We start from the raw sequence: 57671 nt of genomic DNA, 5'->3' as shown, positions 1-57671 counted from the left end.
CATGGCGGAGCATCATGGCTCCCGAAAGAATCTGGGCGATCGGGTTGGCAATCCCTTTACCGGCGATGTCCGGGGCCGACCCGCCGCTCGGTTCAAACAAGCCAAACTGCCGGCCGGCCTCACGCTGAGCGCCGAGGCTGGCGCTCGGCAGCATGCCGATCGATCCGGTCATCATCGCCAACTCGTCGCTCAGAATGTCGCCGAACAAATTTTCCGTCACGACCACGTCGAAGCTGCGCGGGTACCGGATGAACTGCATGGCGGCGTTATCGACCAGCAGGTGCTTGAGTTCCACCTCTGGAAATTGTTGCTGGCCAACCTCGCGGACCACCTTCCGCCATAGGAGGCTGTTATCGAGCACGTTGGCTTTGTCCACCGATACGAGGCCTTTGCCGCGCCCGCTGGCGATGCGGAATGCCAGTTCGGCAATCCGCCGGATCTCGGATTCGCGGTAAACCATGGTGTCGACCGCAACGAGCTCGCCGTTCTCTTCGCGGGTGTACTTCGGCTGTCCGAAATAGAGACCGCCCGTAAGCTCGCGAATGCAGAGGATCTCGAAACCGCCGGCAACCAGGTCAGGACGGAGCGGCGACGCAGCGACCAGGTCGGGATAGCAGACTGCAGGGCGCAGATTGGCATAAAGACGGAAGTGCCTGCGCAACGGCAACAAGGCGCCGCGCTCCGGCTGCTCTTGCGGCGGTAAGTTTTCCCACTTGGGGCCGCCAACCGAACCGAACAGAATGGCCTCGCTCTCCTCGCATAATCTGAGGGTTTCCGGAGGGAGAGCCTTCCCGGCTTGATCGATGGCAATGCCTCCGACCACTCCCTCCCTGAGATCCAGCGTGAATCCGTCCTGTGCAGCGGCGGCTTGCAAGACCTTGACCGCCTCGGCCATCACCTCAGGGCCGATGCCATCACCGGCCAGCACCGCAATCTTCAATGTTGATGTCTCCACGGCTCAGACAATGCCACAAATGGGGGAAGGTGTCGGGTGTCGGGAAAGCGAAAGTATCTGCAGAATACGCAGGGAAGAGGTCCAGAGATCCTATGGGTGATTAAGATTGGAACGGATTAGCGTCGCACACGGGAAGAGAAACGAGAGACTTGACATCGGCGGCGTTTCCCCAAGATCGACCCGACACTCCCTATTCGTTACCCGTTACCCGTTACCCGTTACCCGTTACCCGTTACCCGTTACCCGTTACCCGCTACTCGACACCCGTCACTCTCTTCCATTTGTGGCATTCCCTGGGGTGGCATTTCCTTGGCCCGGGCGATAAACGCGCGGACCAGGGCCGGATCCTTTCTGCCCGGAGAGGTTTCTACGCCGCTGGAGACGTCGACCGCAAACGGCTTCGCGGTATGCACCGCCAACCGTACGTTGTGCGGCGTCAATCCACCCGAGAGAATGAACGGCGTACGAAAACCGGCCACCCATTGCCAGGGAAATGTATGCCCGGTTCCGCCGTAGGCCTTTTCGACGTACGCATCCAGCAAGACAGCAGTCACCGGGTAGGTTGCCGCCGAGGCCAGAATTTCACGCGAGCGCATCCGAAGGGCTTTCAGCACCGGTTTTCCGTGGCCGGCAAGCAGCGCGCAAAAGTCGGGCGTTTCGTCGCCGTGCAACTGTACGGCATCGATCAGAGGGTTATCGAGCACGCGACGGACCTCATCGTAGGTCGGGTCTACCAAAAGGGCGACGCGCACGACCCTGCCCATCAGTTCCGGCAGCCAACTCGCTGCAGAAGGCAGATCCACGAAACGCTTCGACCCAGGGTAAAGGACGATTCCGATCGCATCGGCGCCCGCGTCTGCGGCAATGCCGGCATCGGCCGCGTTGGTAATCCCGCAAACCTTGACTCGAACTCCGGTCGGATCGGATTGGAAAAAAGAAGGCGGCACGGCTCGGTGCGGTCAAACGTAGGGCATCGGATAACGGGTGTCCAGGACGGGTAACGGGTAACGGGTAACGGGTAACGGGTAACGGGTAACGGGTAACGGGTAACGGGTGACGGGTAACGGGTAACGGGTGACGGCTGACGGCTGACGGCTGACGGGTGACGGGTGACGGGTGACGGGTAGCGGGTAGCGGGTAGCGGGTAGCGAGTCGGTTGGACGGCGACTAAGGCGGGAAGACCAAATCCGTGACTCGACGACGCTGCGGCACCGGCACACGCGGCCTCGTTATTGGCGGCATTGCATGGAATGCCGGCAGCCATTCCTGACGTGCCACCCTGAATTCCGAACCGAACCCGTTACCCGCTACCCGTTACCGGGCTGGGCATTTAAGCGCGGGTACAAAGGATTTGTATTTACTGGCTGCCGATTCGCATTAGGGTTGGCGGATATTGTCCAAACGGAGGCATATCAAGATGGAAGCTGATAAGGATGCAAAACAGGGAGACTCCGAAAAGCGCACGGTGCGGAAATCCAGAACGGTAAAGGCAAAGGCGGCAAATGTACCGGAAGTGGATCTGAAAGCGGCGGCTGAAGGGACGGACCAGGGTCAGGATGCACCCGGTCCGGCCGAAACCCCGGCCGGGACAAGGGGAAAGGCGGTGCGCACGGTGAGCAAGGGTGCCGCGGCGAAAGAAGCAAAGGCAAGCGGTGCACCGCGTGAAACCAAGCGTAAGGCAACCCGCCGCAAGCCGCGGCCGGCACCCGCCGGCGAGGCGCCTTCACCTTCATCATCACTTCCATCGGCGGAGCCTGCGCCGGAGGTCACGGCGGCCCCTTCAGCCGTCACGGAGACCGTGGTTTTGGAGCAATCGCCCGGGGTGGCGACCCTTATGTCAGAGCCGCCGCCGGAAGTTGCACCGGCGCCCCTGGAGGAACCCACCGATGACCAGGTCCAACTTCGCGCTTACTTCATTTCCGAACGCCGCCAGCGTGAAGGTCTCCCCGGTGACGACCAGAGCGACTGGGCCCAGGCCAGAGAAGAGCTGCTGAACGAGCTCAAGGGGCATTAGGCGTGCCTTCCGGTCATGACGCCGAGGAGCCGGAGGGGCGATCCATGATGATCCGATCTGCCGGCGCCGAACCTTCTTCCAGGCGGCAAACTCGTCCGGCGGGAAGTTCCGCCAGCCAATTCAGGCTCGTGGTCGTGACGATTTGCTGAGAAGCCGGCGGGAGCTGCTGGAGCAGGCGGTTACGCCGGGTCTGGTCCAATTCACCAAAGACATCATCCAGAAGCAGGATTGGCGGCCGTGAAAAATCGGCCGCCAAAAGCTTGGCTTGCGCGAGCTTAAGGGCAATGGCCAGAGTGCGCTGTTGTCCTTCCGAAGCAAAGAGGTCAGCAGGTTGGTCGTGGAGCAGGAACTGGACGTCGTCCCGGTGCGGACCGACCACGGTTGTCCGGAGTCTCTCCTCTTCTGCGGCGCTTTCGTGTAGGGCGCGTTCGAAGTCCATGGTGGCGCCATGCAGGTAACGAAGGCAGACCACCTCACCGCGGTCACTGATCGTGGCAAACGCCCGGACGACTTCGGGTTCGAGCCGTTCAACCAGAAAAGCCCGCAGGGCGGTGAGTTGATGGCCGAACTTCAGGAGGACCTTGGTGTAGGCCTGTACCTCGCGTGGACGCGACGGATACATCTTGAGGTAGGCGTTGCGCGAGCGAAGCGCTTTTTCGTACGACCGCAGGATCTCGCGGTAGTTTGCAAGCAACTGGGCGCCGAGGAAATCGAGGAAGCGGCGTCGCAGTTCGGCCGGACCCCGGACAAGGTCGATATCGGAATTTGCCAGGTACACCACGCGGGCGACTTCGAGGTAAGTGGTGGTGAGTTTCTGCTCGACGCTGTCGAGCGCCAGCTTGCGCCGTTTGGGGCTGTAGTAAAACTGCAGGTGCCGCCGGTCCACAAGACCGTCCACGACCAAGCCTTTTGCGCCCGCTCGAATCACGTTTTGGAGGCTGCCGGTACGCGGGGACTGGAGCCGGAGCAGCACGGCAATCGCCTCCAGGAGAGACGTTTTGCCGATGGCGTTTCGGCCGACGATGCAGGTCACCTGGGGATGGAATTCGGCTTCCAACCGGGTAAAGCATCGAAAATCACGGAGCACCAGCCGTTCCAGCATCATGCAACGACCTGAACCCGACGCCGCACGGCGGGCGTCAGGTATAAACCTCCTCAAAAATTCCGCCGCCCAGCAGTACTTCACCGTCGTACAACGCGCAAATCTGGCCGGGAGTTAAGGCCCTTTGCGGCTCGGCGAATTCGAGCCAGGCCTGCCGGTCGTCCGCCGGTTCAAAGCGCACCTCGGCGGGACGCGCCCGGTAGCGGGGTCTCGCGCGGATATTTGCAACGGAGCCGATCGCCTTGTTCGTGTAAGAAATTGAACCGATCCGGCAACGGCGGGCGTACAGCCCCTCGGTCTCCGGACGATCAAAGGCCACGATAAGCTCATTTGCGCCCGGACGTTTTTCGACCACCACGTAAGCTTCGTACGGGGTATTGGACGGCACGCGCAGCCCGCGCCGCTGGCCGAGCGTGTAGAGGTGCAATCCCCGGTGCTCGCCCAGAACGCGTCCCTCAAGGTCCTTGATCGGGCCGGGCTGATCCGGCACAAACGCCCGCAGGAAATCCGACATTTTCACGTCGCCGATGAAGCAGATGCCCTGGCTGTCCCTCTTGTCCGCGGTCCTCAACCGGTGCTGGCGGGCCAGGGCGCGGACCTCGTGTTTACGCAGTTCTCCGACCGGAAAACGGGCGGCCGCAATCTGTTCCTGCCGAAGCAGGGCCAGAAAGTAGGATTGATCCTTCGAATCGTCGGCCCCTTCCAGAATATCCCAGGTTCCGTCGTCGCGCTGACGGCGGCGCGCATAATGTCCGGTGGCAACGGCCGCGAACCCCTTCTCGCGCGCCAGATTCAGAAGCACCCCGAATTTCATCTCCCGATTGCACATCACGTCAGGGTTGGGGGTGATGCCGCTCTGGTAGCCGTGTAGAAGGTATTCGACCACCCGGGCCCGGTACTCACGCATGAGGTTAAACACGTGAAAAGGTATGCCGAGCGACTCTGCGACCGACCGCGCGTCGGCGATGTCCTGCTGCCAGGGGCAATCACCGAGGACATTTTCCTCGTTGATCCAATTCTTCATGTATGCCCCTTCAACCTCGACGCCGCGCTGGCGCAACCGCAGCGCGGCGACGCTGCTGTCAACGCCGCCGGACATCGCCACGAGGATTTTTTGTGAAGGCACATTCATCGGGAAGCGCGCTTACTTTCAGTGCCCGAATGCCGTCCGGCCCCGGAACGCCCGGGCAATGGTCAGATCATCGGCATTTTCGATGCCTGTCCCGGCCGGCATCCCTTGGGCGAGCCGGGAAACGCGAGACCCTTCACCGCTTAAGAGGTCCGCCACGTAGCTGGCGGTGGCCTCGCCTTCGACGTCGGCTCCTAAAGCCAGGATCACCTCTTCCGGCCGATCACGGCGCACGCGCTCGAGCAACCCATCCAGCTTCAGGTCTTCAGGCCCGATCCGGTCCAGAGGCGAAAGCCTGCCGCCCAGGGCGTGATAAAGACCGCCGAACGCTCCGGTCCGCTCGAGAAAAATGATGTCGGTGGCGCGTTCCACGACGCAAAGTGAGTTCCGATCCCGCCCTGGATCGGCACAGATGTCGCACAGGTCATGTTCGGCAAAAAACCCGCATTGCCGGCAGGGACGGATCCGGGCCGCCGTTTGGGAAATGGCTTCCGCAATGTCCTTTGCGCGCGCGTCCGGCGTCTGCACCATCCACAGCGCGATGCGTTCGGCGCTGCGCGGCCCGATGCCCGGCATGCGGCGCAACTGTTGCACGAGCTCACGGATCGGCCCGGGGTAATCTACCTTTTTACTCAGCATGGCCATGAAGTGGTAAACCTCTCGACGGACGGCATGGCAGGTTCCCGCTCAACGCGCCTCGTTCTGACGGTAAAATTCTACCACACGGTCGCTCAAAAACCGGTCCGGGTCGTCCAAGGCGGCCGCCGGGACCACGAAGGCGGCCTCCGTGTTGCGGTCGCGAAGCAGTTTCAAGCCGTACGGGTAATCGCGGAACAGGTTTTCGCAGTAATCCACCACGTCGCGGCCGACTTCGCCCGCTCGCGCAACGATCAACTGAACGGCGTCATCCGCGAGCATAAATTTCACCCCATGCTTCACGGAGAATGCCTCGGCAAATTGCCGCACCTTCTCGGCCCGGGTCCATTCCGCCGCGGCCTGGGCGAGCTGCAGGACGCGTTCCAGCGTCCCTGGCGGGTCGAGCACCAGTTGGGCGGTCACATCCAACCGGCGAACGCCGGTTCCCGGCAGTTCAAACTTGAAATCGCGAAACACGCGATCGCACACCGTTACCAGCCCGCGGGCACCCGTTTTCTCGGCTGCCGCCCGGACGGCAATCTCACGCAGCGCATCGTCGTCAAACACGGCTTCAATGCCGAACGCCTCAAACGCGCGCCGGTACTGGCGTATCACGCTGCCCTCGGACGTTTTCAGAATCGCAAACAGGTCGTCCACGGACAATTCCTCGCAGACCACCCGTACGGGCAGCCGCCCGATAAACTCCGGTTCGAGCCCGTAATCAATAAAATCCCGGGTGGTCGCCATCCGCAATGCGCCGGCGTCTTCGACCAATTTGACTTCCGCGCCGAACCCCAGACCGGCTTGGCGCACACGCCGGAAAACCTGCTCTTTGAGCCGGTCGAACGCGCCGCTGCAGATAAACAGGATGTGCCGCGTGTTGATGACGTCGCGCTTCGACTTTCCGCGCCGCTGCGCCTCGAACGCCGACTGGATCTGAGCTTGAATATCCATCGGGTTGCGCACCGAGACCTCAGTCTCCTCCATGAGTTTCAGCAACGTGGTCTGTACCCCCCGTCCACTCACGTCCCGGCCGGCCAGATTGCTGCTCGAAGCGATCTTATCGATCTCGTCGATGTAGATGATGCCGTACTGGGCGATGTTCAGGTCGCCGTCAGCTTTCTGGTAAAGCTCGCGCACCAGATCTTCGACGTCGCCACCGACGTAACCCGTCTCGCTGAACTTGGTGGCATCCGCCTTGACGAACGGGACTCCGATCAGATCCGCCACATGCTTGACGAGGTAGGTCTTACCGACGCCCGTGGGGCCGAGCAACAGGACGTTGCCTTTGCTGTATTCCAGCTGCCCCGCTCGTGCGGGGTTTTCTTTCTCCAACCGCCGCACCAGGTTCACGTGGTTGTAGTGATCGCACACCGCGATGGCCAGCGTCTTCTTGGCGTCGTCCTGGCGGATGACGTAACGGTCCAGGTGCGCCTTGATTTGTTTAGGCGTGAAGGCAAAGCTGAAAGGGTCTGGAGCGGCCGCAGCCGGAGGCGATTCCTCGTTTCCGGCAGGCTGGGTAAAAGTTGCGACCGAAACCTTGTCGCCGAAGTTTGACTTCATGAACTCCTGGATCTTTTTCTGGAGTTCTTCCGGCGACGGAAAGGGTGTTTCCGACATCTGATAGTTTACTGTTTTTCCCAGAATCGGCAACCCTGGGAGCCGCGATTAAGGATTAGCCCGGGCCGCAAAGCCAAGCCCGGGCCCTTCCGGGCTGAATCGGCTCAGCGCCGCGATTCGCATCCAGATAGTTTTTGCCCTCGTCCACGTATGAAGCCCGACTCTGTTCCCGGTACCGAACCTACCATCTTCGACCTGAACGCCCGCCGGTACGCCGAAAGCCCGGTACACCGGGCCGGCCCGAGCCTGCCTGTACTGCTGCGCCTGGCCCAGCCCGGTCCCGAGGATGTCGTGCTGGACGTGGCGACCGGCACCGGTCACACGGCACTTGCCGTCGCGGAATATGCGGCCGAGGTCATCGGCCTGGATGTCTCCACTAAAATGCTGGCTGAGGCCGGCCGCCTGGCAGCCGAGCAAGGTCGCGGGAACGTGCGCTTCGTCGAAGGATCAGCCGAAGCGCTGCCCTTTCCCGATAACCGCTTCACCCTCGTCACCGCGCGGCACGCCCCGCACCATTTCCGGTCGGTTGAAACCTTTCTGGCCGAGGCATTCCGGGTCCTGAAGGCCGGCGGCCGGTTTGTGCTTGCTGACCAGGTCTCGCCCGCCGACGAGGATCGGCCCTGGATCGACCGCTGGGAAATCATCCGTGACCCGTCTCACGTCACGCAGCGAACCCCGGAAGCGTGGCGCGAACTGGCAGCGCGAGCCGGTTTTGTGCACCGGGAATCGGCAGACGTGTTCTACGACCTGGAGTTCGGCTGGTGGACGCAGCAGGCCGGCGCCACGCCCGAGCAAATCGCCGCATTGCAGGAACATGCCCGGGTTGCGCCGCCCGAGACGGCCAGGAGAATGAGCCTGGCTTTCGATGCAACCGGCCGGGTGCGCAGCCATAAACTGCCGATGCTCGTGGCGAGGTTTGACAAGGAATAGTTTACACCCACTGAACCGGGTCCCGGGGCGATCACCCGGCGCGCGGCTCACCCCCGGCTGCGCCTTGACCTCCGTTCCGCCCTTTGACCTCATCCCAGAGCGCATCCAGTTGTTTCAGGTTGAGGGATTTAACGTCCAAGCCACGCGCCTGCGCCAACTCCTCCACGGCATGGAACCGGTCGGAAAACTTCCGCGTGGCGGATAACAAAGCCTGCTCGGCGTCGATCTTGCGCTTCCGGGCGTAATTGACGACTGCAAACAGCAGATCACCCACCTCAGCCTCGAGTTCCACCGCGGCGGCAGCGGCGACTTCCCCGAGTTCCTCGTGGACCTTTGCAAGGGCACCGGCCGCATCCGGCCAATCAAAACCGACGCGGGCGGCCTTTGACTGCACCTTCTGAGCGCGCGCCAGGGCCGGCAGGTGGGGCGGCACCCCGTCCAGGGCCGAGCGCCGCTCCGTCTTTTCTTCCCCCTTGATCTGGTCCCACTGCTTCAGGACGGCATCGCTGTCGGGAAGGCGGTTCTCGCCGAAAACGTGCGGGTGGCGGCGAACGAGTTTATCCGCAAGCTCTCCGGCGATGTCGTCGAGGGAAAACCGGCCGTCGTCGGCCGCAATTTGAGCGTGCAACGTCACCTGCAGAAGCAGATCGCCGAGTTCTTCGCGCAGGTGATCGTTGTCGCCGGCATCGATTGCCTCCAGCAACTCGTAGCATTCCTCCAGCAGGTGAGGCTTAAGGGAAACATGCGTTTGCTCCCGGTCCCACGGGCAACCGCCGGGCGCCCGAAGCCGCCGGACGATCTCGCGCAGACGCTGGATGGAATCGGAATTCATCAAAACCGGCCGGATACCCTCAGCTTCGCCCCATCCCGGCCGGAGACACCCCCCTTGCCGGTTTCATCAGCGCTTATTTCTTGTCCTTCTCCAGGAGTTTTTCACGGGCCCGCTCCAGGGCGGCACGTTCCTGCGCCGTCAGACTGCCCAACCCTTTTTTAGAGATTTTGTCCAGCAACTCGTCAATTTCAACGGCTGTGGTCTCGACCGGCTGCTTGGGCGAGGACACCGGGCGGGCGGGCGAAGGTTTGGTGACCACGTGAATCTTCGGCCGCGCTTTGCGGGCGAACAGCCGAGGGAACCGCGGCCGGGTGATGCCGGCCTGCAGAAAACGGATGTAGCCGAAGGCGACACCGCTGACCGCACAAAGCCGGCAAAGGTCGGCCCATTGGCTCCGGCTCAGGTAGACCAGCAGGGCAAGGACAAAGCACCCAAGTCCGACCCACTTAAGCGGAAGGACACCCCACCATTGAACGTTGGGGTACAGGGCGCAGAACGCCAGGAAGAAGCCGATGGCCACCTCGGTATTGCCGAAGTACGGATAGTAGCTTGATCCGAAAACGGCCATCCAGACCGTCAGCACGATCAACGGCGTGGCGAGCAAAAGGCCGTACAAGGTCAGGAACCGGCGCATTCCGAGGTACTTCTCGACCTCGACGGCGGAGACGTAGAGGAAGAGGAGCCCGAAGATGCTGAAAAAGCCGGGCTCATTGATGAATGTACACGTAACCAGTTGCCAGATCTGGCCGCCGAAAATCGACCGCTGCGGAAGGAAGACGAAGGCGTCGAGCGAGATGCCCGCGGCCTGGCAAATGGCAGTCAGCACGATCCCGACCGCATACGCTATCGTCAACAGGGTGGCGTAATAAATCGGGTAACCGCGAAAATACGAAACGGGTCGATCCTCGTTAAAACTGGAGATTAAAGCCATATGCTGCCACTCTATTGGGGGTAGTGTAGGAGAACCGAACGCGACCAGCAAGAAATCCTCGAGGCGGTTGCTTCTCCAAGCTTACGAAGTTACTCTCGAATCCGCCATGGCTCAAACCCTGGATTTATCAGGCGACGGAAAAAGCACGATAGTTCGACAAGCGCGCGCGCTGGCTCAGACGACGGTCCGCCGGATGCTGGGGCGTCCCCGGAACAAGCCGGAAAACCGTAACCTTTTGCCGTTATTGATCCAGGTACTCGCCGGGTTCTCCAAGGTGGACGGTCGCATTCTGGAGGAAGAGATCGATTCTTCCCTGGGGTTTTTGCGTTATGACTACCCGGAGGCAGTTTATTCGGAGCTGCGCGCGCTGTTTCAGAAAGCGTTGAACGAACCGCAAGACCTGGCCGCGATGGCGCGACGCCTGGCGGGAGAGCTCAGCCTGGATCGTAAGATCATGCTGGGCGTGCAGCTCTACGACCTGATCGCCAAGGCCGGCATGCAGCAGGAACAGGTGATCGCCTACTACTCGTTCATGTCCCAGCTCGGTATGGCGGCGCAGGCGATCGACATCGTTTACCAGCTCAACGCGGCCGACACCGCCGACACATCGGTTTACCAGCGCGGGACGTCGCCGCTGGAATCTCTCGTGTTCGGCTCCGTGCCGACGGCCGAGGTGCAGGTAAAGGAGCTCGGGCCGGACGAACGGCTGATGGCTTACCGCTATCATGAACTCATTCTCTGCAAAAACCTTTGCACCCGGCCGCTGATGGTCCGCGGGCAGGCGCTTGCTCCGGGCGAATTCTGCCGGATCTACCCCGGGCAACGGATCATCATCGGCGAACAGGTGATCAGCCACCAGGACCTGGTCCTGTATTTCAACGCCAAGAAGAATGTTTCCCTGCCGCACATCTACGTCACGGTCACGCCGAATGACGAGGTGCAATTGGAACGTTCGCGCACCCGGGACAGCTGCCTGGAGGTCCAGTTCGGGCTCAAGGTCAAGGTCACCGCATTGAAAAACGTGGAAGCGTCGTTTAATGGGGTGACGCTGCGGGCCGGCACCGTCGTCGAAGGCAGCCTTGAGGATCGCATCATCTTCGATAATTCGGCCGAATTGATCCTGCTCGACCTGAGGCGCCGGGCCCGGGCCCTGGGCGGCCGGTTCCAGCTGAAAACCTCCAAATCGCAATACCTGGTTTCGAACGACCCGGCGCTGCTCGAAGAAGACGACATCCTGCTCAGTCCGGGTACCAGCGGCGATGTGCTCCTGAAAATCTCGTGCGATTATGAGGAGAAAACGGGCATCCTGGAGGTCCTTGCGGCCGACCGCCCGATCATGGTCGGCGAGACCGTGGTGCGTAATACCGCGACGCTGCGCGACGGCGAAGTGATCCGGATCGACACCGGGCAGATCCTGAAGTGCGACTTTGCGGAACGCATCATCCAGGAAGAACGGAACATCATCAGCCACCTCGAGGTGCGCGACTTGTCGCTGCGATTCAGTACCGGCACGATCGGGCTGGACGGCATTTCCCTCTCGGTGAACCGGGGTGAGATGGTCTGCGTCATGGGGGCCAGCGGCTCCGGCAAAAGCAGCCTGCTCAAGGCAATCTGCGGCCAGAACACGCCGACGGGCGGCTCCGTCCTGCTGAATGGGCAGTCGCTCTACGACAAACTGGAAACCCTGCGGGAGTACATCGCCTACGTGCCCCAGGATGATGCGTTTGATGAGCACCTCACCATCCTGGAAAACCTGAACTATGCGGCGGCGATCCGTTCTCCTCACCTGTCGGCGAAGGACCGGATGCGGCGCATCGAAGGTAAGTTGATTGAGCTGGGGCTTTCCGAGCGCCGGGACGCGATGGTCGGCAGTTCGGTCAATAAGTACCTCAGCGGCGGAGAACGCAAACGCCTCAACATCGGCCTGGACATGATCAGTTCGGCCGACGTGTACCTCTTTGACGAGCCGACCTCGGGATTGTCGTCGAAGGATTCGGAACACGTCGTTGAGATCATCCGCGGGCTGTCCCACAACAAGATTGTTCTCGTCACGATCCACACGCCGACGTCCAAGATCTTTCATATGTTCAGCAAGGCCGCCTTGCTCGACAAAGGGGGCCGGCTGGTCTTTTTCGGTACGCCGCAGGAAATGCTGGAGTACTTTGCGACGGCCGAGCACCAACAGCATTTCGGCACCGAACTGGGCGGCTGCCCCGCCTGCGGCACGACCCGGCCGGAATTCATCTTTGACGTGCTTGAGACGCCGTTGCGCGACCTCAGCGGCGACGTCATCTACGAGGAAAACAGCCGCGGCCAACTGGTGCCCGCCCGGCGGTATTCACCGGATTACTGGCGCGACAAATACGAATCGTTCCGTCTGATCCAGGAAATGCGCCAGGTGGCCGTGCGACAGCAGCCGCCCACGCTGCTTCCCCCGCCGTCGGCGAAGAAGGAACCGACCCGATGGCGCGACGAATGGGTCCGGTTTACCACCATTTTCAGGCGGGCGTTCGTCAGCAAGTTACGCAACCGAACCAACGTCTGGACGACGATCGTGGAAGCCCCCGTGCTGGCGGCCCTGATCGGTTTCGTGCTTCGTTATGCCGAGTCCAGCGATTACGATTTCGCCTCCGCGTTTCACATCCCGACCTACCTCTTCCTGGCGCTGGTGGTGGCAATGTTCCTGGGGCTGACCAACAGCGCCGATGATATCATCCGGGACCGGACCATCCTGGCGCGGGAACGAAACCTCAACATTCACCTGCCGTATTACATTCTGTCGAAGTTCTTTTCGCTTTCGCTGTTCGCCATCATCCAGAGCGTCCTGTTTATCTTTATCGGCAACACCATCCTGGAAATCCGGGGGATGTTCTGGCCGTACGTCTGGTTCATGGGAATCACGGCCGTGAGCGGGGTTGCCGGCGGGCTGCTGATCTCTTCGCTGGTAAATGACTCGAAGACGGCGGCCAACATCGTCCCCCTGGTGCTGATCCCGCAGATCATCCTCGGCGGCGCCCTCATCAAGTACGAGGAAATGAACCGGAACCTGGATTTCCTTTACTTTCTGAACCGGGATCGGGCGGCACGCGTGCAGCAGGGGGGCGTGCTGGGCAAGCCGCAAAACGTTCAGGTGCCCTTCATCTGCCAGTTGATCCCGATGCGGTGGTCGTACGAAGCGATGGTGGATGCGCAAGCCAAACTCAACCCGTTCACGCGCCGGCAGGACGTGTTGACGGCGAAAATCGAAGAACTTGCCCGCCAGCCGCGCCTGGATCCCAAGCAGGAGGATCACCTGGAGGACCTGAAGGAAACGCTGGCGATCCTGTCGGGTCTGGGCGGCCAGAACACGGCCGAGGTGTACCGGCGCCTCGATGACATCGACGCGATCATCAAAGGGGCACCCCTGGATGAAGCGAGGTTCGACCGCCAGCATAACCAGGTCACGGCCGAACAACTCTTCCAGAATCGTAAGGTTGCGGACATGCTGACCGATGCGCAGATGAAGCAGCGCGATTACACCACCCGGCCCCGAAACGTCTTCTTCGGGCCTGAGAAACACCTTCTCGGATACGTGTTCAATATTTTCTGCTTCAACTCCGTGGTGATCAACGGCTTTACGATTCTGTTTCTCGTGCTCCTGCTGGCCAGCCTGCACCGGCAACTGCGCCTGCAGTAGGAAATGCCACAAGCGGAAGAATGCCACAAATGGAAGAGCCCCCGGTTGCAAGACCCTTCCTGAAAACCACACGGATCGGGAGAGATAGGAAAACAGGTCAATCGCACCATCCTTTCGTTTACATTATTCCCCCATTAGAGCATTGACCCGATGCCTCAAGCCGGAGAGCGCCACGAATGGCGCAAATTGGAGTGCGTCATTCGCGGCATTTTTCTGCTTGTGGCATCTGCGGCAGTTTTTCCGGCAGCAATGGGCGCCGATCGCCTCGACTCGGAGACCGGGCAGCTGATCGTCGGCCTTGCTCCGAGCTGGGGGAGCATGCATGGAAGGCTCTGGCGCCTCGACCACCGGGGCGCCGGCTGGGAACCGGCCGGACCGCCGGTGCCGGTTCTATTCGGCAAGCACGGGCTGGCCTGGGGGCGGGGCGAGATTGAGGGACACGACGGTCCCCTCAAGGTGGAGCGTGACGGCCGGGCCCCTGCCGGGGTCTTCCGCCTGGGCACAATTTACACGTACGACGAAACCCTGCCTTCAGGCGCCACTTACTCGTACCATACCGTAGGCCCTGCTGATGCGTGGGTCGACGACGTCAACGATCCGAATTACAACCGTCACGTGGTGGTCGTTGACCCGAATCGTGCCCCACCCTGGTTCGCCAGGAACCGGATGCGCCAGGGAGATTTCGCTTACCGGTGGCTGATTGAGATCCGCCACAACGCCGACCCGCCCGTTCCCGGGTTCGGCAGCGCCATTTTCTTTCACATCCGGCGCGGACCGGACCGGCCGTCAGCCGGTTGCACAACGATGGCGGAACACGACCTGGTAACCCTGATCCGATGGTTGCGGCCTGACCAGTATCCCCGGTACGTCTGCCTTCCTCAACCGGAATACCTCCGGTACTGGAAGATCTGGAGCCTGCCCGCGCCGAGTACACTCGGCGTAACGGGTAACGGGTAACGGGTGGCGAGTAACGGGTGGCGGGTAACTCGTGCCGGAGGAAAAATCCGCTCGGCGCGGCGTTAGTTCTCGCGAGGAGGCCTGACGTCGTGCTCAGCCCCTTTGCCCATCACCAGGTACGAGTTGTCAGTTGCCAGTTGCCGGTTATACCATTGAGACAGTTATCACGGTAGAATGGCGGTTCAGGGGGTGCCGGCGCCGGAGGATGCTCCTCCATGGCCGTCGAAACGGTATCACCCGTCACCGCGTTGAGCGTCGCTTGCCCCGGCACCCGTTACCCGCTACTCGTTACCCGTTACCCGTTACCCGCCACCCTCTTCCATTTGTGGCATTTTCTGCCGTGACATTTCACCCGACCCGCCGGGGCAGGCTGATCCGGAAAGTCGTTCCCGGGTCCTGGTCTATCCAGATCCGGCCGTGGTGCGCTTCGACGACCGATTTCGCGATGGCCAGGCCAAGCCCCGTACCGCCCGGTTTGCGGAACGTTACAAACGGCTCGAAAACCCGGTCGCGCACTTCGGAGGGGATGCCCGGCCCGTTGTCATGGAGGGAAATCTGCAAGGACTCGTCATCATCCCAGAAGCGCAAATGGATTTCGCCGTCCCTGCGCACGGCTTCAAAGGCGTTTTTGAGCAGGTTACCCAGGCACCGGCTGATGCGCGCCTGGTCCATCCACAGCGACGCACGCGACTCCTGGTCCACCGTGACCTGCACCTTCGATGCGCGGATCTGGCCGAGGATGGTCTCTTCCAGTTCGCTGAGAATCTGGGCAGCCGACGTCTGGCCCAGGCGCAAGGTTGTCTTACCACGGGCAAAGTCGAGGAGTTCCTCGGTCATTTGCACCATCCGCTGAATGGAAGACCGGGCGATTCCGGTCAGCGTCTTTGTGCGGTGATCGTTACTGTCGCGTTCCAGATAGTCAACGCACGACACGATGGCCGCCATCGGGTTTTTGAAGTCGTGGATGACGGAACTGATCATGGTACCCAGCAGGGTCAACCGTTCGTTGCGCAGGACCTCCTCAAGGTAGCGGGCGTTGGTCGAGCGCAACCGTTCCACCACCACTTTGGTAAAGGTCAAGGGCAAAACCCGGGGCGCCTTTTCCATCAGCAGATCCAGCGTCTCCCGGTCGATTTCCCCGATCAGGGTCGGCTCCAAGGCAGTGGCGGTAGCGGAGCGAGGGCCGCGATCGATCACGGACAACTCGCCAAAGAAATCACCGGCCTCGAGTACGGAAAAGACTTCCGGCTGGCCTTGCCGTAGAAGCCCGGAAATCTGTACCCGGCCGCTGCCGATCAGAAGCAACGTGCTTCCGGGGGCACCTTCCTCCACAATCACGGCGCCGGGCGGGTATTGTTTTTCCACGATCTGGACCGAGCGCAACCAACTGTCTGGAACGCCCGCGAAAACCCGGTTCTGCAGAAAAACTTCGTTCATTGCGCTGAAATGCTCGCGGCACCGGGAGCACCCCTGGCCCGGCGCATGCGGCGTCAGCCGATCGTGGCCGACTTTACCGTGGATGCAATCTCAAAAATTTCCGTCACTCTTCAAAACCGTTCCGTCCAGGTTCGGAGGGAATATTTTGCGGCTGCCACCTGGGCAGCCGCTTGTAAGATCGGCAAGGAGATTTGCTCCCACCGGACCTCACCGGCCAAGCCGCCGGCGAATGCTTCCAGCAGCCCCGGCGGCGTTGTGACCCCTTGCACGCTGCCCTGCAGAAGGAGACCGCGCCGGTGCCGTCGTATGGCTGCCCCGGCGACTTTGCGGCCGTGCGATCGAAGGTCAGCGACGACCGCGCGCGCAAAACATGCGTCCGAGGCGACGGGATCGGGTTCGGACGCCTGGTCGACGGAAACGCCGGACCGCCGCAGCCCGCCGGCAATGGCGGCGTGAACGGCCCGGTAGATCACGTCATTCGGCAGTGAGCTGCTTATGTCCGCCGGTAAGATCAGCGAGTAAGTGAAGTCGCCGGCGTGCTCGACCAGCCCGCCGCCGGTCCAACGGCGCACCATATCCCATCCGGGATACCGGGCCGCCACGCCATCGTGCCGGCTGAAATACCCGAGTGAGATGCTTTGACGTTGCCAGTGGTAGCGGCGCAGCACGGGCAGGACGGCACCGCCTGCCGGCTGCGGACCGCTCAACAGTAACGTTTCGTCCACCGCCATGTTCAGCGCGGCCGGCCGGGGCTCCGGGTCATCGATGCAGTAAAGTCGTTCCAAAAGCATCACGCTCCAGGTTAAAGGACGGGTGAGAAGCCCAGGTTAATCAACGTCGCCGCCGCCACCTATCAAAACCATAACCGATCCTCCGGAAATCACCTAACTTCACCGGATGGCCAGAGGCGGAGCGCCCGTTATCCTGCGTCTGCGTCTTGCGTTCGATTCGGAGGTCCGGTACCCTGGTGGCCTTTATGGCAAAAGTTGTCCTCGGGAAGGGCTTGGGTGCGTTAATCAACACCCCGAAACCAGCCCCGTCTCCCGTCGAGATCCCCGGCGAACGCGTCGAGAAGGTGGCGCTTTCGGAGGTGGTCCCGAGCCCGTTGCAACCGCGCAAGCATTTTGAGCCGGAACACCTTCAGGAACTGGTCGAGTCTATCCGGGAACACGGCATCATCCAGCCGCTGATCGTCCGGAGGGTCGACTCCAAGTGCGAGCTTATCGCGGGCGAACGACGTTGGCGGGCGGCCACCCAGCTCGGGCTCACGGAGGTGCCGGTGCTCGTCCGCCAAGCGTCCGATCGCGACGCCTTGGAAATGGCGCTCATCGAGAACCTCCAGCGCGAAGACCTGAACCCGATCGAAGAGGCGCAGGCTTACAAACGCCTCGCCGCCGAGTTCGAACTCCGGCAGGAAGACATCGCCGCCCGGGTCGGCAAGAGCCGATCGGTCGTGGCCAACTCCTTGCGTCTGCTCGATCTCGGGCCGCAGGTTCAGAGCTACCTTGTCCAGGGCCGGCTGAGCGTGGGCCATGCCAAGGTGCTGCTGGGACTGGCGGATCCGCAGGAGCAGGAGGTTGTCGCCGAAATGGTGATCCGGCAGGGCGCCACGGTTCGAACGACCGAAAAACTTGTTGCCCAATACGTCTCTCAACGCGGCCTGTCCAAGACCGGGAAATCCGGCCCCAAACCTGCCGTGGAACTGCCTCCGGCCAGTACCGGCCGTGCGGTGCAGCACCTGGAGAACCAGTTGCGGGAACGGCTCGCCACCCACGTCGCCATTCATCATTCCGACAAGCGGGGCCGGATCGAAATCGACTTTTACGGAAACGACGACTTAGACCGGATCATAAAGCTGTTGGGAGTATCGTTGGAGTGAACCGCCACGGAAGGCTTTTTGTAACCTGTTTTTCGCTGGTTATCCTCTCGACTGCCTGCAGACGGCCGAGCCCGCCTCCGGAGGCAACCAAGGATTTAGCCGCCAGGGCGCCGGATAACCAGGCCCGCGTCGAACCGAGCCCGGAAACCCTGAGTCCCGACGGGGTACTTGCAACCGCCCCGACCCCTGCCCGCCGTCCGGCCACGCCAATGCCCGAGCCGTCCGTCACCCTGACCCCGCCGCCTGCGGTGTCGATCCCGATCCCCCCGGGACCGGTTGCCCGGCGCGCACCGATCTGGAAGGAATTTGACGGCCAACTCGCCTTGACGGATGCCGGCAAGTTCGTCGCGTTCGGGCCGCGGCCTTCGGGCAGCGCGGCGCTCGACCGCGAACGGGCGGAGATTGCCGCCCGGCTGAACGGGGCGGACTGGCAGGTCAGCACCGCGGCTTTCACCGACCAGACGCCGGATGGAAGCCCGGTGGATTTCCGGTCGTTAGGCGCCCGTTTCAGACGCGGTCAGCCCGCCAAGAAACGCTTTTTGCTGGTGGCACATTTCGACACGGAACGCTCCAAGCTGATGGGGACGTCCGGCGCTACCGATGGGGCCGCTGGTCCGGCTATTTTGCTGGAGATTGCGCGCGTACTCGCCGCGTACCCGCAGGTGGCCTCGCAGGTGGAATTGTTGTTCCTGGACGGGAACCACCCGTTCCGCCAAAGCACGGCGGACGACGGCCTTTTCGGGAGCCGGTTTGCCGTTCAGATGCTGCAACTCCACCAGCGTTCAGGTGAGATCCGCGCGGTGATTGACCTTGAGAACCTTGGCGGAAAAGATTTCCGCCTCTATTACCCTCCGAACAGTGACCCGGATCTTGCAGAAACGTTTCAACGGTCAGCCGGGATTCTGTCGGTCCCATTGGCTGCGGCTAACCGCCCGGTGCTGGGCGACCAGGTGCCGTTTCAACAGGCCAACATTCCAGCCATCGCGCTGCTCGACACTGAGTCCCCTTACCTGCACACCGCTGACGATAACCTGGACCGGGTCGACCCGGCCTCACTTGCAAAGGTGGGCCAGTTGGTACTTTATGTCTTGTCGGAGGAGATTTTTCCGTCAGGGCTATGAGTACCGAAACAGCACAATTTGTACTTTACATAAAGGCTGGTTGTCCGTGGTGCCGGATGGCCGAAGATTATCTCACCGAACACGGGTACCGCTACGAACGCGTCGATGTGACCAGGGATCGCGCTGCTTACAGCGAGATGCGGCGGATTTCGGATCAGACTTACGCGCCGACCCTCGTGGTAGGCGATTTGGTGCTGCCGGATTTCGGGCCGGATGAACTCGCCGAGTTTTTGGAACAGCACAACCTGAGGCCCTGAGGGCTGCGGAAGGCGGTGCTCCCCGTCCGATTCCGGACCGGGGCCCGAGCCTGCGCCGGCACGGCCTCGAGTACTTTTTTAATGCCGGTCGAAAAAGCTGGCCGGCGGCAGCCCGTTCCTTCCCCGCCGAGCGTCCGACAGCAGCTTCGTAATGATGTTGGGGTCGACCGGCTTGACGAAATGGCGATCAAACCCGGCTTCCTTTGAGCGACGCCGGTCTTCCGGTTGCCCCCAGCCGCTGACGGCCGCCAGCACCGCTTCCTGCGTTTCCGGTCTTTCGCGCAACTTGCGGGCTACTTCGTAGCCGTCCATGGCCGGAAGGTTAAGGTCGAGCAACACCACTTGAGGCTGAAACGCCTGGGCCAGCATCAACGCCGGCGGCCCGTCGTAGGCGATCCTGACGTCATGGCCCGCCAGTTGCACCAGCATCGCCAGGGTGTGCGCAGCATCAACGTTGTCGTCTACGACCAGCACCCGCAACCCCACCGGCGTGGCCTGCTCGGCTTGGCGTGCTTCAAAGCGTTCGGGCGCAAGCAGAAAGACGGGACGGGCTTGCAGCGCAACGGCAGTCCCGCCCAAGGATTCTTCAATTTCGCAATGTGTCCGCGTATTCGTGCGGGAAGCAACTTGGCTGGCCATCCGTAGTTTTTCATTTTCCCTTCGGTTGTCACCGCCGGTTTGGCCTTAACAAATCGCCGGCTTTGAGCCTCAAACACGATTAAATCCGCTGGAACAAGTTAAAGAACGGTTCTGACAGGTTGTTACGCGCGACCCGGCGGGCGGCGGCGACCTTTGGTTTGTGATCCCTACGTCTATCCTCCGGATCTGGTTTTTTGGCCTGTTCTCGTTTGTCCTGATTGGAGCCGGCGTTTACTTCGGCCACAGATGGTACAAACATGCATGGGGTTATGATCTTGTGCATCAGAGCTCGTTTTTCGATCCGCGCCTGGGATTCAACCACGCGACCTTGCACCTGGTGCTCGCCATCGCGCTGCTCGTCTGGGCCATTGCCGGAGTGCTCGTCGCGCGTGGAATCTTGAGCCTGTTCATCAAAGCCGGACCTCCGCCCGGCGAGTCCCCTGCTCCGGGAAACCAGAACCCGCCGGTCGGATCTCGCCTCGGCCGGCCGGACGGTTCCGAACTCCACGTCGAGTCTTACGGCCCGGAGGATGCCCCGGCAATCGTTCTAATCCATGGCTGGGGGCTCGACCGGACCGAGTGGACTTACCTCCATCGGGAGCTGGCAGGCCGTTTTCGCCTCATCACGTGGGATCTGCCCGGCCTGGGCCGCTCCACCCGGCCCGCCAGTCGGGATTACAGCCTGGATAACCTCGCGCGTGACCTGGAGGCAGTACTGGGCCTGGCGGCCGGCCAGCCAGCGGTTCTGCTGGGCCACAGCATCGGCGGGATGATTACCCTGACCTTTTGCAAGCTGTTTCCGGAGGCGCTGGGGTCGCGCGTTCGCGGCCTGGCCCTGGTCCATACGACTTACACCAACCCGGTGAGAACCACCAGCCTCGCCGGCCTGCTCACCGCGCTGGAGCGGCCGCTGATCGTCCCTTTGCTGCACCTCACGATCCGGCTGGCGCCGCTGGTCTGGCTCATGAACCAGCTCAGTTATCTGAACGGCTCCTCCCATTTTTCTACCAAGGCCAGCGGCTTTGCGAGGCATGCTACTTGGGGACAAATTGACTACGCCACCCGCCTGGGAATCAGGGCCTGGCCGGGCGTCCTGGCCCGAGGCATGTTTGGAATGCTGAACTATGATGCGACACAAACACTGAAGACGGTGGGAGTGCCTGCTTTGATCGTGGCCGGTGACCGGGATCCCGTGTGCAAACCGGAGGCGAGCCGGCGTATGCACGAAGAGATCAGCGGATCCCAACTTGTAACCCTGGTCAATGCCAAACACATGGGGCTGCTGGAGCAGCATCGTTTATTCGCCCGGCACGTGGGTGAGTTTGCTTCCAACTGCTTCCACACGCCCTTCCCTCCGCCCGCACCGTAGCGAAATAAGATCACCGTGGCTCAGCAGCCGCGGGGGACGGCGCAGCTACAGTTCCAGGGTTTGGTTTGCGTAATGGCCGGCTGGCAGGTCCTTCCACCGTTCAGCCTCATGATTGCGAACGCTAACCCGCCCTTCGAAGGTTGTATCCGGAGAAAAGCGGACCGGCCCATCGACTTTGAACCCTTCACACGACCGGAGCGACGGCACCGCCCGGGCGAGCATCTCGTCCAGGGCATCAACCAATTTATAGTCGCCGGATAGCTCCACCACCGGCGGGGTTCCCTGCCGTTCGGCTACTAACTCAAGGCGGTAAGCTTCGTCGAGTGCGTACGCGTCCGATCGAACCGTCAGCAGATCGCTCGTTGTCTTGACGGGTGCAAACCGTGACCGGGGCACTTCGACCGCAGTCGAATCCTCGAAGCATTCGACCGCGGCGCCCATGGCCGTCTCGAGCTGGTAAACTTTCGGTGATTGTTTGTTCCGCGGGTCGACCGTCTTCTGGTTGCGAATCAACGGCAGCGGCAGGATCCCGTTCTCTGCCTTCAGCACGGATTCCAACACATCGAGCCGAACCCAAAGGTTGTTCGTGTTGAAATAACGGTGCCGGCTGATGTCCTGAAACGCTTCCAGGTCCGGTTCCGGACACTGGGCGGACTCGCGTAGCAGCAGCCTCCCGTCCGGCTTGCGCCGGGCAAGGTGACCACCTTTGCGGTCCACCGGCGTCCGGCGGGTAACCTCCATGAGGAACGGTGCACCGGACTCGACGAAGTAGCTTAGCAGGCGAAGGTCCAGGGTGGCCCCAAGGTTATCGGAATTGGAAACGAAAAGGTAAAGCGTGTCGCGCGCCCGCAAGCTTTCCAAAAGCCCCGATCCGGCCAGCGCCGTGTAGATGTCACCGTGGCCGGGCGGGCACCATTCCAACTGCGGATTTTGCGGCCATTCAATCGGCGCGAAGGAGTCGACACCGATCTTGGGCACTTTATTCTGGAGAAGTTCGAGAGAAGCCGGGTCGCCGAGCTCCGGGTAACGTGCGAGTGCGTTCCGGGTATCCGCGCTTGTGCTGAAGCTGTTCATCAAAAACAAGCCAAGATCCGGTCCCAGGTGGTGGCGCAGATACAGGAATTGCCGGACAATAATGTCCAGAAAAGTAAGCTCACCCCGTACCCTGAGCAGGCTTTTGGCTTTTTCGAGGCCCATGCCTGTACCGAGTCCTCCGTTGAGCTTTACCACCGCGGTCTGGGAAAGGTAGGTTCGGACGCGCCCCGACTCTTCGTAGTCCTCAATCTTCGGCAGTTGGTCTACGGGTTCGATGGTCGCCTCGGGAATATCGGCCGACTCGTGGGCAACGAGTTTCGCGTACTGGAACAGAAAAGCTCTAATGGCCGTTTCGCTCAGGCCTTCGCCTTCCATCTTGGACCGGATCAACCCTGTCGCATCTCGCATGGCGTTACCATGGTCCAGGTGTGGCGAACGGCAAATGCGCAGTTACGCAGGTTATGCAGGTACCTTACGACAATGGTTGAAGTCGCGGGTTGAGCTCAAGGGCCACTCCGGGGCAAAAACCGGCTGATCTGACCGGCTGATAAACGCCGTTGAGCACGGGAAATTGTGCCGGACCAAAACCCCTTTTTTCCACTCGAACTTGTCTTCGCGACCGTCCGGGCAAGAGGGCAAATCCTAACCGGTCCGAGCGGCATGAAGCCATTACTGCAAGAAGGTTCAGAATGGCTGGACTCTTTGGTACCTATGCTCGACGCGCGTGGTTGCAACCGGCGCCGCGTTGAGTATCAAACATACCATGCACAACGCCAGCGCGGATGTTGTGGCGATTGAACAAGAGGGCGGAGATCGCTGGAGGATCAGCCTCCGGGTGAGCGTGCCTGCGGGCACGGAAGGCCTGGAGCCGGATTTTCTTTTCAGGTTAGGCCGCCACCCTCAAACCGTTGGCATTCTGGTGGTAAATGCGCCGGAGCCCATGGTCGTTACCGTGCAGGGTAAGCCGTGGATCAAGGTGGGCGACCACATTCCGATCGGGCCGCACCCGGTCTCAGGCAAAGCCGCTCGGGCGCACCCGTCGTGGACGGGTGCCTTGCAGAGGCTATGGTGGTGGCTGGCGGGCAAGCATTCAAGGGCCTGCCGGTAAGGCAAGCGCTGGAGCCTTTGCTGACTTTGATTGGGAAGGTAAAGAGCGGCTGCCCGTGACTGAGGGGCTGTCATTCGGTGCCGCCGATCAGCCCGGGCAGTCTATCGGCCGGTGGACTTACCGCTACCACCAGAGGCCCCACGGACCCCAGTCCCAATCCATCGAAGCTTCCTCGTTGATTTGGGCCGCCTCCAACTCGTTCTGGGCAATCGACTGCTGCAGCCCGAGTTGCTTATAGCGCTGGTACTCATTTTCGCCCCCCATATAGACAAGCCGGTTTTTCTTATCGGCGAAAGTATAGACCACTTTGCCGTGTCTGACGCGGCGTTCGATTTTGTAGGGTGTCATCCGGTCATACAGGGCCACTTGCGCCGGCGTCGAGGGGGCACGTGTGCGAAAGCCGGCGGCGGTTAACAACGATTCTTTGTTGCTTGCCTCCATGCTGGCGCAGCCTACAAGGCCGGCGGCTGCCCAAGCCATGATCATCAGGAGCAAGTAACGAGGGTGGAGCGGGTTTGGTTTATTCATGGGAGAATGACCAATGTTGATGAAAGTATACGGACCTAAAAGTCAAGATAGTCCCATCGCCGGGGTGGCCGAAGTGGTGATCGATACGCCCGATCGCGAAAAATTCCTCACATTTTTTGAGGGCAGCGCGGGGACGGCCGTGACCGTCTTACGGCCCGTTGGGCCAAGAGACCTTAGCCCAGGGCTTTACCCCCTGGGTAACCGTCAAATCACGATCCAGCCCTCCTAAGGCGTCACGCCTGTACGCCCTCCCTAAAAAACGCCCGCCCCGCCGGGTTGGATTTGCTGAAGGGGCGGCAGAACCCGACGGCAACGCTTTCTGCCGCCCCTTCAGGGCGGGGTCAGAGGGGAAACGCCTTCCCAGGGTGAAACCTCGGGCTATGTTCCTTTGGCCTTTCAGGCCATCAAACCGTCTGCCGGCCCGTTGGGCCCGGATCGTTTATAGGGTCTACTAGGTGTAACGCTGGCAGAGCACCTGGGAAGGAAGACAAAATTTTACCTCCATAGCCGTCGAAATGGTATAAAGAGAGGAGCGGACGCGTGGCGGGTGCTGGGTCTTGCTTGACGTTGGCAGAATCGCAGATCAGGTCGAGGGGTTTACCCCACTGCCGTTTAGTAAGGATACAAGGCCGGGCGTGGCCTTCGTCCCGGAGGGACGGCTGAGGTTAGCCAGGGACTTTCAGTCCCTGGATGGGGCATTTAAGAGGGAGCGCGTCCCGTCGGGACGCCTGAAACGCTGCCCCGGAGGGTGCCGGCTCCCAAACGGCCAATCAAACCCGGTGCGACCCTCAGCGCCAAAAACCCGAACGGCTCCCCAATCTTTGGCGCCCGCCTGGCCCGGCGCCCGCCTTCAGGCGTCCCGAGGGGACACAACCCCCGGGGAACGCCCGCACCGCACAGGCACTAAAAGCTACCTGCCTAACCTCAGCCGTCCGTTCGGGACGAAAGCAGCAATACCCGGCCTTGTATCCTTAACTAAATGGCAGTGGGATTCACCCTGGGCTAAGGGCTGCCGGCGGGTAACCCCTGGGAAACTCCCCGGGCCGGCCCCGTCTACTCACGGTCGGGGTACCTGATCCTTTGCGGCTGCTGCGGTGAGATCATTCTGGAACCCAGGCCGGGTTTCCAACTCGGTGAAAAGCAGGTCGCCCAAGGCCAACCCGGCCTCGGTGTCGCTCGTGTAGTGTACCCCGGCGACGACGCGGCTGTCCGCAACCTGCCGGGCACGTTTCAGCAACGCGTCCTTTTGCGCGGGAAACAATCTTCCGAGGATGCGCGCCTGCAGTTGAGTTCCGGACGCGTGCCCGCTGGGATAACTGAAATCGGTCACCGTAAACAGCGGCACGACGAGGATCGGGTGCTGGTCGAAAGGGCGCAGGCGGCCATTCGCCTTCTTGAGCATCGCCGTGATGAAATACGCATCGAGATCAGCGTTGGCGAGCACTTTGAACGTGTTCGGGTACTTCACCTCGAAATCGGCGTCGATGACGTCGGTCACAAGCTTGATGGAATAGGTTCGGTCGCGAATGGCTTCATCCTTCTGAGCTTCCGTTCGCGAAACCTGCAGGGAAAGGGTGATGGAAAGGTCGAGTTGATCGATCGGCGATCCAAGGGCCGGTTTTGGAGGAAAAGCCGGCCAGGCATCTTCGTTCCCGGTCAGGTAGTAGGGCTGTTGCGGCGCGCCGCGGCTCGGGGCCATAGAAGGTCCCGCGGGCGGCTGAGGCGCAACGGCCTGATCCGCCGAATAGGTCAAAGAGGGACAACTCACCAGAACAAGGAGGGTGCGCAGAATCGCATTCAGCCCGTTTTTCATCGCGGAACGTTAATAAGTGCAGGCTTCGCCTGGCGAGAGAAGTTTGCTGAACTGCAAACGACGGCCGGCTTACAACCTGCGTTGGACCGAATCGGTCAGCGCATCATCTTCCGCACCGGCCTGATCATTTGAAGGCGATCAATTCGCGTGCGAACTCCACTCTCCACTCGTCACGCCGATAGCATTCGAGAGCGTCTAGGTTGATTGCGCTCTCAGCGATGATGCCGGGCAACGCGCCGGACTGGACGTGCAGGGAGGCGCGGCAGGATCGGCGCTTCAGGAAACCGGCACCCCGGGAGTAAGGGGCGCTTCCGCCGTTGATGGTCCCGCTTCGATCTCTTCACCCACCACGTACCGCGTGAAGCGCCGGACGATGATATTTTCACCGAGTTCGGCGATCTTGGACGAAATGAGGTCCTTGATCGTCTGGTCGGGATTTTTAATGAACGGCTGGTCCAACAGGCAAACGCTGGCGTAGTACTTGTCGAGTTTTCCGTCGACGATTTTCTCGATGACGTTCTTCGGTTTGCCTTTGACCTGTTCGCGGTAAATCTCGCGCTCTCTCTCGATGGTTGAGGCCGGCACCTGTTCCCGGCTCACGTAGAGCGGGTGGGCCGCGGCGATGTGGAGCGTGATGTCTTTGACGAAATCGCGGAAGGTCTCGTTTTTCGCGACAAAATCCGTCTCGCAATTCACTTCGACCAGCACGCCCACTTTGCCTTGCAGGTGGATGTAAGAGGCTACGGTCCCCTCCTTGGCAGAGCGCGAGGCCTTTTTAGAAGCGCTTGCAATGCCCTTTTTCCGGAGCAGATCCTCAGCTTTTGCGAGGTCGCCCCCCGCTTCCACCAATGCCTTTTTGCAATCCATCATGCCGGCATTGGTTTTTTCACGAAGTTGTTTAACGAGGGCAGGATTAACGTCAGCCATAACGAGGTTTAAAGGCGGATCAAATCGGCGCTCAGCCTCGGCCGGGGGTCACCGGAACCAAGGCGATAAAGGTGAAAAAACGGAGGGAAGAAATGGTAGTCCTATTCAGCGACGGCCGCCAACTGGGCGGTATCCGCCTTCTTCCCTTCCTGGGTGGCGGTGTAAATGGCGTCGACGAGCTTCTGGAGGATTACCCGGATGGCCCGGATGGCGTCATCGTTACCGGCAATCGGATAGGTCACCTTGTCAGGATCAGCGTTGGTGTCCACGATCGCAATCGTCGGAATTTTAAGCCGCTGCGATTCGGCCACGGCAATCGCCTCGCGGGTCGTATCGATGATGACCAACGCATCCGGCAGGCGTTCCATGTTGCGGATGCCTTCAAGGTTCCGGCGCAGCTTCTCCGCTTCGCGGCGCAGGGCCGAAAGCTCCTGCTTGCCCATCTTGCTGTACTCGGGTGATTTTTCGATCTGCTCGAGGTACGTCAGGCGGCCAACGCTTTTGCGGATCGTGGTCAGGTTGGTCAACGTACCGCCTAACCAGCGCTGATTGACGTAGAACTGGCCGCAGGCTTCGGCCGCTTCCTTTACCGCCTCCTGGGCCTGCTTTTTACAGCCGATAAAGAGCACTTTGCCGCCCTGGCGCGCCACGTTGGCCAAAAACTCGCTCGCCGCGTGCAGCTGTTTGACCGTCTCGGAGAGGTTAATGATGTAAATCGAATTGCGCTGCTCGAAGATGAAAGGTTTCATCTTGGGATTCCAACGCTTGGTCTGGTGTCCGAAATGAACCCCTGCTTCCAGGAGTTCAGTCATTAATTCCATCGAAGACATATCTGATGTCGGCCGCGGCTCGTTCCTCTAGGTTCCTTTGATACCCATTATCAATTCCCGGTCTGAATGACGATTTTTCTACCCGGTGCACCGGTCGCTTCAGCCGAGAATTGGTGTAAATCTTGTTTCCGGGTTGAGCCGGTGACTATTCTTCAGGTACGATCGGTTCGCAACTAAAACTTGCGCCGGACCGGCCGGCTTCATCGCAGCTTCATCGGTCCGGATCCAGCTCGATCGTTTCCTCCAGGCGCGCAAAAAGCCACAGCACATCCGAGAGCCGGTTCAGGTAACGGATCGTGTCCGGGTTCACATAATCGGCGGACCCGGCCAGGGCGACAACCTTTCGTTCGGCCCGGCGGCAGGTGGTCCGGGCAACATCCAACGCCGCCGAGGCGAAGGTCGAGCCCGGCGTCGCCCAGCGTTTGAACGTGATGCGATGATTTTTCTCGAGGTCATCCACGACCGCGGTGAGCCGATCCACCATGGCCGGGGTAACCACGTCGTACCCATCTTTCGTGTAACGTTCACGGTCCTGGTCAGCTACAGCCAACTCGCCCATAAGGGTGACCAGTTCCTTCTGCACCTTTAAAATGGTCTCCTGGATTAACGCCACCTTCGTGGATGCGCGGGCCAGGCCTAACGCGGCGTTCAGTTCATCCACGGTGCCGTAAGCTTCGACCCGGCGATGCACTTTAGGCACGCGACGGCCATACATGAGGGCGGTCTCGCCGGCATCCCCCGTTTTAGTTGCGATCGACATCAAAAAGGTTTTTCCATCCCGCTTGCCGGAAACGGGTTCCGAACTGAGCGGGCGTCATTCAGGGAAAGGCATCCTTGATTTCGGAACGCGTTTTGGCAAGCGGCATAAAGCAAAAAGGACGGACCTTACGGTCCGTCCTTCCAATGCAATTGCCCGTCAGCCGACGGCCGGCTCGGTGACCGGTACCGGCGCCGGTTCAGGGTTGAGCTCGCCGATTTCGACGGCCCGGACGCTGCGATGGTTCACAAAGCCGGTTCCGGCCGGAATCAGGTGGCCCATGATGACGTTCTCCTTGAACCCGCGGAGGTAATCGACCTTGCCCAGCGTGGCCGCCTCGGTCAGAACCCGCGTGGTATCCTGGAATGAGGCTGCCGAGATGAAGCTATCGGTCTCCAGCGAGGCCTTGGTGATGCCCAGCAGCACCGGCACCGCTTCGGCGGGCTTGCCGCCCTGCTCGGTTACCCGGCGGTTTTCACGCTCGAACTCGAGGCGATCAACCTGGTCGCCCCAGAGCAGGGACGTGTCGCCCGGCTCCGTGACTTTCACCTTGCGCAACATCTGGCGCACGATGATCTCGATATGCTTGTCGTTGATCTCAACGCCCTGGAGGCGGTACACCTCCTGCACTTCGTTCACCAGGTGCTCCTGCAGGTCCTGCGGCCCGCAGACCTCCAGGATTTCGTGCGGCACAATCGGACCTTCGGTCAGCTGAGAGCCTTTCTTCACGAAATCACCCTTGGAAACCGTGATGTGCTTGTTCAGCGGGATCAGGTGTTCCTCTTCCTGGCCGGTCGTCGGGTCGCGCAGGATGAGCCGGCGCTTGCCGCGTACCGTCCCGCCGAACTCGACCATGCCGTCGATCTTGGCGATCTCGGCCGCATCCTTCGGCCGGCGCGCTTCGAACAATTCAGCCACGCGCGGCAGACCACCGGTGATGTCCTTGGTCTTGGCAATTTTCCGCGGCGTCTTGGCCAGAAGCGTACCTGCCTGAATCTTCCTGCTTTCCTGGACGACGATGTGGGCGCCTGCCGGGATGGAATAACTGGCGATCACGTCTTTGCTGTCGTCCATGATCACGATTTGCGGGTGCAGATCTTCCTTGTGCTCCATCACCACCGTGCCCATCACGCCCGTGGCCGTGTCCACCTCGCGGCGAACCGTCACGCCGGGGATCATGTCGCGGAACTCGACCCTACCGCTTCGTTCGGTCAGGATCGGCACGCTGTAGGCATCCCATTGCACGAAGGTGTCCCCGCGCTTCACCGGAGCGCCGTCAGCGACCGAGATCACCGATCCGATCACCACGTTGTAACGTTCCAGCTCGCGCCCGTCCTCGGCATGGATCGACACCGAGCCGTTCTTGTTCAGAACGATGAAGTTGCCGTCGACCGACTGCACCACGCGCAGGTCGTTGAACCGGACCGTACCGTCGTTCTTCGCCTTGATGATCGGCTGCTTGAACAACTGCGTCGCCGTACCGCCGATGTGGAAGGTACGCATGGTCAACTGGGTACCGGGTTCGCCGATGCTCTGCGCCGCGATGATGCCCACGGCTTCGCCCAGCTTCACCATTTGACCGGTGGCCAGGTTACGGCCGTAACACTTGGCGCAGATGCCGCGTTTGGACTCACAGGTCAGGACCGAACGGATCTTCAACTGCTCGACGCCGATACTCATCAGCGCCTGGCCTTGCGGCTCCTCGATCAGCTGATTCGTGCGGATGATGTCCTGCTTCGTGACCGGGTTAATGATCGTCTCGCAACTTACCCGGCCGACCACGCGCGTCGCCAGGTCCACCACCTCATCGTCGCCCTCGTAAATCGAGCGCACCACGATGCCGTTCGGCGTGCCGCAGTCATCCTCGACCACAATCACGTCTTGCGCGGCGTCGACCAGCTTGCGGGTCAGGTACCCGGAATCTGCGGTCTTGAGGGCGGTATCCGCCAGACCTTTCCGGGCGCCATGGGTCGAGATGAAGTACTCCAACACCGACAACCCCTCCCGGAAGTTCGACGTGATCGGGCGTTCGATGATTTCGCCGGACGGCTTGGCCATCAACCCGCGCATGCCCGCCAGCTGTTTCACCTGCTGGCGGTTGCCGCGCGCGCCGGAATCCTGCATGAGGTAAACCGGGTTCAGTTCGCGGCGGCCCTCGTTGTGTTCGAGGGTGCGGAACATCACGTTCGAGATTTCCTCACCGGCGTGGGTCCAGATGTCGATGATCTTGTTGTAACGCTCGCCGTCGGTGATGATACCGCTGCGGTATTGCTTCTCCACCAGCGCGAGCTGCTTGTAAGCCTTGTCCAGCTCGATCTTCTTCTCATCCGGGATAATCATGTCGGTGATCCCGATGGAGACACCGGCACGGGTTGCCCAGGTGAAGCCGAGTTCCTTGAGCTTATCCAGGGTTTCGACCGTCTTTTGCTGGCCTGCCACCTGGTAAGTACGCCAGATGATGTCGCTGAGCTGTTTCTTGCCCGCGTTCTTGTTGAAGAAACCGAGGGCGGAAGGCCAGATCCCATTGAAGATCACCCGGCCCGCCGTGGTCTCGATCACGCGCGCTTCCGAGTTTCCGTAAACGGTTTTCCGGCCGAAATCGGGGTTCTTGAACCGGATCCGGTCATGGATCTTGATCGCGTTTTCAGACAGGGCGAACTCGATTTCCTGCAGTTCGGAAAACAACCGCAGGCGCTCGTTTGCCTGGGCGCCCTTACGCGGGTTTTGCGTCAGGTAATAGCACCCTAGGACGATATCCTGAGACGGCGTCGTGATCGGTTTGCCGCTCGACGGCGAGAAGATGTTGTTCGGCGCCAGCATCAGCAGGCGCGCTTCCATCTGGGCCTCGACCGACAATGGCACGTGGACCGCCATCTGGTCACCGTCGAAGTCCGCGTTGTAAGCGGTACAGACGAGGGGGTGAATCCGGATGGCTTCGCCTTCGATCAGCTGCGGTTCAAACGCCTGGATGGACAGGCGGTGCAGGGTCGGCGCACGGTTCAACAACACGGGGTGGCCCTTGGTCACCTCGTCCAGAATGTCCCAGACCTCCGGCGTCTGCCGTTCGATCATCTTCTTGGCGCTGCGCACGGTGTGCACGTAGCCGAGTTCCTTAAGGCGCCGGATGATAAAAGGTTCAAAAAGAACCAGCGCCATTTTCTTCGGCAAACCGCACTGGTGCAGCTTGAGTTCGGGCCCGATGACGATGACGGAACGGCCCGAGTAATCGACGCGCTTGCCCAGCAGGTTCTGGCGGAAACGCCCGCCTTTGCCCTTCAGCATGTCGCTGAGCGACTTGAGCGGGCGGTTGCCTGCGCCGGTAACGGCGCGGCCGTGCCGGCCGTTGTCGAACAATGCGTCCACCGCTTCCTGCAACATGCGTTTCTCGTTGCGGATGATGACGTCCGGCGTCTTCAGCTGCAGAAGGTTCTTCAGCCGGTTGTTCCGGTTGATGACGCGCCGGTACAGGTCATTCAGGTCGGACGTGGCGAAACGGCCGCCCTCCAGCGGAACCAGCGGACGCAGGTCCGGCGGAATCACGGGCAGGACTTCCAGGATCATCCATTCCGGGCGGGAATGCGAGTTGATGAATCCCTGCACCAGCTTCAAGCGCTTCGCCAGTTTCTTGCGAATCTGCTTGCTCTTGGTGTTGTTCATCGCTTCCTCCAACTCCGCGTTGAGCGAGTTGAGGTCGGTTTGCGACAACAGCAGCTTGATCGCTTCGGCGCCCATCCCGGCAACAAACGTGTCGCCGTACTGTTCCTGGGCTTCGCGGTACTCCTGCTCGTTCAGCAGCTGGCATTTCTGCAGCTGCGTCTGCCCCGGATCGATGACGATGTAATCTTCGTAATAGATCACCCGCTCCAATTGCCGGGAGCTCATGTCCAGCATCAACCCGATGCGGGACGGCATGCATTTGTAAAACCAGATGTGGGAAACCGGAACCGCCAGCTCGATATGGCCCATCCGCTCACGGCGAACGCGCGAAAGCGTAACCTCGACACCGCAACGGTCGCAGATCACCCCTTTGTGCTTGATCCGTTTGTACTTACCGCAGGAACATTCCCAGTCCCTGGTCGGCCCGAAAATGCGTTCACAGAACAGGCCGCCCTTCTCGGGTTTAAACGTCCGGTAGTTGATCGTTTCAGGGTTCTTGACCTCGCCCTTGCTCCAGGAGCGAATCGCGTCCGGAGACGCCACGCTGATCGCGACTTGGTCGAACCCGACCGCACGCTCTTCTCCGAAGATTTCGCGTAAATTGGTTTCGTTCATATTACCACCGGTAAAAGGTAGAATCGATTCGGGAGCCGGTTACCGGGTCCGGTTTCCCAAGCTAAAACTTGTGCCAGCTTTCTTCTTGCACGATTGAAATCCGTCCCGGGAACGTCGTTCCGGGGCGAGCCGAAACAGGTTGCTCGGTTGCGCACGGCTAAGGTCTGATCACAGCGTAGCCGCCACCGGTTCACCGTCCAGGAGGGTCTCACCGTATGCACCCGACGCCGACCGGCCACCGACTTTGACGTCCAGCCCGAGGCTCTGCATCTCCTTGATCAACACGTTGAATGACTCCGGCGTGCCGGCTTCAAGCGAGTTGTCACCCTTCACGATTGACTCGTAAATGCGGGTACGCCCTTGCACGTCGTCCGATTTGACGGTGAGCAACTCCTGCAGCGTGTAGGCTGCCCCATACGCTTCAAGCGCCCAGACCTCCATCTCTCCGAACCGCTGGCCGCCGTACTGGGCTTTACCGCCCAAAGGCTGCTGCGTCACCAGCGAATACGGACCCACGGCACGGGCATGGATCTTGTCCGCGACCAGGTGACCGAGCTTGAGCATGTAGATGTAACCCACCACGACCGCTTGCTCAAAAGGTTCACCGGTCCGGCCGTCGTACAGCGTCGATTTGCCGTTCTCGTTCACCCAGCGGAATCCATCCACCTGTTTGGCCTCGGTCAGGTACCGGCGGATTTCCGGTTCCTCAATGCCGTCGAACACCGGGGTCGCAACCTTGAACCCGAGCGCTTTGGCCGCCACGCCGAGGTGCGTTTCCAGCACCTGCCCGACGTTCATACGGCTCGGCACGCCCAAAGGGTTCAGGACGATTTCAACCGGCGTACCGTCACTCAGGAACGGCATGTCTTCCTCCGCCACAATCTTCGCGACAACGCCTTTGTTGCCGTGACGGCCGGCCATCTTGTCGCCGACGCTCAGCTTACGCTTGCTCGCGATGTAGACCTTGACCTGCTTGATGATGCCGGGATCAACGTCGTCGCCGCTTTCTATCCGGTCCAGCGACCGCTCCTTTTCCAGATCCAACTCGGCAAACTTGTGTTCGAACGAGCTGATGATCTCGCGGATCTTGTTCCGGATCGGGCTCGGGTCGATGTCGATGTGATCGTAAACGCCCGCCAGCTTGCGCAGCAGCGTCTTGGTGATCTTGCGGTTGGCCGGGATGATGATTTCCCCCGTCTCGGCGTTCACCACATCCAGCGGAATCTTTTCACCCAGCAGGATGTTGGAGAGCGCTTCGGTCAGTTCTTCGTGCAGCTCGTCTTTCCGCTTCTTGTAATCCTCGGAAATCTGCTTGGCCTGGCGCTTGGTCTCAACCGGCGTCAGCTTCTGCTTCTGGACCTCCTTGCGGGATGAGACCTTCACGTCCATGACGATTCCGTACGTACCGGAAGGCACCGTCAGAGAGGTGTCTTTCACGTCCGCCGCCTTCTCGCCGAAGATGGCCCGCAAAAGCCGCTCTTCCGGCGCAAGCTCGGTCTCGCTCTTCGGCGTGATCTTGCCGACGAGGATGTCGCCCGGTTTCACCTCCGCGCCGACGCGAATGACCCCGTCCGAGCCGAGGTTGCGCAGCGCTTCCTCGCTCACGTTCGGGATATCGCGCGTGATTTCCTCCGGCCCGAGCTTGGTGTCGCGGGCGCCGATCTCGAATTCGTCGATGTGGATCGAGGTGTAGATGTCCTCTTTCACCACCTTCTCGGAAATCAGGATGGCGTCCTCGAAGTTGTAGCCGTTCCACGGCATGAACGCCACCAGCACGTTGCGGCCGAGGGCCAGCTCGCCGTCTTCGGTGTTCGGCCCGTCAGCGATCACCTGCCCTTTGGTGATCTTCGCACCCTTGCGCACGATCGGCTTCTGGTTGATGCACGTGCCGGCGTTGGACCGCATGAATTTGCGCAGTTCGTAGACGAAAATGCCTTCGTCCGGACGGCTGATCATCTTCTTCTTGAACTCCGGCACGCGGCCGTCCCGGGTCGTGATGAGCATGTCGGCGGAGACCGAAGCCACGATGCCGTCGTCCTCGGCCACAATCACCGCCTTGGAATCGCGGGCCACCTTGCCTTCGAGACCGGTGCCGACCAGCGGAGCCTCCGAACGGATCAGCGGCACGCCCTGGCGCTGCATGTTCGAACCCATCAAGGCGCGGTTCGCGTCATCGTGCTCCAGGAACGGAATCAAACCGGCCGCCACCGAAACCAGCTGCTTCGGCGAGATGTCCATGTAATGGACCTTCGTCGGTTCCACTTCCAGAAAATCTCCCCGGAAACGCACCGAGACCTTCTCGTCCAGGAAGTTGCCCTCGACGTCCACGGGCGCGTTGGCCTGCGCGACGAGGTAATTCTCTTCCCGGTCAGCGGTCAGGTAATCAATCTGGCTCGTCACCCGGCCGTTTTCGACGCGCCGATACGGCGTTTCGATAAAGCCGAACTCGTTGATGCGCGCAAAGGTGCTCATCGAGCTGATGAGACCGATGTTCGGTCCTTCCGGCGTTTCGATCGGACAGATGCGCCCGTAGTGCGACGGGTGCACGTCCCGGACTTCGAACCCCGCACGGTCGCGGCTCAAGCCGCCGGGCCCGAGTGCCGAAAGGCGCCGTTTATGCGTCAACTCGGCCAGCGGGTTGGTCTGGTCCATGAACTGGCTCAACTGCGATCGGCCGAAAAAGTCGCGGATCACCGCGCTGAGCGCCTTCGGGTTGATCAGTTTCTGCGGCGTCATGCCGTCGATGTTCACGTCGAACAACGTCATCCGCTCCTTGACGAGGCGCTCGGTACGGGCCAAACCCACCCGACACTGGTTCGCCAGCAACTCGCCCACGGTGCGAACGCGGCGGCTGCCCAGATGATCAATGTCGTCCAGGATGCCTTCGCCCTTGCGCAAGGTCACCAGGTACTTCATCGCCCCGATGAAATCCTCCTTGGTCAGAGTCCGCTCGGCCAGCTCAACGTTGATCCCAAGCTTCTGGTTGATCTTGTACCGGCCGACGCGCCCCAGGTCGTATTTCTTCGGGTCGAAAAACAGGCGTTTCAGCAGGCCGCGGGCGTTTGCGACAGTCGGCGGGTCACCCGGACGAAGCCGGCGATAAATGTCCTTAAGGGCTTCCTCTTCGTCGTGGGCCGGGTCCTTCTTGATCGACTTGATGATCGTGTCGTCATCTTTGGTGTCGACCACGTCGACTTCCTGGATACCGAGGCTCAGCACCTGCTGAACGGTCGTCTTGGTCAGCGGCTCAAAGGCGCGCGCAACCGTGATCTCGCCGTCCCGCACATCGTGGATCAGGACCTTGCTGTTAAGGCTCTCTTCGTCCAGATCATTGCTAAGCCGCAGCTTCTGAACGTCGTAAAAGAGCTTGATGATCTCCTCATCCGTGCCGAAACCGACCGCCCGCAGGAACGTGGTGGCCAGGAACTTGCGGCGGCGCTTGCGCCGGTCCAGGTAAATGTACAGCAAATCGTTGGTGTCGAACTGGACTTCCAGCCAGGAACCGCGATCCGGAATGATGCGGAAACTGTAAAGGACTTTTCCATTCAGGTGAATCGAGGATTCAAACGCAATACCCGGCGAACGGTGCAACTGGCTCACCACAACGCGCTCGGCGCCATTGATGACGAACGTTCCCTGCTGCGTCATGAGCGGGATTTCGCCCATGTACACCTTTTCCTCCTTGGTCCCCTTTTCATCCCGCAATTGGAACGTCACGTGCAAAGGCGCGCTGAACGTCTGCCCTTCACGCTGGCATTCCAATGCCGACATCTTGGGTTCACCAATGTCGTAGCTGACAAAATCAAGGACAACCTTGTCGTCGTAGCTCTGGATGGGGAAAACCTCCTTGAAAACCGCCTGCAAACCGACATTTTTTCGCTTGCTCGGCAGGATTTCTTTCTGCAGAAACTCCACGTACGAGTTGAGTTGGACCTCGATGAGGTTGGGCGGCTCGATCGCCTCCTTGATTTTTCCAAAGTAAATGCGCTCTGACATACGGGATCGTGTTCTCTCTCCGACCGGCTCTAAATTGCCGTACCGTGGTCTACCGTGACGGTGCGAGTCGGAACGGCAAAGGGGAACAGGAATAGCCCCAGACACGGACCTTGTCAAATCGACCTCGTGTGTGGAGCTGTCTCTTTAAGATAAATTCAGACCTGCGAGTTATATTGTCGAGTTCCCCGCTGTTACAGCGGCCACAGTATACGGCATTTCCGCAAAAGCGCAACCCAGGCGATGCCACAGATGCGGAGGGGCGTCGGGTGTCGAGTAGAGTTCGGAGTTCGGGGTTCGGGGTTCGGAGCAGGGGCCGCCGTATGCCCCTGATCTGTGTAATCTGCGTAATCTGTGGATGTTTTCTCTTTTCTGCGTCCTTCTGCGTGTTCTGCGGATGATTCCTGCCTTCCCACCGTGTCACCGGTGGAAGGTGCCGCTAATGGCTCATCATTTGTGGCATTCTCCCGACACTTGACACCCGACACCCGGCACCCGGCACTCTCTTACATTTGTGGCATTAAAAAAGGAAAGGACGCCCGGGTAACCGGGCGTCCTTTCGCACAATGGTACGGTCGCAAGTTTACTTGATGTCGACCTTGGCCCCCGCACCTTCGATTTTCTTTTTGATGTCCTCAGCTTCCTGCTTGGAGACGCCTTCCTTGACCGGTTTCGGTGCGCTTTCGACCAAGGCTTTCGCCTCAGCCAAACCGAGCCCCGAGACCGAGGCGCGAACCTCTTTAATGACGGCGATCTTGTTCGGGCCGACTTCCTTGAGGATCACGTCAAAGGTGGTCTTTTCTTCAACCGGAGCGGCCGGAGCGGCGGCGCCGCCGGCCGGAGCGGCCGCTGCCGCAACGGGTGCAGCCGCGCTCACGCCCCATCTTTCTTCGAGTTTTTTCACCAGGTCAGCGATCTCCAGAACGGTGAGGCCGCTGAGCTGCTGTACGAGTTGTTCGGTATCTGCCATGGTGTGTGATTGAGGTGTCGTCGCGCTCCGAAGCCTCAGGAGCATTTAAGATCTCACAGCTGCGAGACCCGACGAGGAACCGTTTTTGGTTTGCAACGCAGCGCGTGGCTTCTGGCACGCCGCGGGGGAATGAAAATGCCACAAATGCCACGAATGACCAAACGCCACAAATGAGCCATTCGCGGCACCCGTTTGGTTTCCGGCATCCTGAAACTTATTCTGCAGCCGGCGCCGGAGCGGCCTCACCCTCCTTTTCGACCTTGGCCTTCAACAGCCGTGCCAGCGAAGCGCCCGGCTCATTCAGCACGGTGACAAGCCGCTGCAACGGTGACTTCAGGAGGCCGAGCAATTGGGCCTGCAATACTTCCTTGGACGGCAGATCGGCCAGCGCCTGGACCTGTTCCTTTGACAGGAACGCGTGATCCAGTACACCCGCCTTGACCTGAGGCCGTTTAAATTCGGTGGAAAAGGTTTTGATGACCTTGGCGGCGGCGCTGATATCACTCTCGCCGATGACGATGGCCGTCTGGCCAACCAGGCTTTCACCCAGATCGGGAAGACCGACGTCGGCCGCCGCCCGGCGTAGAAAGGTGTTCTTGACGACTTTGCACTGCGCGCCCACGCCGGCAAGACGGTTCCGCAGTTCCGAGAACTGCAACACGTTCATACCGGCGTACTCGGTTACGATCAAAAAGGGCGACGCATTCAGCCGCGCCGACAAGTCGTCGACGATAGTCTGTTTCTCTGGTCTGGGCATGGTATTCGGGTCTCCGTTCTTGTCGAAATCACTTGAGGTAAGGCGCCACATCAACCCGGAGACCGGGCGTCATGGTGGCACTCATCGTGATGTTCTGGATGAACGTGCCTTTGGCTGCGGGCGGCCGCGCCTTCACCACCGCGTCGATTACGGCCCCGCCGTTTTCGAGCAGCGGCCGCGTCTCGAAGGAGAATTTTCCAACCGGCACCGCCACATTGCCGTTCTTGTCCAGCTTGAATTCCACCCGGCCCGCCTTCACCTCACGAACCGCTTTGGCCACGTCGTCGGTCACGGTTCCGGTTTTCGGATTCGGCATCAATCCCCGGGGGCCGAGGATCTTGCCCAGCTTACGGACTTCCGCCATGGCTGCCGGGGTGGCGACCGCCACGTCAAAATCCTGAAAACCTTCCTGGATCTTCTTGATCAGGTCCTCGAAGCCGACGTACTCCGCGCCGGCGTCGCGGGCTGCCTGCGCCGCCTGGCCCTGGGCAAAAACCAGGACCCGCACAACCTTGCCGCTGCCGTGCGGGAGCGGGCAGGTGCCGCGCACCATCTGATCGGACTGGCGCGGATCGACCCCGAGCCGAAACGACAGGGTCACGGTTTGATCGAACTTCGTCGGGGGCAGCTGCTTAAGGGTGGTAACGGCCTCTTCCAACGAATAGACCTTGTCGGCCTGAACCAGTCCCACGCAGGCGCGATAACGCTTGCTGCGATGCTGTTTTTTACTCATAAATTTGCAGTTCCGGCGGCCCCGAAAGGCCTCCTGCGTTTAAAGGAATTAAAGTGAATTAACGTGGTTAACGTGGTTAACGTTGTGCGCGGTTATTCGACCACGTCGATACCCATCTGCCGCGCGGTACCGAGCAGCGTACGATACGCAGCCTCTTCAGTCCGGGCGTTCATGTCTTTCATCTTGACCTTCACAATATCCATCACCTGCTGTTTGCTCAGCTTGCCGACTTTTGCCTTGTTCGGCTCTTTCGAGCCCGCGGCAATGTTGGCCGCCTTCTTCAGAAGCACTGCCGCCGGCGGCGCCTTGGTGATGAAAGTGAAGGACTTATCTTTGTAAACCGTTATGACGACCGGCAAAATGTCTCCGGCCTGCTTCTGCGTGGCGGCGTTAAACTCCTTGCAGAAGGCCATAATGTTCACGCCGTTTTGACCCAGCGCCGGTCCCACCGGCGGTGCAGGGTTCGCCTGCCCGGCCGGGATCTGCAGCTTGATCTTTGCTACGACTTCTTTCGCCATATCAAAAAATTTAACCTCTCTCTACCTGCCAGTACTCCAGTTCCACCGGCGTCGAACGCCCGAAAATGGAGACTGAAACGCGCAACTTACCACGTTCCGGGTCAATTTCTTCCACCACGCCGCTCTGGTTTTGGAAGGGCCCGTCGGCAACCTTAACCGTTTCGCCGACCTCAAAGCTGACCTTCGGCTTGACCTTGTCCTCGCGTTCCCGGATTTGGGCCAGCATGCTTTCCACCTCCGCAGGACGCATGGGCACCGGCCGGTCTTTCGTGCCCGCAAAGCCCAACACCCCCGGCGTTTCGCGGATAAAATACCAGGTCCGGTCGACCAACTGGTTCTGCTTATCCAGCAGGTACATGTTCACAATGAGGTAACCGGGAAAAAATTTACGGGTTGTCTCGGTCCGTTTGCCCCGTTTGATTTCCGAAACGCGTTCCGTCGGGATCAGGACTTCGTAGACGAGATCACCCATTTCCTCGGTCTTCACGCGCCGGGTCAGGTTTTCGTAAACCTTCTGCTCCTGGCCGGAGAGCACGTGCACCACAAACCATTGGTTTCTGTCGGGCTCGCTCATGGGATCGGTTTTGCTACGGAATGAATCAATCTATCACGGCATCCGCAGCAGAGCGATCTGCTTCACTTTGCTTTACTCGTCGTAACCGGCGTTGCGATTGCGGTGCGGGATCGCGGCCGGGCGGGGCGTGGCCATGGCCGCCTTGCCCTCATGGCACCAGCCAGCTTACCACCTTCACCATGATGAAATCCCAGAACGCGATGTAGCCGCTGAGCAAAAGCATCGCGATCACGACCACGCTGGTGGAATCGATGAGTTCACGGTACCGCCGGGCGCCCTTTTCTTTCAGATCCCACGGCCAGCTCGCCTTGCCGAGCTCGGTGCGGACCTCGCCCAAAAACTGTGTTGCGCGACGAAACATAAGCTACGCTTATTCTCCAGGCCGGGAACAGAACAGGCCGCCCGCGGTTCCGGGGAAGAAAAGAACAGGTCAGGAGGGACTCGAACCCCCAACCGGCGGTTTTGGAGACCGCTGCTCTACCAATTGAGCTACTGACCTATTTTTTCGGCCCGAAGAAAATCTGAGCGGCTGCAGAAAGCCGATGTTCCGCCGTTGCGAGATCATGGGCCAATCCGCTATTCCTCCTCGAGAATAAGAGGTTAGTCAAGGATATCGGACACGCGCCCCGCACCAACCGTGCGGCCACCTTCACGGATGGCAAAGCGAATCGTCTTTTCCAACGCGATCGGGGTGATCAACTCGACCTCGATCGAAACGTTGTCGCCGGGCATCACCATCTCGACGCCTTCGGGAAGCTTGACCGTGCCGGTTACGTCGGTCGTCCGGAAGTAAAATTGCGGACGGTAGTTGGTGAAGAATGGCGTGTGGCGCCCACCCTCCTCCTTGCTCAGAACGTAAACTTCAGCCTTGAACTTTTTATGCGGAGTGATGGTGCCGGGTTTAGCCACGACCTGACCACGCTCAACGTCTTCCTTCTTGATACCGCGCAGCAATACCCCGACGTTATCGCCGGCCCGCGCTTCGTCGAGCAACTTGCGGAACATTTCAATGTCCGTCACCGTCGTTTTCACGGTCGGGCGAATGCCCACGATCTCGACTTCCTCCATCTTCTTAAGGATGCCGCGCTCAACCCGGCCGGTAACAACCGTACCGCGACCTTCAATGTTGAACACGTCTTCGATCGGCATCAGGAACGGCTGATCGATCGGGCGTTCCGGCAGCGGGATGTATTCGTCTACGGCGGCCATCAACTGCAGAATCGATTCCTTGGACTTGGAATCGCCCTCCAGCGCCTTCAACGCGCTGCCCTTGACGATCGGGATCGTGTCGCCCGGAAATTCGTACTGCGAAAGTAGGTCGCGAACTTCCATTTCGACCAGGTCGAGAAGTTCCGGATCATCCACCATGTCGCATTTGTTCAGGAAAACGACGATCGAAGGCACCCCCACCTGCCGGGCGAGCAGGATGTGCTCACGAGTTTGCGGCATCGGGCCGTCGGCCGCGGAGACGACCAGGATGGCGCCGTCCATCTGCGCCGCACCGGTGATCATGTTTTTGACGTAGTCGGCGTGCCCCGGGCAGTCCACGTGGGCGTAGTGCCGGTTCTCGGTCTGATACTCAACGTGCGCCGTGTTGATCGTGATGCCGCGCTCTTTTTCTTCGGGAGCCGCGTCAATCTGATCGTAACGCTTGGCTTCCGCCATGCCCCGCTCGGCCAGGATCGTCGTGATCGCGGCGGTCAACGTCGTCTTGCCATGGTCGACGTGTCCAATCGTACCGATGTTCACGTGCGGTTTGGATCTCTCGAATTTATCCTTAGCCATTTAAGGTCTTCTCCTTCTGCTTGCTGCTAATCCTCTTCAGTAAATAAATTGTCTGGTCAGGACATGGAGCCCATGACCGGGATTGAACCGGTGACCTCGTCCTTACCAAGGACGTGCTCTGCCAACTGAGCTACATGGGCGTCGTGCTGTTTCCCGGCGGCTCGCTTCGCTCTGCTCTGCAGGATCAGCCAGGGCTCGCTTCGGATTTTGAGCAAAAAGACCCGGTCCAACGAGGTTCGATCCTGCTCGTGGCGGGTCAATGGTTGCTCTAGGTCCGTCAAGCGAGCCCGAAACTTAACAAAGAGCATTACCCCGTCAACAGGATTCTTGACAACGGCGCATTGCGCCAGCGGCGCACGGTCCCCGCAAACGAGCCCAACTTCTGCCCGGCCTGGGTGAACCGGTGTGCCGGAACCGTTCAAGGCGTTAAGGTCGGCTCCGTTGGGGTCGGCTCAGTTGGAGCCGCCGAGTTCTGCCTTGGGGGTGCAACCTCCGGCGCAGGCGGATGCCACGGCTCCGCGACCCGGGTGATCCGGAGGGCACACCCGGTTTCTTCGTTGATGTCAATCCGCACGCCGTGGAGACGCACCTCGCCTCGAGCCACCGGAAAGTTAACCGGCATGCTGTTGTAAAAGCGTTGGATGATCGGCTGGATCTCGCGTCCCAGCACCGATTCCGTCGGACCGCACATCCCGGCGTCGCACAAAAACGCCGTGCCCCCGGGAAAAATCCGTTCATCCGCCGTCTGCACGTGCGTGTGGGTCCCGACGACGGCGGAAACTTTTCCGTCCAGAAACCGGCCGAGAGCGATTTTCTCGCTCGTCGTTTCTGCGTGCACATCCACAAAGATCATTTTGGTTTCGTCGCGCAGCCGTTTGATTTCAGCCTCAACAATCCGGAACGGGTTTTCCAGGTGCGGCAGCATGTAGGTGCGCCCTTGCACATTGACGACGCCGATTTTGCCTTTGGCGGTTTCCAGCACGATTGAACCATGGCCGGGCGTGCCTTCCGGGTAGTTCACCGGACGGAGCAGGCGGGGTTCGGTCTCAATAAAACCGATGATTTCCTTCTGGTCCCAAACGTGGTCACCGGTGGTGATGACCGCCGCCCCCGCCCTGAGCAAATCGATCGCGATTTTGGGGGTGATGCCGCGGCCGGCCGCCGCGTTTTCACCGTTGACCACCACAAAGTCAAGCTCCCAGCTTGCTTTCAGCTTGGGCAGCAGGTCGATCACCGCTTTGCGGCCAGGTTCACCAATAATGTCCCCAAGGAAAAGAAATCGTACCATCGCCGCGCAAAGATTAATTCTCCCTATATAAGTTCACCCCCGCGCTCAATCAACCTGCATGCTCTTCCGTCGCCTTCGTGTTCACGCTTTCTGCCTGGCCATTATTTTGCTGATGCCGGCAACCCCGCGCGCACGCGCCCAGCGGGTTACCCCGCTCGCGTCGCCGCCGGACTGGGGCCGGCTGCAGGCGTACGACGGCTCGCTCACCGCCGCGCAATTTGTGCGCTGGCTGGATGACGTTTATGCTCCCGGCCATGCCGGCCAGGCCTGGATCCATCCCCAGGCTGACGCCGTGATGATCCGGGCCAACGCCACCCAAAACGTAATGCTGACCCTCGCCGGCGCCGGCCAGACGCCCAGGCCCGTGCCGCGCTACTGGAAACCGTTGCCGCGACCGGCCGCTGACCCGGATCATCCCCTCGCCGGGGTCTCCATCGCGATTGATCCGGGTCACCTCGGCGGCGACTTCGCCCGGATGGAAGAACGCTGGTTCCAGTTTGAGGGCGCCGAGCCGATCCGGGAAGGCGACCTCACGCTGCGCGTCGCGCAAGTCCTGGCGCCGCAACTTGAACGTTTGGGCGCGCGCGTCGTACTGGTACGCCCCGGCCCGGGACCCTTGACCGAGCTGCGCCCGGAAAGTCTTCAATCGGCCGCTCGGGACCTGCTCCATGAAGAGAACCACGGTTCAGGCGGCTCAGGCATCATGCCGACCTATCAGGGCCCGGCCGATCCGCTCCGGGAACATTCGGTCGAATGGCAAGCCGAGCGGCTCTTCTACCGCGTGGCCGAAATCCATGAACGCGCCAGACGCGTCAACGAGGTCATCCGGCCGGACCTGGTCATTTGCGTGCATTTCAACGCCGAACCCTGGGGCGACCCCGATCACCCCAGCCTGGTCGACGCCAACCACCTTCACCTGCTCGTCAACGGCGCTTATTCAACGCCGGAACTCGCCTATGACGACGTCCGTTTCGAGATGCTGCTCAAGCTCCTGGGCCAGACCCACCCCGAAGAACTGGCCCTGGCCGAGTCGGTTGCCCGCGCACTGGCTCAGGCCACCGGGCTGCCGCCCTACCAGTACCACAGCCCGAACGCAATCCCGGCGGGCACGAGCGGATACGTCTGGGCGCGCAACCTCCTGGCCAACCGCCTGTATGAATGCCCGGTCATTTACACCGAATGTTACGTCATGAACAGCCGCTCGTTTTTCGACCGGTTTCAGGCCGGTGAATACGAAGGTTGGCGCTGGTTCGACAACGCCTGGCATCAGGACATTTACCAGGAATACGCCGGCGGCATCGCTGAAGGCTTACGCAGGTACTGCGAGGGACGGTGACGGGTAACTGATAACGCGTAACGGCTAACGGGTTCGATCGAACGGCGGGCACGGCGGAAGCGTTCACACGGCACCGCGGCGAAACACGGCAGGAAGACTCATACTGAAGTTAACCCCAGTCTTAAGAGGCGTGTTGGCAATCGGAATTTCGTTTTATCGACAGGAAGAAGATTTCGGGTTACGGATGGGCCCACGAGGGGCAGTCAGTTTGGCCTATATCCCGGATCCCAAGAAAGGCAGACCCGCGCCGGTTTCGGAAGGAATGAATGGCCGCAGCGGCCATCAAATGCTTCCAATTTCACGTTACGCGTTACCAGTCACCGAGTTACTGGTCGGGCTGGTGGGATTTGAACCCACGGCCTCCACGTCCCGAACGTGGCGCTCTAGCCAAGCTGAGCCACAGCCCGATTACCAAGAGAGCAGCAGATTACGACCGGCGGCGGAGATTGCAACCGAAAATGCCCGATTAACCCGGCGATAAACTTCCGCCTGCAAATTTCCCGGCTCGACCGCCTCCCCTGCCTCGGTTTTGATGAGGGGCATGAAGGCTTTCACATTTCGGCTCGGCGCGGGGCTTTTTGCCCTGCTTCTCATCATCCCGCGACCGCTTCGGGCTGAAACAACCGGCCGTCCGAATGTTGTGATCCTGGCGACGGGCGGAACCATCGCCGGGGCCGGCGCCACGTCCACCACGACGGTCGGCTATCAGGCGGCCAAGGTCCCGGTGGACGCCTTGCTTCAGGCGGTGCCGGAACTGCAGAAGATTGCTCAGGTTCGCGGTGAGCAAGCGATGCAGATCGCGAGCCAGAACATGACGAACGAAGGTCTTTTGAAGCTGGGGCGTCGCGTGAACGAACTGGCGGCACAGACCGGCGTCGACGGCATCGTGATCACCCACGGCACGGATACGCTGGAAGAGACGGCGTACTTTCTGAACCTTGTCGTCAAGAGCGCAAAACCCGTTGTCTTGGTGGGCTCGATGCGTCCGCCGACGGCCATCTCTGCCGACGGTCCGGCCAACCTGTACGAGGCGGTTTTGGTAGCCGCCAACCCCGCGTCTGCGGACAAGGGCGTCCTGGTCTGCCTGGAAGACGAGATTAACGCCGCCCGGGACGTGACCAAGACGAACACATCAAGCCTGGAAACGTTCAAAACGCCTGAACTCGGACTGCTCGGCTATGTTCAGGGCGATCGGGTGGCCTTCTACCGCGCGCCCGTCCGGCGCCATACCTCTCAGACCGAATTCGACCTTGCGAACGTACAAAAACTCCCGGAGGTCGCCATCGTTTACGGGCACGAAGGGGTCAGCCGCACGGCCGTCGACGCCTTTACCGCCGCCAGGGTGGACGGCATTGTTTACGCCGGTGTAGGCGACGGGAACCCTTCCGAGACCACTGAGGCGGCGTTGGCCGACGCGCGCCAACAAGGCATCATCATCGTGCGGAGCGCTCGCGTCGGTAACGGCATCGTGGCACGAAACAATGAAGTTAACGATGACCAGCGTGACTTCGTCGTTTCCGATACGCTTAATCCTCAGAAAGCGCGGATTTTACTGATGGTCGCGTTGACGAAGACTCGTGACACCAGGGACCTGCAACGCATTTTCTCAGAGTACTGACGCCGGTCAAAATCGAGAGGTAAGATGATGCAGGTATGGTCAAACCTATTGAAGGCCTGACCGCGGCACAGGTGGTTGCGCTGCTCGGCCTCAAACCCCATCCTGAAGGCGGCCACTACGTCGAAACCTACCGGGACCCGGGCGGTTCCAATGGCCGGGCCCATTCTTCAGCCATCTACTTTTTACTGGGAGCGGGCGAGGTTTCGCATTGGCACAAAGTGGATGCAACGGAGATCTGGCATTGGTACGCCGGAGCGCCGCTCGAGTTACGAATTTCGGCCCAACCGCCTCGCCTCGACACGCGCCTCCTCGGGCCGGAACTCACGGCCGGCCAACGGCCTCAGCTCATCGTTCCTCCATTCGCCTGGCAGGCCGCCCGAAGCCTCGGCCCGTGGACGCTGGCCGGCTGCACGGTTGCCCCCGCTTTCGAGTTCACCGGCTTCGAACTGGCGTCGCCCGGCTGGGAACCCGGCGGATAATCGAGCCAGGTGCCGGCCGGCGGTTCGCCCCTGGCTGGATCTGGCGCTTTTTATCCAGCATTTCTGCTGAAATTCGATCAGCGCAATCTGATCACGGGATCCACAGAGAACACAGAAAGAATTCCGCAGAACACGCAGACCACGCAGAAAAGAGAAAACGTCCACAGATTACACAGATGGACACAGATTAAGATCACACGGCGGGCACAGCGAAGAGGGCGGGCACAACGTAAGAGTTCACACGGTCACACGGCGGGCACAGCGAGGAGGGCGGGCACAACGTAAGAGTTCACACGGCGAACACGGCGAGCCACGGCGCACACGGCGGGAAGAGGAGTTACAGACTTGACATGGGCGGCTCTCCTCCCACGCTCGCACCCGACACCCACTGTCATTTGTGGCATTCCTTTTGCTGCCTGACCGGCCGGTCATGGGTTTGACCTACAGCAATGTACGCAGTCTTGCCGGGGCTCCCGGCGCACTCGGAAAGGATGCATGAACCATACTTACGTCGACGCTGACCCGTACCGCTGGCCTTACAACGGCCACCTGCGACTGGACAACACCGCCCTGCTGATCATCGACATGCAAACCGACTTCTGCGGCCAGGGCGGTTACGTCGACAAAATGGGTTATGACCTCTCGCTTACCCGGGCGCCGATCGAACCGATCAAAAAGGTGCTGGCTACCCTGCGGGAAAAGGGATTTGCCATCATCCATACCCGCGAAGGGCATCGCCCGGACCTGTTTGACCTGCCGGAGAACAAGCAGTGGCGCAGCCGGCAGATCGGGGCCGGCATCGGCGACCCGGGCCCTTGCGGCCGCATCCTGATACGCGGGGAGCAAGGTTGGGACATCATCCCGGAACTGGCGCCGGCCCCGGGCGAACCGGTCATCGATAAACCGGGCAAAGGTTCGTTTTATGCTACCGACCTTGACATGCTGCTACGGCAGCGCGGGATCAGAAACCTCGTCCTGACCGGGATCACGACCGACGTCTGCGTCCACACCACGATGCGCGAAGCCAACGATCGCGGTTACGAGTGCCTGTTGCTTTCCGATTGTACGGGCGCAACGGATTACGGGAATTACCTGGCCGCCTTGAAGATGATCAAGATGCAAGGCGGCGTCTTTGGGGCGGTGGCGGATTCAGATGCCTTTCTGCGGGCCGTGGCGTGACCGCCCCATGACGCCTGACGACGCTCGATGCTCGATGCTCGAGTCGCGGCGCGCGGCGCGCGACTGCGGAATTGCCGTCCTGCTGTTCAGTAAAGATCTGGATGAACTGCTGGCCTTGTCCGACCGGTTACTGGTCATGTCGGCCGGCCGGATCGTCTATGAAACCGCCGCCGATTCCGTGGACATCGCCACTTTGGGCCGGCACATGGCCAGCCACTGACGAAGGTAGAACCACGAAGGTAGAACCTCCGGACCTTCGCCCTGCGTACCCATACGGGACGGAATCCCCCGCCGTCAGGGTAGCCGGACCACGCAAGCACAGGAGATAGAAAACTATGGAATTATTGCGGACAAAACCGGCCGACCAACTCGTCGAGGAATGCGAGGGCGGACACGACTTCCATCGCGCCCTGAACGGTTTCCACCTCGTCCTGCTCGGCATCGGCGCCATCGTCGGAACCGGTATTTTTGTGCTGACCGGAACGGCGGCCGCGCAGCATGCCGGCCCGGCAATCGCGATTTCATTCCTGATCTCGGGGCTTGGCTGTTTGTGCTCGGCGCTCTGTTACGCCGAGTTTGCCACGATGCTGCCGATCTCCGGAAGCGCCTACACTTACGCCTACGCCACGATCGGCGAGCTGATCGCATGGATCATCGGCTGGGATCTGATCCTGGAATACTTGTTCGGGGCCGCAACGGTTGCAGTCGGCTGGTCCGGGTACGCCACTGCGCTGCTGGCCGATTTCGGCTTCAAAATCCCGAGCGCCTTGAGCCACGCGCCTTTGGATTTTGATAACGGCAGGCTCATCTTCACAGGGGCATTCCTGAACCTCCCTGCCATCCTCGTCATAGTGATAATCACGGCGATCCTGGTGCTCGGGATTCGCGAATCGGCCCGCACCAATGCCGTCATTGTCTTCATGAAGCTTCTGGTCGTGGCAGCGTTCCTGATCGTTTGTTTTCCGCACGTGCAGCCGCAAAACTGGTCGCCGTTCATTCCCCCTAACCAAGGTCACGCCGGCGTTTACGGCTGGACCGGGATCCTGACCGGGGCCGGGGTGATTTTTTACGCCTTCATTGGCTTCGACGCGGTCACCACGGCGGCACAGGAGGTGAAGAATCCCAGGCGGGACATCCCCGTCGGCATCCTGGGTTCCCTGCTGGTTTGCATCGTGCTCTACGTCGCGGTGTCGTTGGTGTTGACCGGGGTGGTGAACTACAAGGAATTAAATGTACCTGCGCCCGTGTCCTTCGCCGTGACGAAGGTGGGTCCTGCCGTGGCCTGGATCAAACCGTTCATTGAACTCGGCGCCCTTGCCGGATTAAGCTCCGTGATTCTGGTCCTGTTGTTGGGGCAACCTCGCATTTTTCACCGCATGGCAACGGATGGTCTGTTGCCCCCGGTCTTCTCAAAAGTCCATCCCCGTTTCCGCACGCCTTTTGTGACCACCATCGTGACCGGCCTGGCTGCAGCGGCGTTCGCCGGCCTGTTCCCGATCGGCGTTCTCAGCGAACTGGTCTCCATCGGCACCCTGCTTGCCTTCGTCATCGTCAGCCTCAGCGTGATCATTCTGCGTCGAACCCGGCCGGATCTGCCGCGCAAGTTCCGGACGCCTTGGGTTCCGCTTGTCCCGATCCTGGGCGCCCTGATCTGCCTCGTCCAGATGGTCTTTTTACCCTGGCAAACGTGGCTCCGCCTGCTGATCTGGCTCGGTCTGGGTCTGCTGATTTACTTCGGGTACAGCCGCCGGCACAGCGCCCTGGCCCCGAGGTGAAGGTGGTGCCCGATCGAAGGTAAGCCGGGCTTGCGTTGCGGTGCGTTGAAGGGGCAGTCTGGACGCCTTGAACGACAAGTTGCGTCACCCGCGCCGATGGCTGAGCGCCGCGCTCATCGCCGGACTCCTGGTCATGGCCGCGGCGGGCGCGCTCTTCATTTTCCTTGCCGACGAGATTGGCGAACAGGCGTGGCTGACCCGCTTCGATCTCAGCGTCGCGCAATTTTTTCACCAGCACGGCGCCCCCTGGTCAGTGCACCTGTTCGAAACGATCACGTTTTTCGGCAATGTCACCACCCTGGGCGTGATCGGATTGCTCGCAGCGCTGGTGCTGGCCTTCCAGCGCCGATGGTCACTGCTGCTGGGCTGGGCGGCCGCCTTGGCCGGTACCGGCGAGCTGAACACGATTCTGAAAAATGTTTTCCGGCGCGTTCGTCCCCAGCTTCAGGATCCCTGGGTGACGCCGCCGGGCTGGAGTTTTCCCAGCGGGCACGCCATGGGCTCATTCGTCACCTATGGATTCCTGGCTTACCTGCTCACCCGGGTACCTTCGACCAATTTCCCCCGCCGGATCGTCATCGCCGCCCTTGCGATCCTGGTCCTGCTGATCGGCTTCAGCCGGATCTACCTGGGCGCACACTTCCTCAGCGACGTCATCGGCGGTTACGCGGCCGCCGCCGTCTGGCTCACCTTTTGCATCCTCGTAACCGACCGCACTCAGCAGCGGCCGCGGCGATAGGGCGGGAAAACGAAATGATCCGCAGAACACGCAGAAGAACGCAGAAAAGAGAATACATCCACAGATTACACAGATCAAGAGGACCCGGCGGCGACTCCAAGGTTGACGCTCGCACCCATCCCCAGGATGCCGCTCCGAACTCCGAACGCCGAGCTCCGAACCCTTTCCTCTTCTCGCCGTGGTCGCCGTGTGACCTTAATCTGTGTCAATCTGTGTAATCTGTGGACGTTTTCTCTTTTCTGCGTCCTTCTGCGTGCTCTGCGGATGATTTAATCTTCCCGCCGTGGTCGCCGTGTTCCGCCGTGTTCGCTGTGTGAACTCAGTCGTTGTGCCCGCCAACCCCGCTGCGCCCGCCGTGTGACCGGCACTCAGTGTACATTTGCTCACTGGCGGACCGGCGCCGGACGTACTACCTTCCCGCTCCCGTATGGCCAAGGCTGCACGACCACGACGACAACCCAACGCCATCATCATCCGTGGCGCGCGCCAGAATAACCTTAAAGGCATCGATCTCGACCTGAGCCTGAACCGGTTGCACGTCGTCACCGGCCCGAGCGGCAGCGGTAAATCGAGCCTGGCTTTCGACACGATTTACGCCGAGGGCCAACGGCGTTACGTCGAAACTTTTTCTCCGTACACCCGCCAGTTTCTGGACCGCATGGACAAGCCTGCGGTGGATGAGATTCTCGGGATCCCGCCCGCCATCGCAATCGAGCAGGCCAACCGGGTCCGGACCACCAGGTCGACGGTCGGGACGATGACGGAAATCAATGATTACCTTAAACTGCTGATGGCGCGTGCGGCCGCGGCCTTCTGCCCGTCCTGCCGGCGCCGGATCGTGCCCGAATCGGCGGAATCAATCACTGAACAGGTCGGGCGGGACCTGAGGGATAAAGCGGTCCTGGTGACCTTCGGCGTCCCGGCGCCGCCCGGCACGCAGCCGGCTGATTTCTTTTCCTTTCTGAATCAACAGGGTTTCCTGCGCGTTTGGCTGGACGGAGCCGTCGTGCGGACCGATCAGCCCGAAGCGGTGAAACGCCTGCCGGGCTTGGTTCCGGTGATCCAGGACCGCGTGACGGTGAACGAGGAGTCCCGGGCGCGCCTGGCCGAAGCGATCGAATGCGCGCTCAAATTCGGCAAAGGCCAACTCAACGTCCTGACGCTTGATCCCGTTACGGAACACCGGTTTTCGCTCGGCTGGCATTGCCCTTACTGCGACCTGGACATCCGGGCGCCGTCGCCGGGCCTTTTTTCGTTCAACAACCCGCTGGGCGCCTGCCCCGCCTGCCGCGGATTCGGGCGCACCATCGGGATCGATCTGGGACGGGCCATGCCGGACCGGCGGTTGAGCATCGCCGACGGGGTGATCAAGCCCTTTCAAAGCGGCCAGATGCGCGAATGCCAGCGCGACCTGCTGAACCGCGCGGTCGAGCGCGGGGTTGATATCCACACGCCCTTCAACGAACTGCCTGAGGCCGACCAGAAATGGGTGATCAACGGCGACATGCGCCCCGACCTGACGGCTGACGAGGTTTGGGAAAGCGGCGGCTGGTACGGTCTGCGCGGCTTTTTCGATTGGATGGAATCGCGCACGTACAAGATGCACGTCCGCGTGTTTCTGAGCCGGTACCGTGCCTACACGCTGTGCGAGACCTGCGACGGCACCCGGTTTAAACCCGATGCCCTCAACTATGCGCTGGTGATCGGCGACGGGCATCTTCCCCTTCCCGCCCTGCAACAGCTTCCGGTCGAGGATCTGGTCCGCAAAATGGGCGACCTGAAGCTCAACCAGGCCGACGCGACCGTGGAAATGCTTCGCGCGCAAATCGCCGCGCGTCTGCAGTACCTGGTCGACGTCGGGCTGGGCTACCTGACGCTGGACCGTTCCACCCGTTCGCTTTCCGGAGGCGAAGTTCAGCGGGTCAATCTCACCACTTGCCTGGGGGCATCGCTGGTCAACACCCTGTTCGTCCTGGACGAACCGAGCGTCGGCCTGCACCCGCGAGACGTCGACCGCCTCGTGCGCGTCCTGCATGGGCTCCGCGACAAAGGCAACACGCTCCTGGTCGTCGAGCACGAAGAGGCCGTGATGCGGGCGGCCGATAACCTGATCGAGATCGGGCCCGGACGCGGTGAACACGGCGGCAAACTGGTTTTTTCAGGGCCGATGGGTGCCCTGGACAAAGCGCCGGCGGACTCATTGACCGCAGCGTACCTGACCGGCCGGAAAAAGATCCCGGTACCCGCAACTCGCCGGCGGCCCAAGGATTTTCTGGAAATCGTGGGCGCACGCGAGCATAACCTCAAAAACCTGACCGCGCGCATTCCGCTGGGCGTTTTCTGCTGCGTCACGGGGGTGTCAGGTTCGGGCAAGAGCACGTTGATCCAGGATGTGCTTTATGAAAACCTGATCCGGCTCAAAGGCCAGGCAACCGAAGAACTGCCAGGGCTTTGCGATCGGCTCATCGGCGCGCACAAGATCGACGAGGTGCTGCTGGTCGACCAGTCGCCCCTGGCCAGGTCGCCGCGCTCCACGCCGGCCGTTTACGCCGGCATCTTCGACCGGATCCGGGAAATGTTCGCGGATGTGCCCGAGGCCAGGGCGGCTTCGTTCACGGCCGGGGTGTTTTCCTTCAATTCCGGGACGGGCCGCTGCGACCGGTGCGCCGGACTCGGCTTCGAGAAGGTTGAAATGCAATTTCTCAGCGATCAGTACGTGCGCTGCGCCGAATGCGAGGGTAAACGGTACCAACCGCACGTGCTGGAGGTGAAACTGGCCGGCAAAAGCATCTATGAACTGCTGCAGCTGACGGTCACCGAGGCGATGGAGTTTTTTAAGGTCCTGCCTTACGGCGACACCGTAATCCCCGCGCTGGAACTTTTGTGCCAGGTCGGTCTCGGCTACCTTCGCCTGGGCCAGCCGGTAAATGCACTCTCGGGCGGCGAATCGCAGCGGTTGAAGCTGGTAGGGCACCTCGCCGAAGCGACCAAACATCATAAGAAGGCGTTGTTAATTTTCGACGAGCCGACCACGGGTCTGCACTTCGACGACATCGCCGCGTTGCTGAACATCTTCCAACGGTTGGTGGAACACGGCAACAGCCTGATCGTCATCGAACATAACCTCGACGTGATCCAGTGCGCGGACTACCTCCTGGATCTCGGTCCGGAAGCAGGCGATCGCGGCGGCCGGATCGTTGCGGCCGGTGCCCCGGAAGAAGTTGCGGCGGTTGACGATTCGCAGACCGGCAGGTTCCTCCGGGCGCGCTTCGCAAAGAAAAAATACGGGGGCAACGGCTTCGTCCCTGCCTTTCCGGCAGCCGATCTCACCCGCGTGATGGAGGCGCCGCCGGTGATGACGCCGGCCATCTCCATTCACGGCGCGCGGCACCACAACCTCAAAAACCTCTCACTCCGGGTACCGCTCGATAAGATGGTAGTCATCACCGGGCTCAGCGGATCGGGAAAGTCGAGCCTGGCTTTTGACATCCTGTTTGCGGAAGGCCAACGCCGGTTTCTCGACAGCATGTCGACCTACGCCCGGCAATTCGTCGAACAGCTCGAACGGCCGGACGTCGACCACGTGGAAGGCCTGCCCCCAAGCGTGGCGATCGAACAGCGGGTCAGCCAGGGCGGCGGCAAGTCCACCGTTGCCACCGTCACGGAAGTTTACCACTTTTTACGGTTGTTATTTGCCAAACTCGGAACGCAGTTCTGCCCGAAATGCCAGGTCTCCGTAGCCAGACAGAGCCTGGCGGCAATCACGCGGCAGGTGCGCGAGGCGCTCACCCGCACGCCGGCGTTGCTGCTCGCACCGGTGGTAAAAGCCAGGAAAGGTTTTCACAAGGAAGTTGCGGCCTGGGCTGAACGCTCAGGTTATCGCGAGCTGATCGTGGACAAAACGCGCTGCGCCGTGGAGGATTTCCCGGAGCTCGAACGTTACCGCGAACACACCATCGAGGTTGTGATTGCCGAACTCGTGCAAGGCCGGAACGGCGACCTGCAGGAGTTAATCAAGACTGCCTTGAAACTGGGCCACGGTTCGGCCTTCCTGCAGCCTCCGCGCGGATCGCGCGTCGTGCTCAGCAGCGAGATGACCTGTCCTTCGTGCGGCATGGCTTTCGAGGAGCTTGACCCCCGGCTTTTCTCCTTTAATTCGCCGCACGGCTGGTGCGGCACCTGTCGCGGGTTCGGCTACCTGCTGCCCTACTCGCTGGAGGAAGAAAGGGCCGAATCGATGCTCGAAGCCGAGCTCATCGAGGAGCGCCGCAGCGATTGGGTTGATGAGAGCAAAATACGCACATGCCATGAATGCAACGGCGCACGGCTGAATGCGGCGGCGCGGGCGGTGCAGGTGCAGGGTTTCACCATCCATGACTTCGTCCACGTGCCGGTGACCCGCGCCGCGGAGATGATCGGCCGGTTGCGGTTCAGCGCGGCGCAAACCCCGATCGCCGGACCGATTGTAGCCGAAATCAGCCAACGCCTGTTTTTCATGCAACAGGTCGGCCTGGATTACCTCGCCCTCAGCCGGGCGGCAAAAACCTTGAGCGGCGGTGAGGCCCAGCGAATCCGGCTGGCCGCCCAACTGGGCTCGAACCTGCGCGGCGTGCTCTACGTGCTGGATGAGCCGACCATCGGCCTGCATCCCCGGGATAACGACCGGCTGCTGGCAACGCTGGAGGCGCTCAAACGAAAGGGCAACACCCTGGTGGTGGTTGAGCACGACGAGGAAACGATGCGCCGCGCCGACACGATCCTCGACCTTGGACCGGGCGCAGGCCGGCAAGGCGGCAGCGTCGTGGCGCTCGGCCCGCTGGGTGAGATCAAGAAAAACCGGCAGTCGGTGACCGGACTCTACCTCCGCAAACCGATGATCCACCCTTTGCGCGGGGAACGCCGGCCGCTGCAGTACGTGCCTTGGCTGGAGGTCAGCAACGCCCGGGCAAACAACCTGAAAAACATCGATGCGCGCTTTCCGATCGGCCGGCTGTCCGTGATCACCGGCGTCTCCGGGTCCGGGAAGAGCACCCTGCTGCGTTCGGTCCTGTTGCCGGCGGTCAGCGCGCAACTCACCGGGCCGAAGAAAAGGCGCAAAGAACCCGAGACGCTGCCGTGGTCGGAGGTGCGTGGGGCGGAATACATCGGCGGAGTCTATGAGGTCGACCAATCACCGATCGGCAAGTCTTCACGGTCGATCCCGGCCACGTACGTCAAGGTCTTCGATGAAATCCGCGCCTTGTTTGCCCAACTGCCCGAAGCGCGCATCCGCGGGTACAGCGCGAGCCGGTTTTCATTCAACACGGAAGGGGGCAGGTGCGAAGAATGCAGCGGCCAGGGCATCATTAAACTGGAGATGAATTTTCTGCCGACCAGCTTCATCCCCTGCGAGAGCTGCGGCGGCAAACGGTTCAACGCGCAGACGCTCGGAGTTCAGTTCAACGGCAAGAGCATCGGCGACGTGCTTGAAATGACCATCGAAGAGGCGGCGGCCTTCTTCCGGTCGCAACCGAAGATCTATCACCCGTTGCAGCTGCTCGCCAGTACCGGTCTCGGCTACCTGGCGCTGGGACAGCCGAGCCCGACCCTTAGCGGCGGCGAAGCGCAACGGCTCAAGCTGGTGAGTGAGCTGAAGAGCGGAACCGCCCGCGGGTTAACCGAGCGCCTGAGAAAAAACCAGGCGCCAAAATCGAGCCTTTACCTTCTGGAAGAGCCAACCATCGGCTTGCACATGGCCGACGTGCGGCTGCTCATCGACGTTCTGCAGCGGCTGGTCGATGAAGGCAACACCGTCATCGTGATCGAACATAACCTGGACGTGATCGCTGAAGCCGATTACCTGGTCGACATCGGCCCGGAAGCCGGCGACGCAGGCGGCCGGGTGGTGGCGGCCGGGTCGCCTGAAGAAGTTGCGGCGCACCCGGTTTCCCGAACCGCGCCATTCCTCCGGAAACAACTGAACAAATAGACGAGCCGGGGGGAATGAACAAAACGGGCGAAAGCTCCGGCACCAAAAATCCGCGAAAGAAGCAGGTTGAATGAGACCATTCAGAGACTTATCCCGGCAGAATTGCGGGTCAGGGGGTGCCGGTGCCGGAGGATTCTCTATAGCTGGCTGAATCGGCCTTAGGCCCAACGGGCCGGCAGACCTTAGCCCAGGGTTTACCCTGGGTAACTGTCAAATTACGATCGAGCCCTCCTAAGGCGTCACGTCCGTACGCCCATCCCAACAAACGCCCGCCCCGCCGGGCTGGATTTGCTGAAGGGGCGGCAGAACCCGCGAGCGACGCCTTCTACCGCCCCTTCAGGGATGAGCCGGGGGGAGAGACGCCTTCCCAGGGTGAACCCTGGGCTAAGATCTCCCGGCCCGTTGGGCCTAAGACCGTTCATACGGTCTCATAGGTTTAAATCCGGCAGGGCTCCTGGGAAGGAAGACAAGATTTTACCTCCGTGGCGGCCGAAATGGTATGAGAGAGCAATTGATCACGCTCTTACGAAAACAGCCCTTCATCCCCTTTACCGTGACCTTGAAACGCGGTGAGACTTACCCGATCGAAACCGTCGAGCGGATGAGCGTCGGCCAGCACGTCTGCACAATCGTGGACCCGCAAACCGGCCTCGTGCTCATCCTGCCGATCGGTTCAGTCCTGCACGTCGCAACCAGGGACGCCCCGGAGGTGCATTAAGACGAGTTTTTCTTAAGCAAAGCATCGCGAGCCTGCCACGGTCGCCGCCAAGCGGGACTTTGCGAACAGGCGTTGAGACGCTCGTCGTCGCGACCAGGGCATGGCTACCGGTAGAATAGGTTGCGATTGAGGATCTTGGCAGTCCTGACGTTTCCGCGGTGCCGGCATCGCACCCTGTAACTCGGGGGATTATCGGCGTAGGCAGATGAAGCGGTTTATCGCGGCATTAACCGTTCGCGTATATGCTTGCCAATAGCGTGGTCTGAGGAAACGTCTTCCGTCTTCCTTCTTCATGGCGTCGCTTCCGTATATACTTGATCTTGCCGGCACCTTTGTCTTTGCCCTGAGCGGCGCGATGGCGGGCGTGAAGCATCGGTTGGATGTGTTTGGCGTTCTGGTGCTGTCCTTTGCGGCGGCGAACACCGGGGGAATCACCCGGGACGTCCTAATTGGGGCCATTCCGCCCGGGGCTATCAGCGATTGGCGC

At 60.8% G+C, this 57671-nt stretch carries 47 protein-coding genes and 3 tRNA genes (1 of these 50 running past the window's edge); 20 read left to right on the top strand and 30 right to left on the bottom strand.

Features of this window, described 5'->3' with window-relative positions; genetic code table 11:
• Together leuB and JO015_11375 are read right to left on the bottom strand one after the other, a co-directional pair.
• Nucleotides 1–955: the 5' portion of a 3-isopropylmalate dehydrogenase gene (gene leuB / locus JO015_11380; protein ID MBV9999698.1), read on the bottom strand. Its footprint begins 155 nt before the window's first position; 955 of the gene's 1110 nt are visible here — the first part of the coding sequence; it begins with the start codon at nucleotides 953–955; its stop codon lies beyond the left edge, outside the window.
• 239 nt (nucleotides 956–1194) lie between these two features.
• The gene (locus JO015_11375; GenBank protein MBV9999697.1) at nucleotides 1195–1902 is read right to left on the bottom strand and encodes a phosphoribosylanthranilate isomerase; all 708 of its coding nucleotides are present in this window, start codon (nucleotides 1900–1902) and stop codon (nucleotides 1195–1197) included.
• Nucleotides 1903–2372: 470 nt separating this feature from the next.
• Between JO015_11375 and JO015_11370 the strand changes: the two genes are divergently transcribed.
• Nucleotides 2373–2969, top strand: coding sequence for a DUF2934 domain-containing protein (locus JO015_11370; GenBank protein MBV9999696.1), 597 nt, complete (start codon nucleotides 2373–2375; stop codon nucleotides 2967–2969).
• Between the two features lie 13 nt (nucleotides 2970–2982).
• On the opposite strand, the gene JO015_11365 is transcribed toward JO015_11370, so the two are convergent.
• Genes JO015_11365 through JO015_11350 form a run of 4 tightly spaced genes read right to left on the bottom strand, consistent with a single transcriptional unit; the run spans nucleotide 2983 to nucleotide 7456 of the window.
• Nucleotides 2983–4074 (bottom strand): DNA replication/repair protein RecF, encoded by a 1092-nt coding sequence (locus tag JO015_11365; GenBank protein ID MBV9999695.1) that lies wholly within the window; start codon nucleotides 4072–4074, stop codon nucleotides 2983–2985.
• Nucleotides 4075–4108: 34 nt separating this feature from the next.
• Entirely contained in the window at nucleotides 4109–5203 is a 1095-nt protein-coding gene (gene mnmA, locus JO015_11360; GenBank protein ID MBV9999694.1) for a tRNA 2-thiouridine(34) synthase MnmA, read from the bottom strand.
• An 18-nt stretch (nucleotides 5204–5221) separates the two neighbouring features.
• The gene (recR, locus tag JO015_11355) at nucleotides 5222–5839 is read right to left on the bottom strand and encodes a recombination protein RecR (protein ID MBV9999693.1); all 618 of its coding nucleotides are present in this window, start codon (nucleotides 5837–5839) and stop codon (nucleotides 5222–5224) included.
• 48 nt (nucleotides 5840–5887) lie between these two features.
• Nucleotides 5888–7456 carry an AAA family ATPase gene (locus JO015_11350; protein ID MBV9999692.1) on the bottom strand — a complete coding sequence of 523 codons (1569 nt, stop codon included), beginning with the start codon at nucleotides 7454–7456 and terminating at the stop codon, nucleotides 5888–5890.
• A gap of 150 nt (nucleotides 7457–7606) precedes the next feature.
• On the opposite strand from JO015_11350, the gene JO015_11345 reads away from it, so the two are divergent.
• The gene (locus JO015_11345; GenBank protein ID MBV9999691.1) at nucleotides 7607–8386 is read left to right on the top strand and encodes a methyltransferase domain-containing protein; all 780 of its coding nucleotides are present in this window, start codon (nucleotides 7607–7609) and stop codon (nucleotides 8384–8386) included.
• 31 nt (nucleotides 8387–8417) lie between these two features.
• Here JO015_11345 and mazG read toward each other — a convergent pair whose 3' ends face one another.
• Together mazG and JO015_11335 are read right to left on the bottom strand one after the other, a co-directional pair.
• On the bottom strand, nucleotides 8418–9218 hold the full coding sequence (mazG, locus tag JO015_11340; GenBank protein ID MBV9999690.1) for a nucleoside triphosphate pyrophosphohydrolase: 801 nt from the start codon (nucleotides 9216–9218) through the stop codon (nucleotides 8418–8420).
• Between the two features lie 73 nt (nucleotides 9219–9291).
• Nucleotides 9292–10149: a hypothetical protein gene (locus tag JO015_11335; GenBank protein ID MBV9999689.1), complete on the bottom strand. Its 858-nt coding sequence runs from the start codon at nucleotides 10147–10149 to the stop codon at nucleotides 9292–9294.
• A gap of 106 nt (nucleotides 10150–10255) precedes the next feature.
• Between JO015_11335 and JO015_11330 the strand changes: the two genes are divergently transcribed.
• Entirely contained in the window at nucleotides 10256–13825 is a 3570-nt protein-coding gene (locus JO015_11330) for an ATP-binding cassette domain-containing protein (GenBank protein ID MBV9999688.1), read from the top strand.
• A 150-nt stretch (nucleotides 13826–13975) separates the two neighbouring features.
• Complete coding sequence (locus JO015_11325; GenBank protein ID MBV9999687.1) at nucleotides 13976–14782, top strand: L,D-transpeptidase family protein; 807 nt, start codon at nucleotides 13976–13978, stop codon at nucleotides 14780–14782.
• Nucleotides 14783–15130: 348 nt separating this feature from the next.
• On the opposite strand, the gene JO015_11320 is transcribed toward JO015_11325, so the two are convergent.
• Nucleotides 15131–16219, bottom strand: coding sequence for a cyclic nucleotide-binding domain-containing protein (locus JO015_11320; protein MBV9999686.1), 1089 nt, complete (start codon nucleotides 16217–16219; stop codon nucleotides 15131–15133).
• 110 nt (nucleotides 16220–16329) lie between these two features.
• On the bottom strand, nucleotides 16330–17010 hold the full coding sequence (locus tag JO015_11315; protein MBV9999685.1) for a hypothetical protein: 681 nt from the start codon (nucleotides 17008–17010) through the stop codon (nucleotides 16330–16332).
• 185 nt (nucleotides 17011–17195) lie between these two features.
• On the opposite strand from JO015_11315, the gene JO015_11310 reads away from it, so the two are divergent.
• Genes JO015_11310 through JO015_11300 form a run of 3 tightly spaced genes read left to right on the top strand, consistent with a single transcriptional unit; the run spans nucleotide 17196 to nucleotide 19476 of the window.
• Nucleotides 17196–18098: a ParB/RepB/Spo0J family partition protein gene (locus tag JO015_11310; protein MBV9999684.1), complete on the top strand. Its 903-nt coding sequence runs from the start codon at nucleotides 17196–17198 to the stop codon at nucleotides 18096–18098.
• Nucleotides 18095–19219, top strand: a complete 1125-nt coding sequence (locus JO015_11305; GenBank protein MBV9999683.1) for a M28 family peptidase — start codon at nucleotides 18095–18097, stop codon at nucleotides 19217–19219. Before JO015_11310 ends, JO015_11305 begins: the two co-directional genes overlap by 4 nt.
• Nucleotides 19216–19476, top strand: a complete 261-nt coding sequence (locus JO015_11300; protein MBV9999682.1) for a glutaredoxin family protein — start codon at nucleotides 19216–19218, stop codon at nucleotides 19474–19476. The genes JO015_11305 and JO015_11300 overlap by 4 nt, the downstream gene beginning before the upstream one ends.
• 78 nt (nucleotides 19477–19554) lie before the next feature.
• On the opposite strand, the gene JO015_11295 is transcribed toward JO015_11300, so the two are convergent.
• Nucleotides 19555–20115, bottom strand: a complete 561-nt coding sequence (locus tag JO015_11295; protein MBV9999681.1) for a response regulator — start codon at nucleotides 20113–20115, stop codon at nucleotides 19555–19557.
• A 160-nt stretch (nucleotides 20116–20275) separates the two neighbouring features.
• On the opposite strand from JO015_11295, the gene JO015_11290 reads away from it, so the two are divergent.
• Nucleotides 20276–21484, top strand: coding sequence for an alpha/beta hydrolase (locus JO015_11290; GenBank protein ID MBV9999680.1), 1209 nt, complete (start codon nucleotides 20276–20278; stop codon nucleotides 21482–21484).
• A gap of 45 nt (nucleotides 21485–21529) precedes the next feature.
• Here the strand turns inward: JO015_11290 and JO015_11285 are convergent, their stop codons facing one another.
• On the bottom strand, nucleotides 21530–22927 hold the full coding sequence (locus JO015_11285; protein MBV9999679.1) for a UTP--glucose-1-phosphate uridylyltransferase: 1398 nt from the start codon (nucleotides 22925–22927) through the stop codon (nucleotides 21530–21532).
• Nucleotides 22928–23282: 355 nt separating this feature from the next.
• On the opposite strand from JO015_11285, the gene JO015_11280 reads away from it, so the two are divergent.
• Nucleotides 23283–23627: a hypothetical protein gene (locus JO015_11280; protein MBV9999678.1), complete on the top strand. Its 345-nt coding sequence runs from the start codon at nucleotides 23283–23285 to the stop codon at nucleotides 23625–23627.
• Nucleotides 23628–23750: 123 nt separating this feature from the next.
• Here the strand turns inward: JO015_11280 and JO015_11275 are convergent, their stop codons facing one another.
• The 16 genes from JO015_11275 to JO015_11200 all read right to left on the bottom strand — a co-directional run bounded on the left by JO015_11275 (nucleotide 23751) and on the right by JO015_11200 (nucleotide 42224).
• Nucleotides 23751–24155, bottom strand: a complete 405-nt coding sequence (locus JO015_11275; GenBank protein ID MBV9999677.1) for a hypothetical protein — start codon at nucleotides 24153–24155, stop codon at nucleotides 23751–23753.
• Between the two features lie 1057 nt (nucleotides 24156–25212).
• Complete coding sequence (locus JO015_11270) at nucleotides 25213–25968, bottom strand: phosphatase PAP2 family protein (protein MBV9999676.1); 756 nt, start codon at nucleotides 25966–25968, stop codon at nucleotides 25213–25215.
• A gap of 276 nt (nucleotides 25969–26244) precedes the next feature.
• Nucleotides 26245–26895 (bottom strand): translation elongation factor Ts, encoded by a 651-nt coding sequence (gene tsf / locus JO015_11265; GenBank protein ID MBV9999675.1) that lies wholly within the window; start codon nucleotides 26893–26895, stop codon nucleotides 26245–26247.
• Nucleotides 26896–26996: 101 nt separating this feature from the next.
• Nucleotides 26997–27725, bottom strand: coding sequence for a 30S ribosomal protein S2 (rpsB, locus tag JO015_11260; GenBank protein ID MBV9999674.1), 729 nt, complete (start codon nucleotides 27723–27725; stop codon nucleotides 26997–26999).
• Between the two features lie 211 nt (nucleotides 27726–27936).
• Nucleotides 27937–28485, bottom strand: a complete 549-nt coding sequence (locus tag JO015_11255) for a cob(I)yrinic acid a,c-diamide adenosyltransferase (GenBank protein MBV9999673.1) — start codon at nucleotides 28483–28485, stop codon at nucleotides 27937–27939.
• A gap of 156 nt (nucleotides 28486–28641) precedes the next feature.
• The gene (gene rpoC / locus JO015_11250) at nucleotides 28642–32754 is read right to left on the bottom strand and encodes a DNA-directed RNA polymerase subunit beta' (protein ID MBV9999672.1); all 4113 of its coding nucleotides are present in this window, start codon (nucleotides 32752–32754) and stop codon (nucleotides 28642–28644) included.
• A gap of 168 nt (nucleotides 32755–32922) precedes the next feature.
• Nucleotides 32923–36750 carry a DNA-directed RNA polymerase subunit beta gene (gene rpoB / locus JO015_11245; protein ID MBV9999671.1) on the bottom strand — a complete coding sequence of 1276 codons (3828 nt, stop codon included), beginning with the start codon at nucleotides 36748–36750 and terminating at the stop codon, nucleotides 32923–32925.
• 580 nt (nucleotides 36751–37330) lie between these two features.
• Nucleotides 37331–37717 carry a 50S ribosomal protein L7/L12 gene (rplL, locus tag JO015_11240; GenBank protein ID MBV9999670.1) on the bottom strand — a complete coding sequence of 129 codons (387 nt, stop codon included), beginning with the start codon at nucleotides 37715–37717 and terminating at the stop codon, nucleotides 37331–37333.
• 214 nt (nucleotides 37718–37931) lie between these two features.
• Nucleotides 37932–38474: a 50S ribosomal protein L10 gene (rplJ, locus tag JO015_11235; GenBank protein MBV9999669.1), complete on the bottom strand. Its 543-nt coding sequence runs from the start codon at nucleotides 38472–38474 to the stop codon at nucleotides 37932–37934.
• Nucleotides 38475–38502: 28 nt separating this feature from the next.
• Complete coding sequence (locus tag JO015_11230; protein MBV9999668.1) at nucleotides 38503–39207, bottom strand: 50S ribosomal protein L1; 705 nt, start codon at nucleotides 39205–39207, stop codon at nucleotides 38503–38505.
• Between the two features lie 92 nt (nucleotides 39208–39299).
• Entirely contained in the window at nucleotides 39300–39725 is a 426-nt protein-coding gene (rplK, locus tag JO015_11225; GenBank protein MBV9999667.1) for a 50S ribosomal protein L11, read from the bottom strand.
• A 10-nt stretch (nucleotides 39726–39735) separates the two neighbouring features.
• Complete coding sequence (gene nusG / locus JO015_11220) at nucleotides 39736–40299, bottom strand: transcription termination/antitermination factor NusG (protein MBV9999666.1); 564 nt, start codon at nucleotides 40297–40299, stop codon at nucleotides 39736–39738.
• A gap of 148 nt (nucleotides 40300–40447) precedes the next feature.
• Complete coding sequence (locus tag JO015_11215; GenBank protein MBV9999665.1) at nucleotides 40448–40660, bottom strand: preprotein translocase subunit SecE; 213 nt, start codon at nucleotides 40658–40660, stop codon at nucleotides 40448–40450.
• 65 nt (nucleotides 40661–40725) lie between these two features.
• Nucleotides 40726–40798, bottom strand: a tRNA-Trp gene (locus JO015_11210).
• A gap of 101 nt (nucleotides 40799–40899) precedes the next feature.
• Nucleotides 40900–42084: an elongation factor Tu gene (tuf, locus tag JO015_11205; GenBank protein MBV9999664.1), complete on the bottom strand. Its 1185-nt coding sequence runs from the start codon at nucleotides 42082–42084 to the stop codon at nucleotides 40900–40902.
• Between the two features lie 64 nt (nucleotides 42085–42148).
• Nucleotides 42149–42224 (bottom strand) — tRNA-Thr (locus JO015_11200).
• On the opposite strand from JO015_11200, the gene JO015_11195 reads away from it, so the two are divergent.
• Nucleotides 42198–42356 (top strand): hypothetical protein, encoded by a 159-nt coding sequence (locus JO015_11195; protein MBV9999663.1) that lies wholly within the window; start codon nucleotides 42198–42200, stop codon nucleotides 42354–42356. The genes JO015_11200 and JO015_11195 overlap by 27 nt on opposite strands.
• 146 nt (nucleotides 42357–42502) lie before the next feature.
• Here JO015_11195 and JO015_11190 read toward each other — a convergent pair whose 3' ends face one another.
• The gene (locus JO015_11190) at nucleotides 42503–43372 is read right to left on the bottom strand and encodes a TIGR00282 family metallophosphoesterase (GenBank protein ID MBV9999662.1); all 870 of its coding nucleotides are present in this window, start codon (nucleotides 43370–43372) and stop codon (nucleotides 42503–42505) included.
• Nucleotides 43373–43430: 58 nt separating this feature from the next.
• Between JO015_11190 and JO015_11185 the strand changes: the two genes are divergently transcribed.
• On the top strand, nucleotides 43431–44708 hold the full coding sequence (locus JO015_11185; protein ID MBV9999661.1) for an N-acetylmuramoyl-L-alanine amidase: 1278 nt from the start codon (nucleotides 43431–43433) through the stop codon (nucleotides 44706–44708).
• Nucleotides 44709–45037: 329 nt separating this feature from the next.
• Here the strand turns inward: JO015_11185 and JO015_11180 are convergent.
• Nucleotides 45038–45115 (bottom strand) — tRNA-Pro (locus tag JO015_11180).
• Nucleotides 45116–45249: 134 nt separating this feature from the next.
• Between JO015_11180 and JO015_11175 the strand changes: the two genes are divergently transcribed.
• The 9 genes from JO015_11175 to JO015_11135 all read left to right on the top strand — a co-directional run.
• Nucleotides 45250–46326, top strand: coding sequence for a type II asparaginase (locus tag JO015_11175; protein MBV9999660.1), 1077 nt, complete (start codon nucleotides 45250–45252; stop codon nucleotides 46324–46326).
• 35 nt (nucleotides 46327–46361) lie between these two features.
• Complete coding sequence (locus JO015_11170) at nucleotides 46362–46805, top strand: cupin domain-containing protein (protein MBV9999659.1); 444 nt, start codon at nucleotides 46362–46364, stop codon at nucleotides 46803–46805.
• A gap of 495 nt (nucleotides 46806–47300) precedes the next feature.
• The gene (locus JO015_11165; protein MBV9999658.1) at nucleotides 47301–47984 is read left to right on the top strand and encodes a cysteine hydrolase; all 684 of its coding nucleotides are present in this window, start codon (nucleotides 47301–47303) and stop codon (nucleotides 47982–47984) included.
• Between the two features lie 7 nt (nucleotides 47985–47991).
• Entirely contained in the window at nucleotides 47992–48204 is a 213-nt protein-coding gene (locus tag JO015_11160; GenBank protein MBV9999657.1) for a hypothetical protein, read from the top strand.
• 115 nt (nucleotides 48205–48319) lie between these two features.
• Nucleotides 48320–49759, top strand: a complete 1440-nt coding sequence (locus JO015_11155; protein MBV9999656.1) for an amino acid permease — start codon at nucleotides 48320–48322, stop codon at nucleotides 49757–49759.
• 67 nt (nucleotides 49760–49826) lie between these two features.
• On the top strand, nucleotides 49827–50498 hold the full coding sequence (locus tag JO015_11150; protein MBV9999655.1) for a phosphatase PAP2 family protein: 672 nt from the start codon (nucleotides 49827–49829) through the stop codon (nucleotides 50496–50498).
• Nucleotides 50499–50925: 427 nt separating this feature from the next.
• Entirely contained in the window at nucleotides 50926–56466 is a 5541-nt protein-coding gene (uvrA, locus tag JO015_11145; protein MBV9999654.1) for an excinuclease ABC subunit UvrA, read from the top strand.
• A 499-nt stretch (nucleotides 56467–56965) separates the two neighbouring features.
• Nucleotides 56966–57184 carry a hypothetical protein gene (locus tag JO015_11140; GenBank protein ID MBV9999653.1) on the top strand — a complete coding sequence of 73 codons (219 nt, stop codon included), beginning with the start codon at nucleotides 56966–56968 and terminating at the stop codon, nucleotides 57182–57184.
• Between the two features lie 292 nt (nucleotides 57185–57476).
• A partial coding sequence (locus tag JO015_11135; GenBank protein ID MBV9999652.1) for a TRIC cation channel family protein occupies nucleotides 57477–57671 on the top strand: 195 nt, incomplete at its 3' end.

The organism is Verrucomicrobiota bacterium (assembly GCA_019247695.1).
Classification (GTDB): Bacteria; Verrucomicrobiota; Verrucomicrobiia; order Chthoniobacterales; family JAFAMB01; genus JAFBAP01.
The sequence above is the reverse complement of the archived record's forward strand: the minus strand, read 5'-3'. Positions and strand labels throughout refer to the sequence as shown.

Excerpts from the sequence above, each read along its gene's own strand:
- mazG (MBV9999690.1), bottom strand. The coding sequence starts at position 9,218 with ATGAATTCCGATTCCATCCAGCGTCTGCGCGAGATCGTCCGGCGGCTT.
- JO015_11345 (MBV9999691.1), top strand. The coding sequence starts at position 7,607 with ATGAAGCCCGACTCTGTTCCCGGTACCGAACCTACCATCTTCGACCTG.
- JO015_11295 (MBV9999681.1), bottom strand. The coding sequence starts at position 20,115 with ATGGCCAGCCAAGTTGCTTCCCGCACGAATACGCGGACACATTGCGAA.
- JO015_11325 (MBV9999687.1), top strand. The coding sequence starts at position 13,976 with ATGCCTCAAGCCGGAGAGCGCCACGAATGGCGCAAATTGGAGTGCGTC.
- rplK (MBV9999667.1), bottom strand. The coding sequence starts at position 39,725 with ATGGCGAAAGAAGTCGTAGCAAAGATCAAGCTGCAGATCCCGGCCGGG.
- JO015_11270 (MBV9999676.1), bottom strand. The coding sequence starts at position 25,968 with ATGAAAAACGGGCTGAATGCGATTCTGCGCACCCTCCTTGTTCTGGTG.
- JO015_11370 (MBV9999696.1), top strand. The coding sequence starts at position 2,373 with ATGGAAGCTGATAAGGATGCAAAACAGGGAGACTCCGAAAAGCGCACG.
- JO015_11285 (MBV9999679.1), bottom strand. The coding sequence starts at position 22,927 with ATGCGAGATGCGACAGGGTTGATCCGGTCCAAGATGGAAGGCGAAGGC.
- rpoB (MBV9999671.1), bottom strand. The coding sequence starts at position 36,750 with ATGTCAGAGCGCATTTACTTTGGAAAAATCAAGGAGGCGATCGAGCCG.
- nusG (MBV9999666.1), bottom strand. The coding sequence starts at position 40,299 with ATGAGCGAGCCCGACAGAAACCAATGGTTTGTGGTGCACGTGCTCTCC.
- JO015_11215 (MBV9999665.1), bottom strand. The coding sequence starts at position 40,660 with ATGTTTCGTCGCGCAACACAGTTTTTGGGCGAGGTCCGCACCGAGCTC.
- JO015_11315 (MBV9999685.1), bottom strand. The coding sequence starts at position 17,010 with ATGCTTTTGGAACGACTTTACTGCATCGATGACCCGGAGCCCCGGCCG.
- JO015_11175 (MBV9999660.1), top strand. The coding sequence starts at position 45,250 with ATGAAGGCTTTCACATTTCGGCTCGGCGCGGGGCTTTTTGCCCTGCTT.
- rpoC (MBV9999672.1), bottom strand. The coding sequence starts at position 32,754 with ATGAACGAAACCAATTTACGCGAAATCTTCGGAGAAGAGCGTGCGGTC.
- JO015_11190 (MBV9999662.1), bottom strand. The coding sequence starts at position 43,372 with ATGGTACGATTTCTTTTCCTTGGGGACATTATTGGTGAACCTGGCCGC.
- tuf (MBV9999664.1), bottom strand. The coding sequence starts at position 42,084 with ATGGCTAAGGATAAATTCGAGAGATCCAAACCGCACGTGAACATCGGT.
- JO015_11140 (MBV9999653.1), top strand. The coding sequence starts at position 56,966 with ATGAGAGAGCAATTGATCACGCTCTTACGAAAACAGCCCTTCATCCCC.
- JO015_11280 (MBV9999678.1), top strand. The coding sequence starts at position 23,283 with ATGCACAACGCCAGCGCGGATGTTGTGGCGATTGAACAAGAGGGCGGA.
- tsf (MBV9999675.1), bottom strand. The coding sequence starts at position 26,895 with ATGGCTGACGTTAATCCTGCCCTCGTTAAACAACTTCGTGAAAAAACC.
- JO015_11160 (MBV9999657.1), top strand. The coding sequence starts at position 47,992 with ATGACGCCTGACGACGCTCGATGCTCGATGCTCGAGTCGCGGCGCGCG.
- JO015_11330 (MBV9999688.1), top strand. The coding sequence starts at position 10,256 with ATGGCTCAAACCCTGGATTTATCAGGCGACGGAAAAAGCACGATAGTT.
- JO015_11365 (MBV9999695.1), bottom strand. The coding sequence starts at position 4,074 with ATGATGCTGGAACGGCTGGTGCTCCGTGATTTTCGATGCTTTACCCGG.
- recR (MBV9999693.1), bottom strand. The coding sequence starts at position 5,839 with ATGCTGAGTAAAAAGGTAGATTACCCCGGGCCGATCCGTGAGCTCGTG.
- rplL (MBV9999670.1), bottom strand. The coding sequence starts at position 37,717 with ATGGCAGATACCGAACAACTCGTACAGCAGCTCAGCGGCCTCACCGTT.
- JO015_11165 (MBV9999658.1), top strand. The coding sequence starts at position 47,301 with ATGAACCATACTTACGTCGACGCTGACCCGTACCGCTGGCCTTACAAC.
- JO015_11350 (MBV9999692.1), bottom strand. The coding sequence starts at position 7,456 with ATGTCGGAAACACCCTTTCCGTCGCCGGAAGAACTCCAGAAAAAGATC.
- JO015_11230 (MBV9999668.1), bottom strand. The coding sequence starts at position 39,207 with ATGAGTAAAAAACAGCATCGCAGCAAGCGTTATCGCGCCTGCGTGGGA.
- mnmA (MBV9999694.1), bottom strand. The coding sequence starts at position 5,203 with ATGAATGTGCCTTCACAAAAAATCCTCGTGGCGATGTCCGGCGGCGTT.
- uvrA (MBV9999654.1), top strand. The coding sequence starts at position 50,926 with ATGGCCAAGGCTGCACGACCACGACGACAACCCAACGCCATCATCATC.
- JO015_11310 (MBV9999684.1), top strand. The coding sequence starts at position 17,196 with ATGGCAAAAGTTGTCCTCGGGAAGGGCTTGGGTGCGTTAATCAACACC.
- JO015_11320 (MBV9999686.1), bottom strand. The coding sequence starts at position 16,219 with ATGAACGAAGTTTTTCTGCAGAACCGGGTTTTCGCGGGCGTTCCAGAC.
- JO015_11300 (MBV9999682.1), top strand. The coding sequence starts at position 19,216 with ATGAGTACCGAAACAGCACAATTTGTACTTTACATAAAGGCTGGTTGT.
- JO015_11335 (MBV9999689.1), bottom strand. The coding sequence starts at position 10,149 with ATGGCTTTAATCTCCAGTTTTAACGAGGATCGACCCGTTTCGTATTTT.
- JO015_11170 (MBV9999659.1), top strand. The coding sequence starts at position 46,362 with ATGGTCAAACCTATTGAAGGCCTGACCGCGGCACAGGTGGTTGCGCTG.
- JO015_11275 (MBV9999677.1), bottom strand. The coding sequence starts at position 24,155 with ATGAATAAACCAAACCCGCTCCACCCTCGTTACTTGCTCCTGATGATC.
- JO015_11155 (MBV9999656.1), top strand. The coding sequence starts at position 48,320 with ATGGAATTATTGCGGACAAAACCGGCCGACCAACTCGTCGAGGAATGC.
- JO015_11185 (MBV9999661.1), top strand. The coding sequence starts at position 43,431 with ATGCTCTTCCGTCGCCTTCGTGTTCACGCTTTCTGCCTGGCCATTATT.
- JO015_11255 (MBV9999673.1), bottom strand. The coding sequence starts at position 28,485 with ATGTCGATCGCAACTAAAACGGGGGATGCCGGCGAGACCGCCCTCATG.
- rpsB (MBV9999674.1), bottom strand. The coding sequence starts at position 27,725 with ATGTCTTCGATGGAATTAATGACTGAACTCCTGGAAGCAGGGGTTCAT.
- rplJ (MBV9999669.1), bottom strand. The coding sequence starts at position 38,474 with ATGCCCAGACCAGAGAAACAGACTATCGTCGACGACTTGTCGGCGCGG.